The sequence below is a fragment of the Streptomyces sp. NPDC091209 genome (assembly GCF_044757755.1).
In the GTDB taxonomy this organism is placed as follows: Bacteria; Actinomycetota; Actinomycetes; order Streptomycetales; family Streptomycetaceae; genus Streptomyces.
The window spans coordinates 344,673-402,343 of sequence record NZ_JBIVVR010000004.1; the positions used below are offsets into that span (position 1 = coordinate 344,673).

The 57,671-nt window shown below is 71.7% G+C and carries 43 protein-coding genes and 2 pseudogenes (1 of these 45 only partly in view); 20 read left to right on the forward strand and 25 right to left on the reverse strand.

Annotated elements, in window-relative coordinates; all coding sequences use genetic code 11:
• Positions 1-392: 392 nt before the first annotated feature.
• Positions 393-1,118: a GntR family transcriptional regulator gene (locus tag ACIQRL_RS14400; RefSeq protein ID WP_401331747.1), complete on the reverse strand. Its 726-nt coding sequence runs from the start codon at positions 1,116-1,118 to the stop codon at positions 393-395.
• Between the two features lie 567 nt (positions 1,119-1,685).
• Here ACIQRL_RS14400 and ACIQRL_RS14405 point away from each other — a divergent pair.
• Positions 1,686-2,588, forward strand: a complete 903-nt coding sequence (locus tag ACIQRL_RS14405) for a (2Fe-2S)-binding protein (RefSeq protein ID WP_401331363.1) — start codon at positions 1,686-1,688, stop codon at positions 2,586-2,588.
• Positions 2,589-2,900: 312 nt separating this feature from the next.
• Entirely contained in the window at positions 2,901-3,941 is a 1,041-nt protein-coding gene (locus ACIQRL_RS14410; RefSeq protein ID WP_401331365.1) for a DUF2637 domain-containing protein, read from the forward strand.
• Positions 3,942-4,030: 89 nt separating this feature from the next.
• Here the strand turns inward: ACIQRL_RS14410 and ACIQRL_RS14415 are convergent, their stop codons facing one another.
• Positions 4,031-4,483 (reverse strand): ATP-binding protein, encoded by a 453-nt coding sequence (locus ACIQRL_RS14415; RefSeq protein ID WP_401331367.1) that lies wholly within the window; start codon positions 4,481-4,483, stop codon positions 4,031-4,033.
• Between the two features lie 215 nt (positions 4,484-4,698).
• Between ACIQRL_RS14415 and ACIQRL_RS14420 the strand changes: the two genes are divergently transcribed.
• Positions 4,699-7,710 (forward strand): alpha-mannosidase, encoded by a 3,012-nt coding sequence (locus tag ACIQRL_RS14420; protein ID WP_401331369.1) that lies wholly within the window; start codon positions 4,699-4,701, stop codon positions 7,708-7,710.
• A gap of 73 nt (positions 7,711-7,783) precedes the next feature.
• Here the strand turns inward: ACIQRL_RS14420 and ACIQRL_RS14425 are convergent, their stop codons facing one another.
• Positions 7,784-8,278, reverse strand: coding sequence for a hypothetical protein (locus tag ACIQRL_RS14425; protein ID WP_401331371.1), 495 nt, complete (start codon positions 8,276-8,278; stop codon positions 7,784-7,786).
• Between the two features lie 286 nt (positions 8,279-8,564).
• Here ACIQRL_RS14425 and ACIQRL_RS14430 point away from each other — a divergent pair, with 286 nt between their 5' ends.
• A complete protein-coding gene (locus ACIQRL_RS14430; protein ID WP_401331373.1) occupies positions 8,565-10,169 on the forward strand; it encodes a helix-turn-helix domain-containing protein in 1,605 nt (534 codons plus the stop codon).
• A gap of 31 nt (positions 10,170-10,200) precedes the next feature.
• Here the strand turns inward: ACIQRL_RS14430 and ACIQRL_RS14435 are convergent, their stop codons facing one another.
• Both ACIQRL_RS14435 and ACIQRL_RS14440 read right to left on the reverse strand, forming a co-directional pair.
• Entirely contained in the window at positions 10,201-11,943 is a 1,743-nt protein-coding gene (locus ACIQRL_RS14435; protein WP_401331375.1) for a pyruvate dehydrogenase, read from the reverse strand.
• A gap of 100 nt (positions 11,944-12,043) precedes the next feature.
• Positions 12,044-14,137 carry a protein phosphatase 2C domain-containing protein gene (locus ACIQRL_RS14440; RefSeq protein WP_401331377.1) on the reverse strand — a complete coding sequence of 698 codons (2,094 nt, stop codon included), beginning with the start codon at positions 14,135-14,137 and terminating at the stop codon, positions 12,044-12,046.
• 542 nt (positions 14,138-14,679) lie between these two features.
• On the opposite strand from ACIQRL_RS14440, the gene ACIQRL_RS14445 reads away from it, so the two are divergent.
• Both ACIQRL_RS14445 and ACIQRL_RS14450 read left to right on the forward strand, forming a co-directional pair.
• Positions 14,680-15,660, forward strand: a complete 981-nt coding sequence (locus ACIQRL_RS14445) for a helix-turn-helix domain-containing protein (protein WP_401331379.1) — start codon at positions 14,680-14,682, stop codon at positions 15,658-15,660.
• Positions 15,661-15,696: 36 nt separating this feature from the next.
• Positions 15,697-16,179, forward strand: coding sequence for a DUF456 domain-containing protein (locus ACIQRL_RS14450; RefSeq protein WP_401331381.1), 483 nt, complete (start codon positions 15,697-15,699; stop codon positions 16,177-16,179).
• Positions 16,180-16,287: 108 nt separating this feature from the next.
• Here the strand turns inward: ACIQRL_RS14450 and ACIQRL_RS14455 are convergent, their stop codons facing one another.
• A complete protein-coding gene (locus ACIQRL_RS14455; protein WP_401331383.1) occupies positions 16,288-17,568 on the reverse strand; it encodes an SGNH/GDSL hydrolase family protein in 1,281 nt (426 codons plus the stop codon).
• A 252-nt stretch (positions 17,569-17,820) separates the two neighbouring features.
• On the opposite strand from ACIQRL_RS14455, the gene ACIQRL_RS14460 reads away from it, so the two are divergent.
• Positions 17,821-18,189: a PPOX class F420-dependent oxidoreductase gene (locus ACIQRL_RS14460; RefSeq protein ID WP_401331385.1), complete on the forward strand. Its 369-nt coding sequence runs from the start codon at positions 17,821-17,823 to the stop codon at positions 18,187-18,189.
• A 179-nt stretch (positions 18,190-18,368) separates the two neighbouring features.
• Here the strand turns inward: ACIQRL_RS14460 and ACIQRL_RS14465 are convergent, their stop codons facing one another.
• From ACIQRL_RS14465 to ACIQRL_RS14485, 5 genes and pseudogenes are all read right to left on the reverse strand, one after another.
• Positions 18,369-19,838 carry a DNA-3-methyladenine glycosylase 2 family protein gene (locus ACIQRL_RS14465; protein WP_401331387.1) on the reverse strand — a complete coding sequence of 490 codons (1,470 nt, stop codon included), beginning with the start codon at positions 19,836-19,838 and terminating at the stop codon, positions 18,369-18,371.
• Positions 19,839-20,321: 483 nt separating this feature from the next.
• On the reverse strand, positions 20,322-21,437 hold the full coding sequence (gene rsgA, locus ACIQRL_RS14470) for a ribosome small subunit-dependent GTPase A (RefSeq protein ID WP_401331389.1): 1,116 nt from the start codon (positions 21,435-21,437) through the stop codon (positions 20,322-20,324).
• Positions 21,438-21,794: 357 nt separating this feature from the next.
• Positions 21,795-22,613, reverse strand: a pseudogene (locus ACIQRL_RS14475) (hypothetical protein); the annotation flags it as partial.
• Between the two features lie 30 nt (positions 22,614-22,643).
• Complete coding sequence (locus ACIQRL_RS14480; protein WP_401331391.1) at positions 22,644-24,167, reverse strand: cellulose binding domain-containing protein; 1,524 nt, start codon at positions 24,165-24,167, stop codon at positions 22,644-22,646.
• Positions 24,168-24,658: 491 nt separating this feature from the next.
• A complete protein-coding gene (locus ACIQRL_RS14485) occupies positions 24,659-25,570 on the reverse strand; it encodes an SDR family oxidoreductase (protein ID WP_401331393.1) in 912 nt (303 codons plus the stop codon).
• 401 nt (positions 25,571-25,971) lie between these two features.
• On the opposite strand from ACIQRL_RS14485, the gene ACIQRL_RS14490 reads away from it, so the two are divergent.
• Positions 25,972-26,562: a TetR family transcriptional regulator gene (locus tag ACIQRL_RS14490; RefSeq protein WP_401331395.1), complete on the forward strand. Its 591-nt coding sequence runs from the start codon at positions 25,972-25,974 to the stop codon at positions 26,560-26,562.
• Positions 26,563-26,689: 127 nt separating this feature from the next.
• On the opposite strand, the gene ACIQRL_RS14495 is transcribed toward ACIQRL_RS14490, so the two are convergent.
• The gene (locus ACIQRL_RS14495) at positions 26,690-28,012 is read right to left on the reverse strand and encodes a radical SAM protein (RefSeq protein WP_401331397.1); all 1,323 of its coding nucleotides are present in this window, start codon (positions 28,010-28,012) and stop codon (positions 26,690-26,692) included.
• Positions 28,013-28,266: 254 nt separating this feature from the next.
• On the opposite strand from ACIQRL_RS14495, the pseudogene ACIQRL_RS14500 reads away from it, so the two are divergent.
• Both ACIQRL_RS14500 and ACIQRL_RS14505 read left to right on the forward strand, forming a co-directional pair.
• Positions 28,267-28,524, forward strand: a pseudogene (locus ACIQRL_RS14500) (alpha/beta fold hydrolase); the annotation flags it as partial.
• On the forward strand, positions 28,511-29,062 hold the full coding sequence (locus ACIQRL_RS14505) for an alpha/beta fold hydrolase (protein WP_401331748.1): 552 nt from the start codon (positions 28,511-28,513) through the stop codon (positions 29,060-29,062). The pseudogene ACIQRL_RS14500 and the gene ACIQRL_RS14505, both read left to right, overlap by 14 nt.
• Before the next feature lie 735 nt (positions 29,063-29,797).
• Here ACIQRL_RS14505 and ACIQRL_RS14510 read toward each other — a convergent pair.
• A complete protein-coding gene (locus ACIQRL_RS14510; RefSeq protein WP_401331399.1) occupies positions 29,798-30,775 on the reverse strand; it encodes a hydroxyacid dehydrogenase in 978 nt (325 codons plus the stop codon).
• Between the two features lie 230 nt (positions 30,776-31,005).
• Between ACIQRL_RS14510 and ACIQRL_RS14515 the strand changes: the two genes are divergently transcribed.
• The 6 genes from ACIQRL_RS14515 (at position 31,006) to ACIQRL_RS14540 (ending at position 40,026) form a co-directional block, all read left to right on the forward strand.
• Positions 31,006-32,256 (forward strand): FAD-binding protein, encoded by a 1,251-nt coding sequence (locus ACIQRL_RS14515; protein WP_401331401.1) that lies wholly within the window; start codon positions 31,006-31,008, stop codon positions 32,254-32,256.
• A gap of 189 nt (positions 32,257-32,445) precedes the next feature.
• On the forward strand, positions 32,446-33,693 hold the full coding sequence (locus tag ACIQRL_RS14520; protein WP_401331403.1) for an ROK family transcriptional regulator: 1,248 nt from the start codon (positions 32,446-32,448) through the stop codon (positions 33,691-33,693).
• Positions 33,694-33,944: 251 nt separating this feature from the next.
• Positions 33,945-35,207, forward strand: coding sequence for an ABC transporter substrate-binding protein (locus ACIQRL_RS14525; RefSeq protein WP_401331405.1), 1,263 nt, complete (start codon positions 33,945-33,947; stop codon positions 35,205-35,207).
• A gap of 20 nt (positions 35,208-35,227) precedes the next feature.
• Entirely contained in the window at positions 35,228-36,193 is a 966-nt protein-coding gene (locus tag ACIQRL_RS14530) for a carbohydrate ABC transporter permease (RefSeq protein WP_401331407.1), read from the forward strand.
• A gap of 8 nt (positions 36,194-36,201) precedes the next feature.
• Positions 36,202-37,080 (forward strand): carbohydrate ABC transporter permease, encoded by an 879-nt coding sequence (locus tag ACIQRL_RS14535; RefSeq protein ID WP_401331749.1) that lies wholly within the window; start codon positions 36,202-36,204, stop codon positions 37,078-37,080.
• A gap of 12 nt (positions 37,081-37,092) precedes the next feature.
• Entirely contained in the window at positions 37,093-40,026 is a 2,934-nt protein-coding gene (locus ACIQRL_RS14540; protein WP_401331409.1) for a glycoside hydrolase family 2 TIM barrel-domain containing protein, read from the forward strand.
• An 82-nt stretch (positions 40,027-40,108) separates the two neighbouring features.
• Here ACIQRL_RS14540 and ACIQRL_RS14545 read toward each other — a convergent pair whose 3' ends face one another.
• Both ACIQRL_RS14545 and ACIQRL_RS14550 read right to left on the reverse strand, forming a co-directional pair.
• Positions 40,109-40,720: a hypothetical protein gene (locus tag ACIQRL_RS14545; protein WP_401331411.1), complete on the reverse strand. Its 612-nt coding sequence runs from the start codon at positions 40,718-40,720 to the stop codon at positions 40,109-40,111.
• Positions 40,717-42,423 (reverse strand): PHP domain-containing protein, encoded by a 1,707-nt coding sequence (locus tag ACIQRL_RS14550; RefSeq protein WP_401331413.1) that lies wholly within the window; start codon positions 42,421-42,423, stop codon positions 40,717-40,719. Before ACIQRL_RS14550 ends, ACIQRL_RS14545 begins: the two co-directional genes overlap by 4 nt.
• A 247-nt stretch (positions 42,424-42,670) precedes the next feature.
• Between ACIQRL_RS14550 and ACIQRL_RS14555 the strand changes: the two genes are divergently transcribed.
• A complete protein-coding gene (locus ACIQRL_RS14555) occupies positions 42,671-43,255 on the forward strand; it encodes a TetR/AcrR family transcriptional regulator (protein WP_401331415.1) in 585 nt (194 codons plus the stop codon).
• 10 nt (positions 43,256-43,265) lie between these two features.
• Here the strand turns inward: ACIQRL_RS14555 and ACIQRL_RS14560 are convergent, their stop codons facing one another.
• Complete coding sequence (locus ACIQRL_RS14560; RefSeq protein WP_401331417.1) at positions 43,266-43,736, reverse strand: Lrp/AsnC family transcriptional regulator; 471 nt, start codon at positions 43,734-43,736, stop codon at positions 43,266-43,268.
• A gap of 234 nt (positions 43,737-43,970) precedes the next feature.
• Here ACIQRL_RS14560 and ACIQRL_RS14565 point away from each other — a divergent pair, with 234 nt between their 5' ends.
• On the forward strand, positions 43,971-44,279 hold the full coding sequence (locus tag ACIQRL_RS14565; protein WP_401331419.1) for a hypothetical protein: 309 nt from the start codon (positions 43,971-43,973) through the stop codon (positions 44,277-44,279).
• A 9-nt stretch (positions 44,280-44,288) separates the two neighbouring features.
• Here the strand turns inward: ACIQRL_RS14565 and ACIQRL_RS14570 are convergent, their stop codons facing one another.
• The 5 genes from ACIQRL_RS14570 to ACIQRL_RS14590 form a co-directional block, all read right to left on the reverse strand.
• Positions 44,289-45,140 carry an enoyl-CoA hydratase/isomerase family protein gene (locus ACIQRL_RS14570; RefSeq protein ID WP_401331421.1) on the reverse strand — a complete coding sequence of 284 codons (852 nt, stop codon included), beginning with the start codon at positions 45,138-45,140 and terminating at the stop codon, positions 44,289-44,291.
• Positions 45,141-45,240: 100 nt separating this feature from the next.
• A complete protein-coding gene (locus ACIQRL_RS14575) occupies positions 45,241-45,849 on the reverse strand; it encodes a DJ-1/PfpI family protein (RefSeq protein ID WP_401331423.1) in 609 nt (202 codons plus the stop codon).
• A 149-nt stretch (positions 45,850-45,998) separates the two neighbouring features.
• Positions 45,999-46,733 carry a rhomboid family intramembrane serine protease gene (locus ACIQRL_RS14580; RefSeq protein ID WP_401331425.1) on the reverse strand — a complete coding sequence of 245 codons (735 nt, stop codon included), beginning with the start codon at positions 46,731-46,733 and terminating at the stop codon, positions 45,999-46,001.
• Positions 46,734-46,812: 79 nt separating this feature from the next.
• On the reverse strand, positions 46,813-48,594 hold the full coding sequence (locus ACIQRL_RS14585; protein WP_401331427.1) for a DUF2264 domain-containing protein: 1,782 nt from the start codon (positions 48,592-48,594) through the stop codon (positions 46,813-46,815).
• Between the two features lie 135 nt (positions 48,595-48,729).
• On the reverse strand, positions 48,730-49,818 hold the full coding sequence (locus ACIQRL_RS14590; protein ID WP_401331429.1) for a rhamnogalacturonan acetylesterase: 1,089 nt from the start codon (positions 49,816-49,818) through the stop codon (positions 48,730-48,732).
• Between the two features lie 207 nt (positions 49,819-50,025).
• On the opposite strand from ACIQRL_RS14590, the gene ACIQRL_RS14595 reads away from it, so the two are divergent.
• Positions 50,026-51,702, forward strand: coding sequence for a rhamnogalacturonan lyase B N-terminal domain-containing protein (locus ACIQRL_RS14595; protein WP_401331431.1), 1,677 nt, complete (start codon positions 50,026-50,028; stop codon positions 51,700-51,702).
• 24 nt (positions 51,703-51,726) lie between these two features.
• On the opposite strand, the gene ACIQRL_RS14600 is transcribed toward ACIQRL_RS14595, so the two are convergent.
• The 3 genes from ACIQRL_RS14600 to ACIQRL_RS14610 form a co-directional block, all read right to left on the reverse strand.
• Complete coding sequence (locus ACIQRL_RS14600) at positions 51,727-53,136, reverse strand: RICIN domain-containing protein (RefSeq protein WP_401331750.1); 1,410 nt, start codon at positions 53,134-53,136, stop codon at positions 51,727-51,729.
• 360 nt (positions 53,137-53,496) lie between these two features.
• Positions 53,497-54,285, reverse strand: a complete 789-nt coding sequence (locus ACIQRL_RS14605; protein ID WP_401331433.1) for a class I SAM-dependent methyltransferase — start codon at positions 54,283-54,285, stop codon at positions 53,497-53,499.
• 40 nt (positions 54,286-54,325) lie between these two features.
• A complete protein-coding gene (locus tag ACIQRL_RS14610; protein WP_401331435.1) occupies positions 54,326-54,928 on the reverse strand; it encodes a nitroreductase family protein in 603 nt (200 codons plus the stop codon).
• A gap of 219 nt (positions 54,929-55,147) precedes the next feature.
• Between ACIQRL_RS14610 and mmuM the strand changes: the two genes are divergently transcribed.
• Positions 55,148-56,074, forward strand: coding sequence for a homocysteine S-methyltransferase (gene mmuM, locus ACIQRL_RS14615; RefSeq protein ID WP_401331437.1), 927 nt, complete (start codon positions 55,148-55,150; stop codon positions 56,072-56,074).
• Positions 56,075-56,166: 92 nt separating this feature from the next.
• Here the strand turns inward: mmuM and ACIQRL_RS14620 are convergent, their stop codons facing one another.
• Positions 56,167-57,671, reverse strand: the 3' portion of a protein-coding gene (locus tag ACIQRL_RS14620) for a carboxylesterase family protein (RefSeq protein ID WP_401331439.1). 277 nt of this gene lie beyond the right edge of the window; the window shows 1,505 of its 1,782 coding nt (coding positions 278-1,782); its start codon lies off the right edge, out of view; it ends in the stop codon at positions 56,167-56,169.

Here is a 57,671-nt window from a genome sequence, read left to right on the forward strand (position 1 = left end):
CCGGCGCGGATGCGTCGGCTCCCGCCCAACACGAAGGCGTCGGCCCGCCCGGCGTGAAGGCGTCGGCCCGCCCGGCAGATGCGTCGGCCCCACCCGGCACGAAAGCGTCGGCCCGCCCGGCACGAAAGCGTCGGCCCGCCCGGCGCGAAAGCGTCGGCCCCGCCCGGCGCGGATGCGTGGGTCCCGCCCGGCACGAAGGCGTGGGTCCCGCCCGGCACGAAGGCGTCGGCCCGCCCGACAGATGCGTCGGCCCCACCCGGCACGAAAGCGTCGGCCCGCGCCGCGGATGCCTTGGGCCCGCGCGGGCACGGATGGGTGCGGTCGGCGGGCGTGGATGCGTACGGCCGTGCGGCACGACCCCCTGAGGGGGCGGGCGGGACGGGCCGGGCGATTCAGGAGGCGCCGGCGAAGTGCTCCAGCACCAGGGCCTGGACGACCGTCAGATCCTCGGCGATCAACGCCTCCAGCAGCGCGGTGTGTTCGGCCGCGTCGGCGACCAGGTCGGCTCGGCCCCGCGAGACGGGACCGCCGACGAGGGGCCACTGGGCGCGGCGGTGCAGATCGTCGGCGATGCGCACCAACTGCGCGTTGCCCGCGAGGGCGAGGACCGCGCGGTGGAAGGACCGGTCGGACTCCGCGTAGGTCGCGCGGCAGCCCGAGGACGCGGCCCGCACGGTGGCCTCGGCGAGCGGGCGCAGCTCGGCCCAGCGGGCGGCGGGCACGGTGCGGGCGAGCCGGAGCATCACCGGGACCTCGATCAGGCCCCGGATCTCGGCGAGTTCGGCCAGTTCCCGGGTGCCGCGCTCGATGACGCGGAAGCCCCGGTTGGGGACGACCTCGACGGCGCCTTCGAGGGCGAGTTGCTGCATCGCCTCCCGGACGGGCGTCGCGGACACCCCGAAGCGTTCGCCGAGCGCGGGCGCCGAGTACACCTCACCGGGGGCGAGTTCACCCGCGACGAGCGCGGTGCGCAGCGCGTCGAGGATCTGCCCCCGCACGGAGGCACGCTGTACGACGGGCCGTACGGCTTCGGCTCGTACGGCGGGGTACGTGTCGTCGGCGTGTACGGGGCGGACGCTCTCGGGGCGCGCTCCGGGGCGGGTCTCGTCCGCCCGCACGGGGCGGGCGCTCGGCTCACGTACGGCGGGACGGGTTTCATCGGCGCGCGCGGGCCGGGCGCTCTCGGGGCGTGCTCCGGGGCGAGCCTCGTCCTCGTGTACGGGGCGTACGGCGGGGCGGGTGTCGTCCGGACGTACGGCGGGGCGGGTGTCGTCCGGGCGCGGGTGCGGGATCGGTGTCTCGCTGTGGGTGTGCTCACCGCGGGCCGAGGCCGAGGCCACGGCGGGACCGTCGACCGGCCCGGCACCCGGTCCGGCGCCGGGACCCTCGCCCGCGACAGGCGTCGGGGCTTTCCTCGCCCGGCCCACGCCGGCGGGCCCCGGCTGGGGCGGAACCCGGAAGGCGCCGGGGTGGATGTCCGGGTCCCACGACCCGGCGGAGCCGTGCGCGCTGCGCGGACCGGCCTGCTCCACGGGGTCCTCCTCCGGGTCGGTGGTACTCGGGGTCATGGCGTCGGTTGTTACTCGTCCGTCAAGCACGATAGGCGCACATGGCCTCAGTTCAAACACCCTAAGGCGAGATAAGGTAAGGCTTACCTGCTAACGATCGTGAAGCGATGGTTCCGCATGTCCGCTCCCACCCTGTCCGCCGCCTCCGCCACGACCGCGCCCACCGACCCGGCCCACCCCGGCCCGCCGGCCGCCACCGCGTCGCCCGTGGCGGAGGCGTACACGCGACTGGGTGAGGCCTTCCCCGGCCTGCGCGTCACCGAACTGGGAGCGACGGAAGCGGCCCCGCGGGGCACCGGATGGGCCGCCGCGGCCCGGCTCGCGGAGGGCGGGCCCGACCTCGACGCGTTTCTCGCCTGGGACGAGGCCCAGGTGGTCCGGGACCACGGCCGACGCGCACGGCCCGATGTCGTGGCGAGTTTCGGACTGCACCGGTACGCGTGGCCGGCCTGCCTGCTCATCACCGTGCCGTGGTTCCTGCTGCGCCGGGTGCCCCGCCTGCCCGTGGAGAACGTCACATTCCAGCGCGAGCTCGGCCGGATGGCCGTCCGCGTCACCACGTTCGCCTGCCTCCCCGACGACCCGGCCGCCGCCCTGCCGGGCGCGAGGGTCGTACCGGACGAGGAGGCGCTGCGCGCGGAGGTGCGGGCCGCGGCGGCCGAGCACCTGGAGCCGGTCCTCGGCGGATTCGGGCCGCGGACGCGGCGGCGCGGCCGGGCACTGTGGGGCATGGCGACCGACGAGATCGTCGAGGGCCTCTGGTACGTCGCCCACCTGTTCGGCGAGGAGCGGCGCGCGGCGCGCGAGCTGGAACTGCTGCTGCCCGGCTCGACGCGGCCGTACGTCGGTTCGGCGGGCTTCCGTGAACTGACCGGCCCGCGAGGGGAGCCGCTGCCCACGCGCGACCGGGTGAGCTGCTGCCTCTTCTACACACTGCGTCCGGCGGACACCTGCGCCACCTGCCCGCGCACCTGCGACGCGGACCGGATCACCAAGCTGACGGCCGCCGCGGCGAGTTGAGACTCCCGGCGCGAGCACCTGCCCCGATGCGCCCGGCGCCCCTCACCGATCGCGGCCCCCTCGGACCGCTCACAGATCACAGGTGCTTCACAAATTCCTCACTTGTCACGGGAACTCTCCGTGGAACCATCCTTACGGGTAGTCTTATTCGTACTCAACTCCCGTCCCTCGCGCGGCAGTTCGAGCAGAATGTCGCCCTGCGCAGCTCCTTGCACTTCCTTGGCGGCCTCTTGCCCCGAAACCCCCTGAGGGCCGACGTGATTGGGCCACTATGGCGGGCGTTACGCCCTATCCCAATGCAAGGGACCCCAGATGAGACTGACCGACATATCGCTGAACTGGCTGCTTCCAGGCGCCGTTCTGCTCCTGGGCCTGCTGGCGGCGGTGGCGGTGCTCGCGCGCGGCAAGCGGTCCGGGGACAGCACGAGCAGCGACGACTCGTGGGAGCGCACCGAGGAGCGCCGCAGGCGTAAGGAGGCCGTCTACGGCTCGGCGTCCTATGTTCTGCTGTTCTGCTGTGCCGCGGTCGCGGCGGCCCTCTCCTTCCATGGCCTGGTCGGCTTCGGCCAGCAGAACCTGGGCCTCTCGGACGGCTGGGAGTACCTCGTCCCGTTCGGCCTGGACGGCGCGGCGATGTTCTGTTCCGTCCTCGCGGTGCGTGAGGCCAGCCACGGTGACGCGGCGCTCGGCTCCCGCATACTCGTGTGGACCTTCGCCGGTGCCGCGGCCTGGTTCAACTGGGTGCACGCGCCCCGGGGCGTCGCCCACGCCGGTGCTCCGCAGTTCTTCGCGGGCATGTCCCTGTCGGCCGCGGTGCTGTTCGACCGGGCTCTGAAGCAGACCCGTCGTGCCGCGCTGCGCGAGCAGGGTCTGGTGCCGCGGCCGCTGCCGCAGATCCGTATAGTCCGCTGGCTGCGCGCGCCCCGTGAGACGTACAGCGCGTGGTCGCTGATGCTCCTGGAGAACGTCCGCTCCCTGGACGAGGCCGTGGACGAGGTGCGCGAGGACCGGCGCCAGAAGGAGCAGAACCGGCTGCGCCGCCGGAACGAGGAGCGGGTCGAGCGAGCGCACCTCAAGGCGCTCAGCCGTGGTCACCGCGGCTTCGCCGGACGGGGTGGCGCCAGGGAACTGGAGACCGCGACCGTGGAGCGGGCGCCCGCACCGGCCTCCACGGAGCCTGCCATATCCACCGCGGAGCAGCTGCCCGTACGATCGCGGCCCTCCCTCACGCCCGTCCGCAAGAGCACTGAGCCGATCACCGTCGACCTCACCACGGAGGACGAAACGATGGCGCTGCCGAGGCTCGACTCGCTGGAGCGCAAGCTCAAGGATCTTGAACAGCAGTTCGGCTGACGCGCACACGAGCGACCCGGGCGACAGCCCGGACGGCCCGGCCGGAATCTCCGGCCGGGCCCGGACACGACAATGGCGGCGCGGTGTTCCTACACCGTGCCGCCGTTCAGTTCGAACCACACCGCCTTGCCCACTCCGTGGGCCCGCACGCCCCACGCGTCCGCCAGGGACTGCACGAGGACGAGACCTCTGCCGTGCGTACCGTCGTCGGCGTTCGGTACGCACATTCTGGGCCTGCGTGCCACGAAGTCCCGGACCTCCACGCGCAGTCCGCGCGGTCCGATCGTCGCCGTCAGGACGGCGTCGTCGTCGGTGTGGATCAGTGCGTTGGTGACGAGCTCGCTGGTCAAGAGCTCGGCTGTCTCGGACCTTCCCGGTTTCCCCCAGTGCCGTAACAGTTCCCTCAGCGCCTTGCGCGCCTCGGGCACCGCTCGCAGATCCGCCTTGCCCAGCCGGCGCCGGAGCTGCGCGCCGTCCGGTCGGTCGATCGCCCCGTCGGACGCTTCCTCCACTGGATCGGTGGAGTAGGCCCCCCTGGTCATGGGACCACCTCCTGGTGCCTGCCGCTTCATGACCCCCGCCTGCGTGCCGATGTCGGTTCCCCTCTGCTCGAACACGTTCACGGGAATCCATGCCCTGATCGGGAACGTGACACTCATGTCGATCGTCGGCCGGCTGCCGTACGGTCACGGGTGCGCGCCGCCCGCACGGGGAAGTGAAGGTTTCGACAGAGCCGTCCGAGCACCGAGGAGCCGCCGTGCACGACGACCGTTCGCTGGTGGAGGCACGCCTGGAACGCGCGCTGCGGCAGTGCCTGCGCCCCGCGCAGTACGCGGACCGGGCGCCACTCACGCTCTCCGTATGGCATGTGCCGGGCGAGCCGGTGCCTGTCGACCAGGCGCTCCAGGCCTCCTACGAGCCCTTCACGACCGGCACGGTCTGGGGAAAGCCCTGGTCGACGAGTTGGTTCCGTATCGAGGGCCGGGTGCCCGAGGAGTGGGCGGGCCGCCCGGTGGAGGTGGTGATCGACCCGGGGTTCACCGGGGACGGCCCTGGCTTCCAGGCGGAGGGGCTGCTGTACGACGCGGCCGGCGTCCCCCTCAAGGGCATCCACCCGCGCAACCGCCATCTGACGGTCGGGGCACCGGCGACGGGAGGCGAGGGGGTGAGTCTGCTGCTGGAGGCGGCGGCCAACCCCGCCGTCCTGCACGGCTTCGAGCCCACCCGCCTGGGAGACGTACTGACCGCCGGCGATGGGCCGATCTACCGATTCGCGGCTGCCGATCTCGCCGTACTCGACGAGGACGTGTGGCACCTGGTCCTCGATGTCGAGGTCCTCTCGGAGCTGATGTACGAACTGGATCCGCAGCGGCCGCGCCGGCACGAGATCCTGCGCGCCCTGGAGAACATGCTCGACGCCCTCGACCTGCACGACGTCTCCGGCACTGCGGCGGCGGCCCGGTCCGAGCTGACCGAGGCACTGTCACGGCCCGCGTCGGCCAGCGCGCACCGCGTCTCGGCCGCCGGGCACGCGCACATCGACTCGGCGTGGCTGTGGCCGCTGCGCGAGACGGTCCGCAAGGCCTCCCGGACCTTCGCCAACGTCACGGCGCTGGCCCTCGACTACCCCGAGCTGGTCTTCGCCTGCTCGCAGGCCCAGCAGTACGCCTGGGTCAAGGAGCACCAGCCGCACATCTGGGAGCGCATCAAGAAGGCGGTGGAGGAAGGCAATTGGGCTCCGGTGGGTTCGATGTGGGTGGAGTCCGACGCCAACATGCCGGGCGGTGAGGCGCTGGCCCGGCAGATCGTCCACGGCAAGCGGTTCTTCCGGGAGGAACTGGGCGTCGAGACCGAGGAGATCTGGCTGCCGGACTCCTTCGGCTACACGGCCGCCTTCCCGCAACTGGCGAAGCTCGCCGGCGTCCGCTGGTTCCTCACCCAGAAGCTGAGCTGGAACCAGACCAACAAGATGCCGCACCACACCTTCTGGTGGGAGGGCATCGACGGCACCCGGGTCTTCACCCACTTCCCGCCCGTGGACACCTACAACTCCCAGTTCCACGGCCATGAACTGGCCCACGCGGAACGCAACTTCGCGGAGAAGGGCCGGGCCACCCGCTCCCTGGTCCCGTTCGGCTGGGGCGACGGCGGGGGCGGTCCGACCCGCGAAATGCTGGAGAAGGCCCGGCGGTTGCGGTCCCTGGAGGGCTCGCCGCAGGTCAGGATCGAGAAGCCGGAGGCGTTCTTCGCCGCCGCCGAGGAGGAGTACGGTGCCCACGCACCGGTCTGGTCGGGCGAGCTGTACCTGGAGCTGCACCGGGCCACGTACACCACGCAGGCCAAGACCAAACAGGGCAACCGTCGCTCCGAACACGCGCTGCGCGAAGCCGAGTTGTGGTGCACCACCGCCGCCGTGCGCGAGCCGTCGTACGCCTACCCGTACGACGCCCTGGACCGGCTCTGGAAGACGGTGCTGCTGCACCAGTTCCACGACATCCTGCCCGGCTCCTCGATCGCCTGGGTGCACCGGGAGGCACGCGCGACGTACGCGCGGGTGCTCGCGGAACTGGAGGAGATTACCGCGGACGCGGTACGGGCTCTGGGGTCCGGCGCCTCGCCCGGGGTCCTGAACGCCTCGCCGTACGAACGGACCGAAGTGGTCGGGGACGGGCTGGTGACGGTACCCGGGCTGGGCGCCGCCGTACCGGCCGGGCCCGGCCTCACCGTGCGGGCCGAACAGGCCGACGGGACCATCGTGTTGGAGAACGACCGGCTGCGGGTGCGGATCGACGGTGACGGGCTGCTGACCTCCGTACGCGATCTCGCGCACGGCCGCGAGGTGCTGTGCGGTCCCGGCAATCTGCTCCAGCTCCACCCCGACCATCCCAACGCCTGGGACGCGTGGGACATCGACCGGCACTACCGGCGCACCCACACGGACCTGACGGCTGCCGAGTCGGTCGAACTGGTGGAGAGCGGGCCGCTGCGGGCGAGCGTGCGCGTCACCCGGGCCTTCGGCTCCTCCCGGATCACCCAGGAGATCCGGCTGACGGCAGCGAGCCGCCGGCTGGACATCTTGACGGACATCGACTGGCAGGAGTCGGAGAAGGTCCTCAAGGCCGCCTTCCCGCTCGACGTCCAGGCCGAACGGTCCGCCGCCGAGATCCAGTTCGGGCACGTCCACCGGCCCACCCACGCCAACACCGGCTGGGACGCGGCCCGTTTCGAGATCTGCGCGCACCGCTGGCTGCGGGTCGCGGAGGAGTCGTACGGCGTCGCGCTGATCAACGACTCGACGTACGGCCACGATGTGACCCGTACGCCGCATGACGGCGGCCTCGGCACCACCGTACGGCTGACCCTGCTGCGCGCCCCGCACAGCCCGGACCCGGAGACCGATCTCGGCACGCACCGGTTCACGTACGCGCTGCTGCCGGGGGCGGGTGTGGGGGACGCCGTGGCGGAGGGGCTGGCGCTCAATCTGCCGCTGCGGCAGGCCGCGGTGCCGGCGCTCGAACCACTGGTGAGCGTCGACGACCCGGCCGTCACCGTCGAGTCGGTCAAACTCGCTGAGGACCGCGGCGGCGATGTGGTGGTGCGGCTGTACGAGTCCCGGGGCGGGCGGGCCCGGGCGAAGGTGACCGCCGGTTTCCCGGTGTCCCTGGCCGAGGTGACCGACCTGCTGGAACGGCCGCTGCGCGAAGCCCCGCCGGAGATCGAGCTGCGGCCGTTCCAGATCCTCACCCTGCGGCTGCGGCCGGCCCGGTAGGACGACGGGTGAGGGGGCAGGGCCCGCGGCGCGCGCCCTGCCCCCTCATCTCCTGCCCCGGAGGGCGGCCGGGTCAGTTGCCGGCGATGCGGATGATCCTGTGGTTCCGGTCCAGGGAGACGACGAGCCTGGTGGTCTGCCCGCCGCCCCAGGTGAGGGTGACGCCGACCTTCGTGTGGCCGGCGGCGCCGGTGTCCTTGACGGTCCACTTCCCCGGGACGTTCTGGGCGCGCAGGACGCCGTCCGCGTGGTTGCGGTCCTCCCATGTCGCGAGCGTACGGAGGTAGCCGGACTGGACGTAGAACTTGCGGAGTTCGGTGGACAGCTTGCCGCCGTGGTCCGGGTCGCTGTGGGCGTCGATGTAGGCGCCGTAGAAGTCGGCGACGAGGGTCACGTTGTCGGACGCCGTGCCGCTGACCGTCCGCTGCGCTGCTGCCCCCGTGGCCGTGCCTCCCGTGGTCGCCTGTGCCGTGGCGGTGAGCCCGAGCGGGAGGGCCACGGCGGCGACGAGGCCGGCGATCAGCGCGGTGCGGCGGCCGTGCTTGCGGGCGGTCGTGATGCTGTTCATCAGTGTGCTTCCCCGATTTCGGTGAGTGCGGAATGGCGTCGCGCCGTGCGGGTGGCCCCCTGGACCCCCGTGGCGGGGGCGGGCCTCTCGGCCTCCGTGGTGCGAAGACCGCGACCTCGGTGATGCGGAGGCCGCTCCGGCGACACCCAGAGCATCGGCGGCCCCGCGGTCCGGGCACAACGGACGGCGCCCCATCCGCAACGCTGGAACCGTCCCAGGCCTTCTGACCTCTCTTTACTGGGAGTGCCTGGGATGCCGTCCTGGGACGGCGAGGCGGGGAGAACCGGTGTCATCCCAGGACGACGTGGAGGAATTCGCGGCGCTGCTGCGGCGTCTGAAGGCGCGCACGGACCGCAGTTACGCCGCACTCGCGCGTCGGCTGAACATGAACGCCTCGACGCTGCACCGGTACTGCGCGGGGGAGGCGGTGCCGCTCGGCTTCGCACCTGTGGAGCGGTTCGCCGCGTTGTGCGAGGCCGGCCCGGCCGAACGGATCGAGCTGCACCGGAGGTGGATCCTGGCGGTGGCGGCACGACAGCGGTCCCGGACGGCGACGGGTGCCGAGTCCGTGGCGGGAGCCGCCGAAGCCGTGCCGGCGGGCGCGAGCCCCACGACCGACGGAGCGGCCGAACCGGTGACCGTGCCGACCGCCCGCCCCGTCCCGGCACCGGCCGACGGCGCTGGACCGGCACCGGCGGCCGCCCGCGACTCCAACTCCCCCTCCGCATCTGACTCCGGCTCCGGCTCCGGCTCCGGCTCCGCGACGGCTGACGACTCTGTGCCGGAAACGGTCACCGGCTCGGCCTCGGCTACGGCCGCCGGTTCCCGCTCGGCGACGGCCGCGGGCTCCGTCCCGAAACCGGCCGCCGGCTCCGTGCACGCGGCAGTGCCCGCCGCCTCGCCCCGTCCCCGAACGGTCCCGGCGGGGGGCCTCCCCGGCTCGCCCTCCGAGCAGGACGCGCCGTCACGTCCCACACCGCGAAAGCCCTGGTACCGGCGCCGTGTCGCCATCGCCGCTGCTGTCGTTACCGCACTGCTCGCCACCCTGGGCGGCCTGTCCGCCCTGCCGCGCGGGCACTCCTCGGCCACCGCCGACGACCAGGCGTCCGGCACGAACACCGCGAGGGCCGCGGGCGCGCGGAACGACTCCGCGACACCGTCCGCACTCCCCTCCAGCACGCGCGGCCGGCCGTCCGGCACGCCGTCCCCGAAGGCATCCGGCAAACAAGACGCCTCGCCGGGCCCGTCCGCGAGCCCCTCCCCCACGGCCGGCTCCGCCGTCGCCCTCCTCACCTGGACCGCGAACTCCCATCGCTGGGCTACCGGTTGCGAGCACGACTACGTCATCGACAAGGCACCCCAGCAGGTGCCGCCGCCTCCGGCCCCGCAGGACGCCTCCCCTTGGGCGCGGACACAGAACGCGGTCCACGGCGGCCAGACACTCGTGGACATCTCCGTGCAGGGGCGGACGGACGCGGCCGTCGTCCTGGAGGCGCTGCGGGTCCGCGTCGTGGGACGGGACGCCCCGGTGAAGGGCAACGTCTATTCCACGGGCCAGGGCTGCGGCGGCGGCATGGCTCCCCGCTCGTTCATCGTGGATCTGGACAAGGGCCGGCCGATCGCCCGCTCGGTCCCGGGCTCGGAAGGCGCAACGAGCACTCCGGCGATGCGCATGCCCTACCGGGTGTCCGCGACGGATCCCGAGGTGCTGATGGTCGACGCCCGGACCGTCGGCTGCGACTGCCGCTGGTATCTGGAGCTCGAATGGTCCTCTCAGGGCCGCACCGGCACCGAGCGCATCGACGACCACGGCGTCCCGTTCCGCACCAGCGGCACCAAGGGCCTGCCGCACTATTGGTACGCGAGCGGCGGCTGGACTCTCACGGACTGAGCGGGGCCACCGGCGCACGGGGCCGACGCCCTTACGGGCGAGGCACGTTGCGCAGGTTGGAGCGGGCCAGCTGCACCATCCGCCCGACGCCGCCGTCCAGCACGATCTTCGACGCCGAGAGCGCGAAGCCCGTCACCATGTCCGCGCTGATCTTCGGCGGGATGGAGAGCGCGTTCGGGTCGGTGACGATGTCCACGAGGGCCGGGCCCTTGTGGCGGAAGGCGTCCTTGAGGGCTCCGGCCAGCTCCTTGGGCTTCTCCACCCGGACGCCGTACGCCCCGCACGCGCGGGCCACCGCCGCGAAGTCCGGGTTCTTGTTGGTGGTGCCGTACGAGGGCAGCCCGGCGACCAGCATCTCCAACTCGACCATTCCGAGAGCCGAGTTGTTGAAGAGAACGACCTTCACCGGCAGGTCGTACTGCACCAGGGTGAGGAAGTCGCCCATCAGCATGGAGAATCCGCCGTCGCCGGACATCGACACGACCTGCCGCCTGCGGTCGGTGAACTGGGCGCCGATCGCCATCGGCAGCGCGTTCGCCATCGACCCGTGCGAGAACGAACCGATCACGCGGCGGCTGCCGTTGGGTGAGATGTAGCGGGCCGCCCAGACATTGCACATGCCGGTGTCGACCGTGAACACCGCGTCGCCGTCGGCGAGTTCGTCGAGCACGGAGGCGACGTACTCGGGATGGATCGGGACGTGCTTGTCGACCTTGCGCGTGTACGCCTTGACGACACCTTCGAGCGCGTCCGCGTGTTTCTTCAGCATTTTGTCGAGAAAGCGCCTATTGCCCTTCGGCCGCACCCGCGGGATCAGACAGCGCAGCGTCTCCCGCACATCGCCCCACACCGCCAGGTCCAGCTTGGACCGACGCCCCAAGTGCTCCGGCCGCACGTCGACTTGGACGATCAGGACGTCGTCGGGGAGGAAGGCGTTGTACGGGAAGTCGGTGCCCAGCAGAATCAGGAGATCGCACTCGTGGGTCGCCTCGTAGGCCGCGCCATAGCCGAGGAGCCCGCTCATTCCAACATCGAATGGATTGTCGTACTGAATCCATTCCTTGCCGCGCAGCGCGTGCCCGACCGGTGACTTGACCTTCTCGGCGAACTGCATGACCTCGGCGTGCGCGCCCGCCGTGCCGCTCCCGCAGAACAGGGTGACCTTCTCCGCCTCGTCGATCATCTCGACGAGCTTGTCGATCTCGGCGTCGCCGGGCCGGACCGTGGGCCGCGAGGTGACGAGAGCCGTCTCGATCGTCTTGTCCGGAGCGGGCTCGGAAGCGATGTCGCCGGGCAGCGAGACGACGCTGACGCCGGACCGGCCCACGGCGTGCTGGATGGCGGTCTGGAGCAGCCGCGGCATCTGTCGGGGGCTGGAGATGAGCTCGCTGTAATGAGAGCACTCGCGGAAGAGCTGGTCGGGATGGGTCTCCTGGAAATAGCCGAGGCCGATCTCGCCGGAGGGGATCTGCGAGGCGAGGGCCAGCACCGGCGCCATCGAGCGGTGCGCGTCGTACAGGCCGTTGATGAGGTGGAGGTTGCCCGGACCGCAGGAGCCGGCGCAGGCGGCGAGTCTGCCGGTGATCTGGGCCTCGGCGCCCGCGGCGAAGGCGGCGGTCTCCTCGTGGCGGACCTGGATCCAGTCGATGGCCGCGTTGCGCCGGATGGCGTCCACGACCGGGTTGAGGCTGTCGCCCACGACCCCGTACAGCCGCTCGACGCCCGCGCGGACGAGGATGTCGACGAACTGCTCGGCGACGTTCTGCTTGGCCATGCTGCACGCACCTCTTCGTGATCCTCGAAAGCCTCGGGCGGCCCGGGTCCCCTGGTTCCCCGGCCACTCCCTCGGTTCCATGAATTCACACGGCGCCCGGTTACGCCTCCCACACGGCGGCGGCCGTACGGTCGTCGGCGTACCCCTTGACCCGCACCTGGCTGTCCGCGAGGAAGGCCGCGAGGCCGGGCGGCTCCCCCGCCGACCACCGTTCCGTCAGGTACTCGGCCAGTTCGGGCTCACCGCGCAGCGGCTCCGCCAGGCCGCCCGTGCACAGCAGGAGCGTGTCACCCGGGCGGGCGACCGAGGCCCGGAACCGGAAGGGCGCGTGCGCCGGCCGGGGGGCGGGTTCGTACGGGCTCGGGGGCGTCGTGATGCCCAGGTCCATGGTGAGCCGGTCGCCCTCGGGCGTCTCGTGGGGCAGCGATCCGTAGCCGACGACGGCCTCCCCGGTGGTGTCGGCGACCCGCGGTTCGATGTCCTGCCACGCGCCGTCCCGCAGCCGGAACAGGCCGCCCGGGCCGACGCCGAAGAAGACCCGGGTACGGCACTCCGGATCGGCCGGCAGCAGCAGGCAGCGCAGGCCGGCGGTGTACTCCTCGGGTTCGACGCCCTGTTCCGCCGCGCTCGCCCGCAGTCTGCCGAGGCTGCGGTCGGTGAGCCGTTGCAGCCCGGACTTCAGGTCGCCGCGCCGGGCGGCCCTGATGTCGTCGGCCAGCCGCTCGTGGCTGCGTCCGACGGCCTGCCCGATCCACTGGCACGCCTCCGCCGCGGCCCGGTGCGCTCCCGGGGTGGCGCGGGCGCCGGTCGCCATCGCCACCAGCACGAGCGCCTGCTCGCCCGCTCCGAACCGGGCGGTGAGCAGCGCGTCCCGGCGCGGCTCGCCCCGGTACCGCGCGGAGTCGCCGCGCGCGGACACGGCGCGCAGCGTGCTCGTTCCGTACCGCGCGCCGTCCAGCACGGTGTCGGCGACCAGGTCACCGAGTTCGTCCGCGTCGGCGGGCGGCAGCGCGGTCGGTTCGGGATCGTAGGTGGGCGGTCCGGAGCCGACATGGCCGACGGAGGGCGGCTGCGGGACGACGGAGAGGACGGTCTCCCGCGGTTCGCCCGCGGGCATGTCCTCGCGGGCCGACTCGGGCGACGGCGTCCGGAAGCCCCCGGTGGTGCTGGGCAGGGCCGCCACCGGGCGGCCGGAGGACGGCGCGTCCGGGGGGACGGCGGGAGCCGACACGGGTTTCGGCGGGACGTCGGACGGCGCCCTCGACACGGGCACCTGGGCGACGGCAGGCTGCGCGGACGTGTCCCCCCGGGTGTCCCGGGTCGCGTCCGGGCCGGGCTCCTGTGCGGTGAACCCCGGTGGTTTGGGGCCGGGCGGGAAGGACGTGGGGGAGGGCGGTTCCGGGGCGGAGGCCGGGGCGGGGGGCGGGAGCTCCCAGGCCGGGGGTTCCCACGGTGTGGGCTCCCAGGGGGTGGGCTCCCAGGCGGGGGGCTCGTAGGCGGGGGGCTCGTATGCGGGTCCGCCGCGGCCGGGCGGTCCCGTGTCCGCGCCGGGCCCCGCCACCGGGCCCCGCTCCCAGCGGCCGGGCCGGGACACGTTGTCGTCGCTCGCGATCGCATCGGGCCGGGACGACGTCTCGCCGCTCGGGGGCAAACCCGGCCGCGACGGCGTCTCACCGCTCGGGGCCGCACCAGGCCGGGACGCCGGGGCCGGGGGGCCACCGCGCTGCCCCGAGACGGCCGGAGGGTGCCTCGGCGGGGCGGGCGGCTGCTTCCCCGTCCCGGGGGACGAGGACTCCGGCCCCGGCAGGGCGGGGGGCCGCCGCGGGGGCGGTGGACCGTCGAACCCGCGCGCGTCGAACTCGCGTGCGTCGGTCCGGAGGGAATCGCGCCCCGGGGCGGACGCCCCGTCCGTCGCGGACCTCGGATCCGAGGCGGAGCTCGCATCCGTCGCGGACCGCGATTCCGATCCAGGCCGTACGTCCGACGTGCGCCGCGCGTCCGACGTGCGCCGCGCGTCCGGTCCGGATTCCGGACCCGGATCGAGTCCGTCCCCGACCGTCCCCGACGCCGACGCGAACCGGTCGTCGAGGGAATCGGCCACGGCCGCGGGCCCCGTGTCCTCGGTGGAGTCGTCGTACAACTGCCTCCACCAGTCGTCCTCGTGACCGGTGGGCTTCTCCCCCTGCTGGCTCATGCTCCCGATTGTCCACCGAGACAGCCGGTTGAAAACGGGGCATCCGGAAAAACCGGCCAAGGTGCGGACCTTCGAACGGCGCGTCGAGTGAACCGTCGAACAGGAATGCGTACCGATACGTGCGAACACCTGACCGCCGGGCGGTCCCACCCCCCACGGGAGAACCGCCCGGCGGCGCTTGGGCGACCGGGGCCCGACGCACGTCGCGGACAGGCCCGGGTCACTCCGGATGGCCGAATCCCGTTCGGCGCAGACCAGTTCAGGACCGGGTTCAGCACCTGGACCGTTCCTGAGCCCGATCCCGAGTTCGGCCTCGCGCCCGGCCCGGGACCGGTCCGGCGCGCGAGCCGGTACGGCCTCTTTCAGGCGGGTCGATCCCAAGCGGGGCATTACGGACGGTAGTTGGTGCCGCGGTGACGTGAGCTTGTCAGAGGGGCGGGGGGTACGACCATGATGTGCCGGGGCGGGTTTGTGCCGTGGCCGATTTCCGCCACGGCGCCGCCGACCGGCCGGAACGCATCCATTGGGAGGGACATCGCCGCATGCTGGGAGCGATAGGTCTGGACGAGACCCACGAGTCGGCGTACCGCGCGCTGGTGTCCGTGGGCGCCGCCGAGGTGCCCGATCTCGCGCGTCGGCTCACACTCGGCGAGTACGAGACGGAACGCGCGCTGCGCCGGCTGGAACGGCACGGCCTGGCCGCGCAGTCCTCGGCGCGGCCCGGACGCTGGGTCGCCGCGCCGCCGGGCGTCGCGCTCGGCGCGCTGCTCACCCAGCAGCGGCACGAGCTGGAGAAGGCGGAGCTGGCGGCCGCGCTGCTGGCCGAGGAGTACCGGGGCGCGGCCGGCGAACCGGCCGTGCACGACCTGGTCGAGGTGGTGATCGGCGCGGCGGCAGTCTCGCAGCGCTTCCTGCAGCTCCAGCTCGGCGCGACCGACGAGGTGTGCGCGCTGGTCACCGGGACGCCGATGGTGGTCTCCGGCGCGGACAACGACGCCGAGGAGCAGGCCGCGGGCCGGGGTGTCGGCTACCGCGTCGTCGTCGAGCGGGCCGTCCTCGACCAGCCCGGCGGGATCACCGAGCTGTCCGCCGCGCTCGGCCGCGACGAGCAGGTGCGGGTCGTGGACCAGGTACCGACCAAGCTGGTGATCGCCGACCGGGCGCTCGCGATGGTGCCGCTCACCTCGCACACCGCGGAGCCGGCCGCGCTGGTCGTCCACGCGAGCGGACTCCTGGAGCTGCTGTCGGGGCTGTTCCAGTCGGTGTGGCGGGACGCGCTGCCGCTGCGGCTGGGCAGCCGGGGCGTGCTGGAGCAGGAGCCGGACAGCCCGGACGGCACCGACCTGGAGATCCTCTCCCTGCTCCTCGCGGGGCTCACCGACGCGAGCGTCGCCAAACAGCTCGACCTGGGCCTGAGGACCGTACAGCGCCGCGTCAAGCGCCTGATGGAGCTGACGGGGGTCACGACCCGGCTGCAACTGGGCTGGCACGCGTACGAGCGCGGCTGGGTGGCGCGGGACTGACCTGCGGTTTCCCGCCCGCTCGGGCAGGCTGGGCAGATGGGAGTGTGGGAACTCCTGCTGGTCGGCGTGGTGATTCTGCTCGGCCTGGTCGGAGTACTGGTGCCCGGTCTGCCGGGGTCGTGGCTCGTCTGGGCCGCGGTTCTGTGGTGGGCGCTGAGCTACCCGCAGACCCTGTCCTGGGCCGTCCTCGTCGGTGCGACCGCGGTCCTGCTGCTCGCCCAGGCCATCCGCTGGATGCTGCCGCCGCGACGGCTGCGGGAGAGCGGCGCCACCACCCGAATGGCGGTGTACGCAGGTGGCGGCGCGTTCCTCGGCTTCCTCCTGGTGCCGGTGATCGGCGCCGTCCCCGGTTTCATCGGCGGGATCTACCTCGGCGAGCGGCTGCGCCTCGGCGGGCACGGGCCGGCGAAGGCCTCGGTGCGGACCGCGATGCGGGCGGGCGGCTGGAGCGTGCTGACGGAACTCTTCGCCTGCCTGTTGATCATGGGCGCGTGGCTGGGCGCGGTGATCTGGGGCTGAGCCCGCGGCGGGGGGACGCGTGTACGGGGCTCCCCGCGTACGCGGCTCCCCGTGTACGGGCTCCGCGCGCCCGGGAAGCACAGGTCCGCGGCCTCCGCCCGCCCGGGGCTAGCGCGCGGGTGTCTTCGCCACGAGGGACCACAGGTCGATCGTGTCGGCCAGCGCGCGCATGCCGGCGTCGTTGAAGTGCAGGTGGTCGCCGGGGTCGTAGGCGGGGAGGATACGGCTCGGGCGGGCCGGGTCCCGGACGGTGGCGTCGAAGTCCGCGACCGCGTCGAAGATCCGGTGCGTACGGATGGCGGCGTTGACCGCCTGCCGCACCGCTTCCCGGTCCGGGGTGTACGCGGCATGACCGCCGTACGGGGTGATCGTGGCGCCGATGACCCGGATGCCCCGGGCGTGGGCGCGGCGCACGACGAGCCGGTAGGCGTTCTCCAGGGCGAGGGGGTCCCTCTGCTCCGGTGTTCCCTTGATGTCGTTGACGCCTTCCAGCATGATCATCGCGCGGACGCCCGCGCGGGAGAAGACGTCGGCGTCCAGGCGGGTCAGAGCGCTCGGGCCCCGGTCGTCGAGCAGGACACGGTTCCCGGCGATCCCCGCGTTGAGGACGCCGGGCCTGCGGTACGCGGGAAGGACGCGCAGCCGGGCGGCGAGCCGGTCGGGCCAGCGGCGGTTGGCGTCGAACGACGAGCCGGTGCCGTCGGTGATCGAGTCGCCGAGCGCGACCACGCTGCCCGCGACGGACGGGCCGAGCACGTCGACGCCGGTCACGTAGTACCAACTGCCGACGGTGGTGGTGTAGCCGGCGCCGCTCTCCTCGCCGGTCCGATCGCCCCGGGGCGCGATGAAGTTGGACTGCAGCGCGGAGCGGTGGTACGTCGCCGGGCCCGAGTCGGCCGGGGTGTGCACCGAGACGAGGAGGTTGGCGTCGGCGGGGACCGGCAGGGCGACGGGGTCGCTGACCAGGTCCCGGCCTGCGGGGACGGTGACCGATCGGGCACCGTCGAAGGTGACCGCGCGTACGGAGCCCGCGACCGCCCGGGGGCTCCTCGGTTCGCCCGGCCGCTGCAATGCCAGTGTCACGGAACCGAGTTGGAGCGGTCTCGTGCCGAGCCGGTTGGAGAGACGGACGCGAGCGGCCCGGCCGCCGACGCTGGTGTGCACGACATTGCGGATCGAGGCGCCGGGCAGCGCGGGCACGGTCCCGGCGGCCGCGGCCTCCCAGGTGCCCGTCCAGATTCCCGGCCAGGCCCCTGCCCAGTTCTTGGCCGGCTTCGGGGCGCTCCGGCCGAGCACGGACCGCGCTTCGGCGATCCCACTCGGCGGGGTGAGGACCAGGGCGGCCACCAGGGGGAAGAGAAGACGCCGGATCATGATCGCGCGGGGCATGGGCCATCGCTTCCCCGCCCGTACGACCCCGCATCACACCATCACACCATCGGACGCACCCGAACGGGACGGGACGGGACCGGACGCACCCGGACGGGACCGAACGGGGCTTTCGCAGCCCGATCCGATCGAGGCTCCGCACGCGAATCCCACCAAGGTTCCGTAGCCGGGCTCCGTACGAGATCCCCTCCTCCCCTGGTCCTAGGTCCGGAACCCGATGCGCGGTGGTCGGGGGCGTGTTTGGCTGCTGTCATGACCGAATTCAGTGAAGCCGAGCGCGCGTATCTGAGGTCGCAGCGGCTGGGCCGGCTGCCCACCGTCGACCCCCTCGGACAGCCCCAGGCCAACCCCGTCGGCTTCTTCCCGCAGGAGGACGGGACGATCCTGATCGGCGGTTACGCGATGGGCACCACGAAGAAGTGGCGCAACCTTCAGAAGAACCCGAAGGTCGCCCTGGTCGTCGACGACATCGTCAGCCTCAAGCCGTGGAAGGTCCGAGGCGTCGACATCCGCGGAGAGGCGGAACTCCTCACCGGCGCACATGACCTGGGGCCACACTTCAGTGAGGAGTTGATCCGGATCCATCCGAGGCGGATCCACAGTTGGGGCCTCGAAGATTGAACAGCCTTACGAAGTCGGCGAGTTGGCGAGTCGTCGAGTTGGTGAGATACCGGGTCACGCGTCGCCTGGTCGGCGGGTCGCACGTTGCCGGGCGGTGGGTCGGCGATCCGACTCGGTGCGCGCACGGGGCCGTTGAAGGTCGTGCGTGCACCCGCCGCCCGGCTCAAGGCGGCGTCCGGCTACAACTCCCCTGCCACCCTGAGGTGTTGGACGGCGTACGAGCGCCACGGGCGCCAGGTGTCCGGGGCGTTCGCTCCGGGCGGGGACACGTCCGGGTCGCCGAGGGCCCGGGTACGGATGGCGGCGGCGGTTCCCTCGTCGATGCCGGGCAGTGCGAGCAGCGCCGCCCACGCCTCGTCGCGGTCGGCGCCCGGGTCGAGACGCACGGTGCCGTCGGCGAGGGCGGCGGTCAGCGCGCCGAGCGGGCCGCCGGGCTCCGCCTCCGCGAGGACGGCGGCCTCGGGGAAGAGGTGCGTGAGCGTGTCGCACGGGGCGTCCAGCGCCTTCCCGTACCGCTGCACGAGTCGCCCGGCCTCCGCCTCCCCGACCAGCGCGCGCACCGCGAGCTCGTCCGGATCGGCGGCGCCCGGCGACCGCAGGCCCGGCCGCTCCGCGACCAGGGGACCGAGGCGCGCGTCGGCTCCCAGCCGCGCGTCGACGGCGTACGGATCGGCGTCGAGGTCGAACAGCCGCCGCAGCCGCTGTACGGCGGTGGTGAGGTCCCTGAGATCGGTGAGGTGCAGGCGCGCGTCGAGCCAGCCGCCGGGGTGCGCTGCGTCGGTGGGGCCCGGCGTGCCCGCACGGGTGCGGCCCGCCCCGGTGCCCGGACGCTCCTCGACGGCCACGATCCCCGTGCCGTACGGCAGCCGGAGCGTGCGCCGGTACGTACGACGGCCACGGTTGCCGTCGACGGCCTCGATGCCCGGGACGGCCTCGGCGGCCAGCAGGTCGAAGACCGCGGCGGACTGGTAGGGGCCCCTGTAGGCGAGCCTGAGGGGCACACCCGCGGTGGGGGTGGTCGCGCTCCGGGCGGCGGGGCCGGTGCGCGGCGCCGCGGCGCGCAGCTCGCTCGGGGTCGACGCGTAGACCGTGCGGATCGTGTCGTTGAACTGGCGCACGCTGGAGAACCCCGCCGCGAACGCGATCTGTGTGACGGGGAGTTCGGTGGTCTGGAGCAGGATCCGCGCGGTGTGCGCGCGCTGGGCCCTGGCGAGCGCGACCGGACCCGCTCCGACCTCCGCCGTGAGCTGCCGCTGGACCTGGCGGGCGCTGTACCCGAGGCGCGTGGCGAGGCCGCCGACGCCCTCGCGGTCCACCACGCCGTCGCCGATGAGGCGCATGGCCCGGCCGACGACATCGGCCCGTACGTTCCAGGCCGCGGAGCCCGGTACCGCGTCCGGGCGGCATCTGCGGCAGGCCCGGAAGCCCGAGCCCTGCGCGGCGGCGGCCGTCGCGTAGAACCGCACGTTCCGCCGCTTCGGCGTCACCGCGGGGCAGCTCGGCCTGCAGTAGATCCCCGTCGTGCGCACGGCGAAGAAGAACTCCCCGTCGAACCGGGCGTCCCGGCTCCGCACGGCCTCGTACCTGGTGTCCTCGAACCCGGCGTTCTCGTGCCTGGTGTCCTCGTACCTGGTGTCCTCGTCGTTCACCCTTCCAGTGTGGCCCGGCCCCCACGGCGGGGCTGGCGGAAATCGGACACGACATCACGTCGCGGGCGACGGCCCGCGCCTGCGCAACGGCACGCCGTTGCGCAGGCGCAGGACCGAACCCGCCCCCACCCAGCCAGGGGCCGGAGGGGGCCGGACGGGCGGAGAAGCGGCAGGCCAGGGCGCCCCGGGAGTCGTCCGGGGCGGTGCCCGACGGCCCCGACGCCCCGGCCGGTCTCGGCGGTCCCGGACCGCCCAGGCGACCGGGCGGTCCGGGACGTCCGCGGCCGACCGGGACGTCCGCGGCCGACCGGGCGGTCCCGGGGCTCCGGCGGCCCGAGCAGTCCGGGCGACCCCGCGGAACAGGCGGACCGGACAGCCCGGGGCGCCCGGCGAATCAGGCGGCCCGGACAGCCCGGGCGGGCGCAGGGGGCGCGGGGAATCCGCGTCCTGCACCCGTCCCGGCCACCAGCGCCCGGTCCCCGGCTACCAGCGCCCGCGCTTGGCCTCCATGGCGGCGCGGCCCTCCGCCCCCTTGCGCTTCCAGTCCCGGCGGATCTCGGCGCGCACGCGGGCGTCCGTCTTGGCGACGATCCGCTGGTTCTCGCGGAGCAGTTTGCGGTAGCTCTCCAGCCGCCGATCCGGCAGTTCGCCGGAGTCGACGGCCGCGAGCACCGCGCACCCGGGCTCGGCGACATGGGCGCAGTCCTGGAAGCGGCAGTCGGCGGCGAACTCCTCGATCTCGGAGAACACCTGGCCGACCCCGCTCGCGGCGTCCCACAGTCCGACTCCGCGCAGCCCCGGGGTGTCGATGAGGACACCGCCGCCCGGCAGCGCGAGAAGGTTGCGGGTCGTCGTGGTGTGCCGCCCCTTGCCGTCCATGTCACGGGTGGCCCGTACGTCCATGACGTCCTCGCCCAGCAACGCGTTGGCCAGGGTCGACTTGCCCGCGCCGGACTGCCCGAGCAGGACGGCCGTACCACCCGCGAGCACCGCTTCGAGGATGTCGAGCCCCGCCCCCGTCGCGGAGCTGACGGCGAGCACGGGAACGCCGGGCGCGGAGGTCTCCACGTCCTGCACGAGGTGCCCGAGGGTGGCCGCCTCCGCGACCAGGTCGGCCTTGGTGAGGACGACCACGGGCTGGGCGCCGGACTCCCAGGCCAGCGCGAGGAAGCGTTCGACGCGGCCGAGGTCGAGTTCCACGGCGAGCGAGACGGCCACGACGGCGTGGTCGACGTTGGCCGCGAGGATCTGCCCCTCGGACCGCTTGGAGGAGGTGGACCGCACGAAGGCCGTACGGCGCGGCAGATACGCCCGTACGTAGCGCGGGTTGCCGGCCGGTTCGACGGCGACCCAGTCACCGGTGCACACGACCCGCAGCGGGTCGTGCGGTGTCACGAACGCGGTGTCCGCGCGGACGACCCCGTCGGCGGTGGCCACGTCGCACTGGCCGCGGTCGACCCGGATCACCCGTCCGGCGACGAGCCCTTCGGAGTCGTAGGGAGCGAACTCGTCCGCCCAGGCGTCGTCCCAGCCGTAGGGAACGAGCGGGGAGAGACCCAGGGAGGCGGACGGGGTCGGGAAAGCGGAGCTGGAAGTCAAGGGAGACCCTTCACAAGGGCGGCCCCGGCGACGCGCACTGCGGCGCGAAGGAAGAGGAAGGTCAGCCGGCGGCCACGAAGGTGGACTTGATGAACTTCTGGATGTGGGCAGCGCCCATCTCAAAGACAGCCAACGGTCACACCTCCTGGTCCTGCTCAGCCGGGAGCGGGGCCGGCGGGCCACCGCGTGAAGCAACACCCACGATAGGAGCGAACACACGCGGATGCCACCGCTTTTCCGCTTCGGCCCCGCTCACTCGCTCTGGTACTCGGCCCAATGCCTCATCCCGCCCACGATGACGACGCCGAAGTCGCCGGACTCCGATTCGATCAGTGTGCGTACGAGAGATCTCGTTGATCACAGATCGTCGGTGTCATCCGCTGTGTCGAGACTGATCCCCGGATCCTCGGCACCCTCGTCGTCCAGGATCGGCTTGCCCATCGCGTCCGAGATGCTGCGGAGCAGCGCGGCTCTACGGGCGGTGAAGAACTCGTCGAAGTCGTCCGTGCCCATGAGTTCCGGTTCGGCGAGGTGGGAGCGGATGCGTTCGGCGACGCTTTCGTGAGGGGTCTGCGCCGCGTTGACCAGACGGCCCAGGTAGTCGGAGGGGGCCGCCCCTCCGATGATCCGGTTGGTACGGGCGGTCAACGGGGTCTTGTTGATGATCGAGTTGTAGTCGTGGGGGGCGTATCCCGCTTTTTCGCACCACGTCTTGGGGAAGATGTGGTGGATGTCGATGGACTCGTCGAAATAGCCTGTGACCTCGGCCTTCTCCCCGGTTCGCCAGTCCAGGGCCCCCGCCTTGAGCAGGAGAGCGTAAATCCCCTTGTAGGCGGCGCTGTTGCGGGTACGGAGAGTCAGCAGGCGTCCGGGGGCGAACTGCGCGGCAGTGACGGTGCGAGGCTCAGCCGCGTCCTCGCGGATCCAGTCGACGACATCCGGCAAATCCTGGCTGAAGCGAGTTTCCGTCGAGCCGCCGTAGAGCTCCCCGAACACACCGCACCAGTACCATCGGGCGAGCTTGTGCTGGGCCCCGGCGCTCTGCGCGGCATCTCCGGCCAGGGCCAGGATCGCCGCGAGCGGTATCAGTTGTGTCCCGTAGGGCACGAACTTCGTATCGAAGAGAAACTGCTGGTGCAGGAACTTCGCCGCCGCCTTGAACCCGTCAAGCGAGACGCCCACCACAGGATCACCGGGACCGACGGTTCAGTGAGCGGTCGTGCAGCGTCCGCCGTTGACGGTGAAGGCGTTCGGGACCGCGTTTCCGCCGTGCCAGGTGCCGTTGAAGCCGACGGCGAAGGAACCGCCCGCTGCGACCGACTTGTTGTAGTCGGCGGCGGTCGCGGTCACGTGGGAGCCGTTCTGGGCGACCGTGCCGTCCCACATCTGCGTGACCCGCTGGCCGTCGGCGAAGGTCCAGGCGATCTGCCAGGAGTCGAGGGCCACGGCGGACGTGACCGTTACGGTGGCCTGGAAGCCGTCCGTCCACTGGTCGACGATGTGGTACTTGACGTCGCAGGACGCGGGGCTCTTGGTGGAGTCCGAATCCGAAGGATTCGCGGGTTTCGTGGAGTCCTTGGAGCCCGGGGTCCCGCTGGTGGTGCGGGCCGAGGGCGAGGCCGTGCCCTGGGGTTCGGGGTCGTGGTTCGAGCCCGCGTCGGCACTGGCGCGCGCGGGTTCGGGCGAGACGAGCGAGCTCGCGGCGCGGGCGGTCGCCTGCGGGGACGGCACACCCGGGTCGGCCACCGGCTGGCGGTCGGCCGAGTCGCCGCGCGCGGAGGTGCCGCCGTCGTTTCCGGGGCCGAACGGCATCAGGGAGACCGTGAGCGCGAGGCCGGAGACGATGACGGCGGCGACCAGCAGCCCGGTGCGGCCGATCCGGGGCGCGGCCTCCTTGAGCTCGGCGATACCGGTGTCCAAGGCCGCGTTCGTACGCCCGCCCGCCATCCCCGCCTCGGCGGCGCGGCGCCTGCGTTCCAGATACGCGAGGCCGCCCCAGCCGATCACCCCGCCCGCGAGCGCCGCGGGCAGCCCCCCGCCGTGCAGCCGCAGACAGGCGGCGGCCTCCGCGCACTCCACGCAGCGGGAGAGGTGCTGCGAGAGGTCCTCGGGCGTCCCGGCGCCCGGCGAGCGGGTGACCGCGTCGAGAAGCCTGGCGTAGCTGCGGCAGTTCACGTCCATCGGCGTGTCGAGGTGGTTGCGGTGACAGCGGTCCCTGAACAGCGTCCGCACCTGGCCGAGTTCCTCGGCGGCCGCCACCGGGTCGAGACCGAGCCGCCGGGCCACCGCGGGCAGCGGGAGCGCCTCCACCTCGACCAGCCACAGCAGAGCCGCGTCGGGTTCCTGCAGATCCCTCAACCCCCGCAGCGCGATGGGACGGTGCAGCGGAGGCCCGGTGTAGCGGGTGGCCTTCTCGGAGTTGAGCCACAGCCTGAGGTCGGGGTCCAGCCGGTCGCCCTGGCCGTGCGCCTCCCAGGCGGCTGCGGTGGTCCGAACCGAGTTCAGCAGCAAGGGAATCCGGGGCAGCCGGGGGGTTCTACGGCCGGTGTTCTTCGTACGGGCCATGACCGAGCGCGCCTCATGAATGCCATGGGTGAACGCCTCGGTGGCCAACTGTGTGGCCGCGGCGGAGCCGGACGTGCACAGATCGGCGTACGACAGGACCGCGTCCCAGCATTCCGAGAACAGCGCGGCCTCGGCGGCATCCTGGGGGGTCGGCAGGTCTGACATGGGGGGCTCCTGCATCGATTGCTTCCATGCGCAACTTCGCACAACGCCCAACTCGCCCTGATTCGGCATGAGTTGGGGACCGTCTCGACAACGGGCCAGAGCCTTTCACGCGTTCGACACAACTGACAAGCGACGCAGTCACATATCGCGGTCACGCGATCACACGGTGGACCGACCGGTTCCGGTGAACTGCCCTACGTGCGTGGACCGTCCGACTCCGGTCGCCCCGAGTGTCGTACGGAACGCGGGTCGGCGGGGAGCGATTGCTTCAACTTTCACAGAACCCGCCACTCCCCGGGCAGGGCAGCTCCCGATGCGGACACGGTGCGGGCTCAGTGGTCGACTTCGTGCGCCCTTCGGGGGTCGATCAAGCTGCCGGTACGGCGGAGGATTCTTCCTGGTGGCCGGCCCCGGCCAGGGACCGTGGCCTCTGCACGACCCGGACGCCCCCGAGGACACCGACGACGGGAGTTCGGACGGGTGTGAGGGGGTCAGGTGGTCGGCGTGGTCAAGTAGTCGCCGTGCTCCAGGTCATCGAGCAGTGCCGGATGGGTAGGGGACCAGCCGAGCAGCCCTTGTGTGTGAGCGCTGGAGACGGGCGCGTCGAAGCCGTAGACCCTGGCCATGAACGGGCTGACGTAGTGCCGGGCAGCCTGGTCGGGGGTCAGCGAGACCGTCGGCAGGTCCAGGCCCCGGGCGATCGTCTGCGCGATGCTCTTCATGGTGACGCCGCTTTCGGCCGCTCCGTGCAGCACACTGCCCGCAGGAGCCTTCTCCAGTGCCAGGCGGAAGAGGACCGCGGCGTCGAGCCGGTGCACTGCGGGCCACCGGTTGGTGCCGTCGCCGACATAGGCTGAGACGCCGGTCTCTCGTGCGGTGGCGATGAGCATGGGGATGAAGCCGTGGTCTTCGGGGCCATGGACGGTAGGAGCGAGGCGGACCACGTTCGCGCGTACTCCCCGGGCGGCGAAGTCCAGACAGGCCCGCTCGCCCGCGATGCGGAAGGCGGCGATCCCGGCCGTGTCGGGCTCGTCCTTCTCGGTGGTCTCCCGGCCGGCGGGCATGACCAGCGTGCCCGAGGTGATGACGAGCGGCTTGCCCGAGTGCTCCAACGGCCGGCCGAGGGCCTCGATCGCGGTCCGGTCGCGCCTCATCATGTCGTCGAGGTCGGAGAAGTCACCCCCGTAGGCCATGTGCAGGACGCCGTCGGCGGCTTCGGCGCCGCGGCGCAGGCTGTCGTGGTCGTCCAGGGAACCGCGGTGTGGTGTGGCGCCCAGCGACTCCAGCCGGGCGGCGGCGGCATCCGAGCGTGCCAGACCAGTGACGTTGTGGCCGGCCGCGACGAGTTCGGCGACGACAGCGGGGCCGGTCTGGCCGGAACCACCAGTGACAAAGATATGCATGAAACGCCCTCTCTGTGGGTGTGCGCACCGGGGCCGCCGAACGGTCCGGTGTGGGTGAAACAGGAATGAACGGCCTGCCTTCGAGGGGAACGGCGCAGCAACGCGTCGCATGCGCGTCCTGTCAGGGCCTGCGAGGCGGCCGGCGCTCGGACTCCGACGACCGCCGCGCGGCCGCCACCAGGCTGGCGGTTCGGCGAAATTCGGTGAGCGGTGCTCGACGGAGATCTTGATCGCCTCGACGGCGTTCGGGCCGAGAGGTCGGGGCCGCTGCCACCAGCGACGAAACCCTCCCCCCTAGCGACAGTCACTGGCACTAAGTAGCGCCAGTGACTGACCTTACGTAGCGCCAGTCACTGGCGTCAAGAAGTGTCAGTCACCGGCGCATGCGGTATCTTCGAGGGGTGCCACGAAGCGGAGCAGAAGCGCGCCGCCGCCTTCAGCAGGCGGCTCTGGAGCTGTACCGGGACCGCGGGTTCGATCAGACCACCACGGCTGAGATCGCCGCCCGGGCAGGAGTCAACGAGCGCACGTTCTTCCGGCACTTCCCGGACAAACGCGAGGTGCTCTTCGGCGGCGAAGCCGACCTACGCGCCGCGCTGATGCAGGAGGTCGCCGACGCCCCCGATGGCCTGCAGCCACTCGGCATCCTGCTGTGCGCCTTCCGGAAAGCTGGACGAATCCTTGAGGACAACCGCCCGTTCTCCGAGCCACGGCTGGCGGTCATCGCCAAGACCCCAGCCCTCCGGGAACGCGACTTGGCCAAGGGCGCAGCCCTCACCGAAGCCATAGCGGAGGCGCTACGTCAGCGCGATGTCCCCGACCGGCTGGCCGGCCTGGCCGCACAGACCGGCTGGGCCACCTTCCACCACGCCGCCCAAGCCTGGATCGACGACTCCTCACAGAGCTTGGACGCACATCTCCTCCAAGCCTTCGACGATCTGCACGCCCTCTCCGCGACCGCCCCACCGGAGCAGGCGCGGCCTGAAAGCTGATACCGCTCCGGAGCTGACCACTTAAGTACGGGCGCGGTACGGGCGTAGCACGGGCGCAGTACGACGCGTACGGCCCGGACGTACGGATGACGTCCGGGCCGTGCGGGGTGCGCCTCGGGGGCGCGGGTCACACCTGGGAAGCGGGCTCCTGCGCGGGAAGGCTGTCCATGAAGGAGCTGACGGAGAAGACCGCTCGGCCCGGACCGGGCTCTCCGTACCCGGGCGGCGACTTGAGCCCGAAGTCGTCCATCGTGGCGCGGTAGGCCTCCAGCAGACGGATGTGGTACTCCAGCGGCGCACCGTGCGGGTTGGCCTTGCCCAGCGGGGTGGTCGGCTCGGGGCACCAGGTGGTGAAGCGGGGCGTGATGCCGTGCGACATGAAGAAGCGCAGTCCCTCGGTCGTCGACGCGATGGCCTCGTCGACCGTGGTGAAGCCGAACGGCTCGGCCATCTCCACGCCCGCGACGAAGTTGGGGATCACGTTGCGCGCGCCGAAGATCTCGGCGGAGTCGAGGATGCGCTTGTGCCACTCGTCCCTGCCGACGTAACGCTCCTTGCCGGGGCAGTACAGCTCGAACAACCGGCGGTCCCACACCTCGTAGTTGGGGTGGTAGATCTGCACGCCGTAGTCCTTGAACCGCTGCACGTCGTCGCGCGGCAGCGCCTGGGCCACCACCTTGCCGATCCACCGCCCCGGGAACCGCTCCTCGATGGCCTTGGCGTAGTGCCCGTAGAAGTCGGCCTCGTCGCGCCCGGCGACCGTCTTGGTGATCGCGCCACCGGTGAGGGTGTAGGCCGTCGACGCCTTCGCGGTGTCGTAACGGTCGATGATCTCCAGGGCTTCGAGGACCTCCTCGACATCCTTCACACCGGTGTACGGGCGGCCGGCGGCCTTGTGCTGGCGCCAGTTGTGGTTGATGTCGCAGTACTGGCACTCCTCCTTGGCACCGAAGTACTGGCACACGCGGAAGACCGTGAGGTAGATGAGGTAGCCCCACTGGATCGTCGGGGCCACCTCCATCACGGACTTCCCGTTGGAGAGGGTGTGCCGGTAGTACTCGGGCATCGGCGGCACCCCGACGTCGGAGATCCGCTTCCCGTCGAGGTAGAGCCCGAGGACGCCCTCGTCGTCGGCGGCGACGCGGTACGGCGAGGCGGGATTGACGCGCACGGACACGACGGTGCGCCGCAGGTCGTACGGGCCACCCGTGAGGATGATCTCCTCGGGCGGGCGCCGGAGCGCGGCCTCACCGAGCTCGGGCAGGGTGCCGTGGTCGAAGGAGAAGATGAAGTACGACTTCGGCTTGACGTCGCCGCTCTCGTTGTCGCTGAGGGCCGAGGCGTCGAAAGCCACGCCCCCGCGGAGCAGGTCCTCCTTGATGACGGCTTCCCGCGGTACGTGCGGGAACCGCTCCATCAGATCCTCGACCAGCGCGGTGCGGCTGCCCATCCCGATCTCCTCGCTCCCGACCTGCTTCGTCTGCCGTGTTCGACTCCTCACGGTATGCCCCCGCTCGGACATCGGCCGTGCCGGGTCCCCTCGCGCCGCGCGACGCCCACCGCGGGACCGGATCTCGTTTGCTCCGTCCGGGCGCCGCTGCGAGAGTCGTCGCCATGCCTTCCTTCACCGCGTACGACGGGACCGAGCTGACGTTCGACACCTTCGGGGACGGCTCACCGGTGGTGTGTCTGCCCGGCGGACCGATGCAGGACTGCGGGTATCTCGGGGACCTGGGCGGGCTGTCCGCCCACCGGCGGCTGATCATGATGGACCCGCGTGGCACCGGTGGGTCCGCGATCCCGGCGGACCCGGCCTCGTACCGCTGCGACCGGCTCGTCGACGACGTCGAGGCACTGCGCGAACACCTCGGCCTCGACCGGATGGACCTGCTCGCGCATTCCGCCGGGACGAATCTGGCGCTGCTCTACGCGCAGCGCCGTCCGGAACGTGTCGCGCGGCTCGCGCTCATCACGCCGAGCGTCTTCGCCGTCGGGATCGAGATCTCTCCCGAGGTCAGGCGGGCGACGGCACTGCTGCGCCGGGACGAGCCGTGGTTCCCGGAGGCGTTCGCGGCGCTGGAGGCGATCGTCGCCGGAAACGGGGACGCCGACGCGTTCCGGGCCATCACCCCCTTCTGGTACGGCCGTTGGGACGAGGCCGCGCGGGCGCACCGGGACGCGGAGGACGCGCACAAGAACCACGAGGCCGCGGCCCGCTACGCCGTCGGCGCCTTCACCCCGGACGCCACCCGGGCGGCGCTCGCCCGCCTGGCGTCCCCGGGTGCTGGTACTCGCCGGGGAGGTCGACCTGAATTCCCCGCCTCCCGCGATGGCCGGGATCGCCGCACTGTTCCCGCACGCCGAGCTGGTGGTCCAGCCCGGCGCGGGGCACTTCCCGTGGCTCGACGACCCGGAACGGTTCGTGTCCACGACGACGGCATTCCTGGCCCGGCCCGCTCACCGGGGTCTTCCCGCCGACGACACACCACCCACCGGCTGACGCGTACGGGGCCGGGCGCAGCAGGCCGAACCCGACGGGGCGCGCCTGCCGGGGCCCTGCCCGGTCGGACGCGACGGGGCCGCCCGCCGGATCGGGCCTCGCGGCTCGGGCGCGACGGGGCCGCCCGCCGGATCGGCGTCGCGCCCCGCGCGCGACTGCCGGGGCGCGGCTACCGGTGCCTTGCCCGATTGGGCGCGACGGGGCCGCCTGCCTGATCCGGCGTCGCCGCTCGCACGCGACTGCCGGGGCGCGGCTACCGAAGCCCTGCCCGGTCGGGCACGACGGGGCCGCCCCCCTGATCGCGCGTCGCGGCTCGCGCGCGCCTGCCGGAGCCCTGCCCGGTCGGGCACGACGGGGACGCCTGCCGGACCGGCGTCGCCGCTCGCGCGCGACTGCCGGGGCGCGGCTACCGAAGCCCTGCCCGGTCGGGCACGACGGGGCCGCCCGCCTGATCGCGCGTCGCGGCGCGCGCGCCTGCCGGAGCCCTGCCCGGTCGGGCACGACGGGGCCGCCCGCCTGATCGGGCGTCGCGGCGCGCGCGACTGCCGGGTCGCGGCTGCCGGGCCGGGTCCCGCTGAGACAAGTGCGCCTATCGAAGCCGCAGTTCAGGCGCGATGCGAGCCAGGCCGCCGGTCCAGGCATTCGTGAACGCCCGGGTGCCTTCGCCCACAGGCGGCCTGCTCACGCACCCCGGCGGGGGGCCCGGCCCAGGCGTCGGGCCCTCGGGCGCCGGACTCAGGCGGCCCGCTCCAGATCCTCCCGGTCGATCCGGAACTCAAGCCGCCCTCCCGACAGCAGGCGTTCGACCTCCCCCAGCACGGTCAGGCCGAGCCGGGCGACCTCGTTGCCCTGCGAACCGGCCAGGTGGGGGGTGATGAACGCGTTCGGGAGGTCGTGCAGGGGGGAGTCGACGGGGAGCGGCTCGGGGTCCGTGACGTCGAGGATCGCGCTGATCCGCTCGGCGCGCAGCGCGTCGACGAGGGCGGCGTGGTCGACCAGGGAGCCGCGTGCGGTGTTGATCAGGACCGATCCGGCGGGCATCAGCGCGAGTTCGCGGCGGCCGATCAGATGCCGGGTCTCCGGAGTCTCCGGGGCGTGGATCGTCACGATGTCGCTGCCGGCGAGCAGGGCGTCGAGCGGCAGCAGAGGGACACCGAGGGCGGCGGCCCCGGCCGCGTCCACGTAGGGGTCGGCGAGACTCACCGCCAGGTCGAAGGGCCGGAGCAGTTCGATGAGGCGCCTGCCGATGCGGGAGGCGCCGACGATGCCGACGCGGCGGCCGAAGTTGCCGAGGCCGGGGAGGATCTGCCCGTAGGGGAAGGTCCGTTCGGTGCGCAGGCGGTCCCGGTGGGCGAAGACGTCCTTGCCCGCGAGCAGGATCATGGCGAGCGTGTACTCGGCGACGGGCAGCGCGTTCGCGGCGGCGGCCGACGACACGACGATCCCGCGCTCCCACACCGCCGGCGTGGCGAAGCTCTTGACGGAGCCCGCGGCGTGCAGCACGGCCCGCAGCTTCGGGGCCGCGTCGAGCGTGCCGGCGTCGAGGACGGGGCACCCCCAGCCGGTGATCAGGATCTCGGTGTCGGCGAGGCGGGCCCGTACCCGCGGATCGGTGAAGTCGCCAGCCACCGAGGAGAGATCGACGTCCACCAGCTCGCGCAGCCGGGCGAGCACGTCGGGAGGGAAGATCCGCGTCACGTTCTCGGCGGTCATGGCGAACATCGCCACAGGACGCTCGGGCGACATCACCACAGGACGCTCGGGCAAGGAGGTGGCCTTCCGGTTCGGTGACGCCGACGACAGCAAGCGCTCTCCACGGTAGATCGCGCCACGTGAGAGGGTCAACGGGCCGGTGTGCCTGCTCGGCGGACCGGCAGGGTACGTTCCCCGGGTGGTCATCGCACCGGCCACGTACGGCGACTCCACGGGAAGGGACGACAGGGATGACTCGGACCCTGACCAACTGGGCCGGCAACATCACGTACACGGCCGAGGAGCTGCACCGGCCCGCCGCACTCGACGCGCTGCGCGCGCTGGTGGCGGACAGCTCCCGCGTGCGGGTGCTGGGCAGCGGGCACTCGTTCAACGAGATCGCCGAGCCGGGCCCGGACGGCGTCCTGCTGTCGCTGACCGCGCTGCCGCCGGAGGTGGACGTCGACACGACGGCCCGTACGGTACGGGTCTCGGGCGGCGTCCGGTACGCCGAACTCGCCCGCCTGGTGCACGAGCACGGGTTCGCGCTGCACAACATGGCCTCCCTCCCGCACATCTCCGTGGCGGGTTCGGTCGCCACCGGCACCCATGGGTCCGGAGTCACGAACGGGTCGCTCGCCTCCGCCGTGCGCGAGGTCGAACTGATCACTGCGGACGGCTCGGCCCTGACGATCGGCCGGAGCGAGACACGCTTCGACGGCGCCGTGACCTCGCTGGGCGCGCTCGGTGTGGTCACCGCACTCACCCTCGACCTGGAGCCGGACTTCGAGGTGAGCCAGCACGTGTTCACCGAACTCCCCCTGGAGGGACTGGACTTCGAGACGGTCGCCGCGTCGGCGTACAGCGTGAGCCTGTTCACCGACTGGGGGCGTCCCGGCTTCCGGCAGGTGTGGCTCAAGCGGCGCACGGACCAGCCGCTGCCCGACTTCCCCTGGGCGGCGCCCGCGACCGAGGCCCTGCACCCGGTACCGGGCATGCCCGCCCGCAACTGCACCGAGCAACTGGGCGTTCCGGGGCCCTGGCACGAGCGACTCCCGCACTTCCGGGCCGAGTTCACCCCGAGCAGCGGGGCCGAGCTGCAGTCGGAGTATCTGCTGGCGCGTTCGGACGCCCTGGACGCGCTGCACGCCCTGGACGCGATCCGTGCGACGATCGCGCCGCTGCTGCAGATCTGCGAGGTGCGGACCGTGGCGGCCGACGCCCAGTGGCTCAGTCCCTCGTACGGCCGGGACACCGTGGCTCTGCACTTCACCTGGGTCGAGGACACCGAGGCGGTGCTGCCGGTGGTACGACGGGTCGAGCAGGCGCTTGACCCGTTCGAGCCGCGGCCGCACTGGGGCAAGGTGTTCACCGTACCGCCGACGGCGCTGCGCGAGCGGTACCCGCGGCTGGCCGAGTTCAGGACACTGGCCGACGAGCTCGACCCGACGGGCACGTTCACCAACGCCTTCGTGGGGGACTTTCTCCACCCCCTTTCCTAACCCCTTGTCGAAATTCCCCGGCAGGCCATAGCCTTGCGCAGCGCCGGGGCCGACGGGCCTCGTCATGGCGCGGAGGGGACCGACGGAAGCGTCCGGTACCGTGCCGCCCCGGGGCACCCCGGACCCCGGCCCGTAGATCTGGTCGGCCGAAGCGCCCGGTACCCGGTGCGCGGAAGCGAGGGGAGCCTCATGAAGCGCGGTACTTCACGCGACATCCGCACCGCGAACCGATACGAGGTGCTGCGCCAGATCATCGCCGAATCCCCCACCTCGCGACAGGAGTTGGCGGCGGCGACCGGGCTCAGTCTGGCCACGGTGGCCACGCTCGTCGGTGAGCTGCTCGACCTCAGGATGCTGACCGAGGTGGGGTTCGAGGACTCCGCGGGCGGCCGGCCGCGTGGGCTGGTGGCGGTGAACGCGGCGGGGGGCGCCCTCATCGGGGTCGACATCGCGGAGACGTACGTCCGTGTCGAGCTGTTCGACCTGGCCCTGAACGTGCTCGCCCGCGCCGACGAGGACATGCGCCCCGGCGAGAGCCGCCCGGAGCAGGTGGTCGGGCATGTCGCGGCCGCCGTCGGCTCGGTGGTCGCGCAGGCCGGGGTGGAGGGCGCGCGGGTCCTCGGCGTGGGCGTCAGCGTCCCCGGGCAGGTCGACCGGGACACCGGGATCGCGGAGTACGCGCCCAACTGGGACTGGCACGACGTGCCGTTGCTCGATCTGCTCGCGGAGCACATCGCCTACCCCCTGCACCTCGACAACCCGCTGCGCGCCTGCGCCGTCGCCGAGTTGTGGTTCGGCGCGGCCCGTGGACGCGGTGACGCCGTGGTGGTCAATCTGGGCACGGGCGTGGGCGCCGGTCTCGCGCTCGGCGGCGGGCTGCACCGAGGAGTCAGCAACAGCGCCGGCGAGTGGGGCCACACCACGCTCGTGCTGGACGGGCGACTGTGCCACTGCGGCAACCACGGCTGCGTGGAGACGTACGTCGGGGCACCCGGCATCATGCTGAATCTGCGGGAGTTGAGCCCCGGGAGCGCGCTGCTGCACCCGGAGGACCAGACCGCCACCATCGACGCCCTCGCGGCGGGGGTCGCCGCGCAGGACCCGGTGGCCCTCAAGGTCGTACGCGACACCGCCCGTTACCTCGGCGCCGGGATCTCCGACCTGGTCAACCTGCTCAACCCCGAAGTGGTCGTGCTGAGCAGCTGGGTCGCGGCCACGCTCGGGGAACCGTTGCTGCGCGAGGTGCGCGAGGCCGTCGCCCGGCACGCGCTGCGGCGCCCGCTCGCGGCCACCGAGATCGTCCTCTCCCCCATTCCGACCGACCCCGTCTGCCTCGGCGCGGCGACGTTCGCCCTCGAAGGCGCACTCCAGTCGGTGGGCCAGCGGCCGGCCAAGCGGGCCGCTGCCGCGAGGAGCCGTACAGCGCCTCCGGCGTGACGGCGAACGGGATCCGATCCAGCGCGGGCCACTCCAAGTCGGCACGTATCACGACGAGTTGAGCGTAAGCGGTCCGCCGCGGCGGTGGACCGCGACCCCGTCGCGTCCGGTATCCCGAACCCCCGGCAACGCTTCACACCGACTTCGTCCAACCCCTTGCCGAAGCCTTAGCAGAAGGTTAACGTCCCGCACCGCACCGCGAATTCGAGCCGCAGCCGCACTCAGACCGCATCCAAGACAAGGACGTCACCATGTCGGCATTGAGCAGCAACTGGGACCGTCGATCCGTACTGCGGGCCGCCGCCGGCCTCGCAGCCCTCGGGCCGCTGGCCGCGTGCGGCAGCAACAACGGGCGTTCCGGGGGCGGGAGTTCGGGCAAGGGGCTGGTCCAGTACTTCCACGCCTACGGGGAGGCCGGCACCGAGCAGGCCATCAAGAAGTACGCGAAGGCCTACGACAAGGCCCAGGTGAACACGCAGTGGATCACCGGCAGCGACTTCGAGAGCAAACTGTTCGCCTCGCTGCTCACCAAGAGCGCGCCCGATCTCTTCGAGTTCCACCCGCAGATCCAGCTCGTCAAGAGCGGCCAGGTGGCGGACCTGAGCGACATCATCGATCCGGTCAAGGACGACTTCAATCCGGCCGACATCGCCTCGCACACGGTCGACGGGAAGATATACGGCGTCCGGATGATCGACGACCCGCAGTTCTTCTTCTACCGGCCCTCCCTGCTGGAGAAGGCGGGCGTCAAGGTGCCGACGACCCTCGACGAACTCATCGAGGCCGCCGCCAAGTTGACGACCGGAAAGGTCAAGGGCCTGTTCATCGGCAACGACCTGCACGCGGTCATCAACCCGATGATCTGGTCGGCGGGCGCCGACACCCTCGACTCGAACAACAAGATCGCGTACCACACCGAGGGGGTCAAGGAGGGCTTGAAGAAGATGCGGGGGCTCTTCACCAGCGGCCACCTGCTCCTCGACGCCCCGGCCGACTACTGGGACCCGTCGGCGATCAACCAGGGCCTGTGCGCGATCCAGTTCTGCGGGATGTGGGCGATGCCGCAGATGCAGCAGGCGCTCGGCGACGACATCGGGGTCTTCGCCTTCCCGAAGGTCACCGACTCCGGCAAGCCCTCCGTCTACAACGGCGGCTGGTCGATGTTCGTCAATGCCAAGGGCAAGAACGTCGACCTGGCCAAGGAATACGTGAAGTGGCTCTGGATCGACCAGAAGAAGTACCAGGAGGACTGGTCGCTGTCGTACGGCTTCCACATCCCGCCGCGCACCTCGCTCGCCGCGTCCGCCACCAAGCTCAAGTCGGGCCTGCCCGCCGAGGGCGTCAAACTCTTCGGCGAGTACGGGCACTTCGACAACATCGGCTGGACCCAGTCCATGATCACCGCCCTTGAGGACGTCTTCGCCAACTGCGTCCGCAAGAACGGGGATCCGGAGGCGGCACTCGACAAGGCCGACCAGACCGTCAACCGCGAGCTCAAGAAGCTCTTCGGATAGACCGACGGACGGGCTGCGACATGTCGACCACCACCTCACGCGGTGTCTCGCGCCCCGCCCCGGCCGAGGCCACGACGCCCCGGCCGCGGCGGGGACTCCGGGGCGGCGCCACCTTCCACTTCTGGCTCTTCACCGGCCCCTTCCTCATCGGTCTGCTCGTCTTCGTGTACGTGCCGATCGGCTGGAGCCTGTGGCTGAGTTTCTTCGAGGCGCGTTTCACGGTCACCCCGGACAAGTTCGTCGGCTTCGACAACTACCGGCAGATGCTGGAGAACAGCGACTTCACCGGGTCGCTGCTGACGTTCACCGTCTTCGCCGCGTTCATCGTGCCGCTGACCTGGGCGCTCTCCCTCGGCCTCGCGCTGCTGGTGAACCGCCTGCGGTTCATGCGGGCGTTCTTCCGGTCGGTGTTCTTCCTGCCGACCGCGTGCAGCTATGTCGCCGCCTCGCTGATCTGGAAGATGTCCATCTTCAGCGGGGTCCGCTTCGGGCTGATGAACACCGTCCTCGGCTGGTTCGGGGTCGAGAACATCGCCTGGCTGGCCGACCCCGATCCGCCCTGGTACTGGCTGGTCATCGTGAGCGCCCGGCTCTGGCTCCAGGCCGGCTTCTACATGATCCTCTTCCTGGCCGCCCTGCAGAACATCCCGCCGGAGCTGTACGAGGCCGCCGCGATCGACGGCGCCAGGCCCGGCTGGCAGACCTTCCGCCACATCACCCTGCCGCAGCTGCGGGCCACCTCGACGGCCGTGATCCTGCTGCTCCTCGTGGCCGCCTACCAGGCCTTCGACGAGTTCTACAACCTGCTCTCGAAGACCACTTGGGGCCGCCCGCCGCTCGTCGAGCTGTACTACACGGCGCTGGGCCAGGCGCAGGACTACGGCGCGGGCAGCGCGGGGGCGGTCATCCTCACCCTGCTGATCTGCGTGGTGACCCTGCTCCAGGGCACGTTCATGGGATTCGGACGCGGGGAGGAAGCCGAGTGACCGCCGTCATGCCGGGCCGCAAGGCCCACGCCGCCGGGCCGCAGAAGCGCCGGCGGGACCGGGGCGGAGTCCTCGGCAGCACCGGTCTGTACGTCGCCACCGGTGTCGCCGGTCTGCTGTTCCTCGTCCCCTTCTATCTGCTCGTGCGCAACTCCCTGTCGACCGACGCCCAGATCACCGGCGAGAACTGGCAGTTCTTCCCCACCGACCTCAAGTGGGGCAACATCCGGGAGCTGTTCGACGACCCCACCGTCCCTTTCGCCCGCTCCCTGTGGAACTCCGCCGTCGTCGGGGTCCTGCACACCCTCGGCACCCTGCTGGTCTGCTCGCTCGCCGGCTACGGCCTCGCGCGGATCCCGTACAGGCACGCCGACAAGGTCTTCTACGGGGTGCTGGTCACGCTGATGGTCCCCTCCGCCGTCACCTTCGTGCCGAGCTTCGTGCTCGTGTCGTCGCTCGGCTGGGTGGACAGTCTTCGTGGTCTCATCATTCCGGGGCTTTTCAGCGGTTTCACGTGCTTCCTCTTCCGGCAGTACTTCTTGGGGTTCCCGAGGGAGCTGGAGGAGGCGGCGCGCATGGACGGGCTCGGCTACTGGGGCGCGTACTGGCGCATCGTCGTGCCGAACTCCCTGAACTTCTTCGCCGCGATCGCGACCATCACGTTCATCAGCGGCTGGAACGCCTTCCTGTGGCCGCTGGTCATCGGCCAGGACCCCGACGCCTGGACGGTCCAGGTCGCCCTGTCCTCGTACATGACGAACCAGACCGTCAACTTCCATCTGATCTTCATGGCCACGGCCATTTCCATCCTGCCCCTGGTGTTCGTGTTCCTGTTCCTCCAGCGCTGGCTGGTCCAGGGAATCGCGCAGACCGGCATCAAGGGCTGAACTAGGAGACGCATGTCTTTCCGCACCTCTCCCGGACTACCGGCCTCTCCCCCGTCCGCCACCGACTACGTCGAGGACGTCTCCCCCGGCAGCGGCGCTCTCCCGCCGCGCGCCTGGTACGCGGCCTCGGACGCCAGGTCCCTTTCCCTGAACGGCAGTTGGAACTTCCGGCTGTCGCCGACCGCCGACGCCGAGGACGACTCCTTCGCGGCCGAGGGGTACGAGCCCGGGGGCTGGGCCGAGGTCCGGGTCCCCGGCCACTGGGTGCTGCAGGGTCACGGCGCGCCGATCTACACGAACCACCTCTACCCGTTCCCGGTCGACCCGCCGCGCGTACCGACCGAGAACCCGACCTGTGACCACCTGCGCCACTTCGGCCTGCCGCCGGACTGGCCGGCGGACGGCGGTTCGGTCCTGCGCTTCGACGGGGTCGAGTCCTGTGCCCGGGTCTGGCTGAACGGCACGGACCTCGGCGAGTTCAAGGGCTCGCGGCTTCCGCACGAGTTCGCCGTGGGCCATCTGCTGAAGCCGGGCACCAACGTGCTCGCGGTCCGGGTGCACCAGTGGTCGGCGGGCTCCTACCTGGAGGACCAGGACCAGTGGTGGCTGCCGGGCATCTTCCGTGACGTCACCCTGCTGCACCGCCCGGCGGGCTGCGCGCTCGACTTCTTCGTGCACGCCTCCTACGACCATCACCAGGGTCTGGGGACCCTGCGCATCGACTCCGACGTCGACGGGCGGGTCCTCGTGCCCGCGCTGGACATCGATGTCGAGACGGGCGCGGCGGTCACCGTGCCGGTGCTGCCGTGGACGGCCGAGACACCCCGGCTGTACGACGGCGAACTGGTCACCGAGGGCGAGCGCGTCCCGCTGCGCGTCGGCTTCCGTACCGTCGCCCTTGAGGACGGCCTGATCAAGGTCAACGGCACGGCGATCCTGTTCAAGGGCGTCAACCGGCACGAATGGCATCCGGAGAACGGCCGCGCCCTCGATCCGGAGACCATGCTCGCGGACGTGCTGCTGATGAAGCGGCACAACATCAACGCCGTGCGCACCTCGCACTACCCGCCGCACCCCGCCTTCCTCGACCTGTGCGACGCCTACGGTCTGTGGGTCATCGACGAGTGCGACCTGGAGACCCACGGTTTCACCGAACAGGCCTGGCGGGACAACCCCGTCGACGACCTCCGCTGGACACCCGCGCTGCTCGACCGGGCCGCGCGCATGGTCGAGCGCGACAAGAACCATCCGTCCGTCGTCCTCTGGTCCCTCGGCAACGAGGCCGGCACCGGGCGCGGACTCACCGCCATGGCCGAGTGGATCCGGGAGCGCGACAGCTCCCGGCTCATCCACTACGAGGGCGACCTCGACTGCCGTGACGCGGACGTCTATTCACGCATGTACGCCGACCACGCCGAGGTCGAGCGGATCGGCCGGCACCTGGACGGCGGAGGTCTGAGGCGACGTCAACTCCCCTTCATTCTCTGCGAATACGGGCACGCCATGGGCAACGGCCCCGGCGGACTCGCGGACTACCAACGCCTCTTCACCGCGTACGACCGCGTCCAGGGCGGCTTCATCTGGGAGTGGATCGACCACGGCGTCAAGGACGAGCGGTACGGGTTCGCGTACGGCGGGGACTTCGGCGAGGAACTGCACGACGGGAACTTCGTCTGCGACGGACTCCTCTTCCCGGACCGGACGCCGTCCCCCGGGCTCGTCGAGTACAAGAAGGTGATCGAGCCCGTCCGCATCGACGGCGGGGGCGCCGGCGCCCCGTCCGAACCGGGCCGGGAACCCGTCACGGGCTCGGACGGCACCGTACGCGTCACCAACGGGTACGACTTCGCGGACCTTTCCGCCCTCGCCTTCGAGTGGTCCTACCAAGTGGACGGCGAGACCGTCGAGTCGGGCCCGCTCCCGGTGCCCGCGCTGGCGCCGGGCGAGTCGGCCGACGTCAAACTGCCGGCGCCGCCCGCCGACCCGAGGGGCGCCGAGACACGGTGGACGGTCCGGGCGGTGCTGGCCGAGGAGACGGCGTGGGGGCCGCGCGGCCATGTCGTCGCCTGGACCCAACTACCGTTGACCGAGGCTGCCTTGCCGCCTTTCACGCCGTCCGCGGTTCCGGTGCGCGACGAGCGGGTGATCACCCTCGGACCCGGCACCTTCGACGCCCGCACCGGTGCGCTGCTGGCCGTCGGCGGGGTCGAGGTCACCGGTCCGCGCCTCGACGTGTGGCGCGCCCCGACCGACAACGACAACGGCGCGCGCTGGCAGCCGGACGCCCGCTACGGCCCGCTCTGGCGCACCCTGGGGCTGCACCGGATGCGGCACCGCCTGGACGGGGTGGAGTCGGGCGACGACGCCCTGACCGTACGGACCCGGGTGGCGCCGGCGGCCCGGGAGGTGGGCCTGCGCACGGTGTACCGGTGGACCTCCGACGGCACCCGGCTGCGTCTGACCGTGTCCGTGGCGCCCGAGGGCCACTGGAAGCTGCCGTTGCCGCGGCTCGGCGTCCGGCTCGGGCTCGCGGGCTCCGCGGACCGGGTGACCTGGTTCGGCGGCGGACCGGGCGAGGGATACCCCGACACCAAATCGGCTTGCATGACGGGTCGTTGGGAGTCCACGGTCGACGCGCTGCAGACTCCGTACGTGCGCCCGCAGGAGAACGGCGCCCGGCCCGACGTCCGCTGGGCCGAGATCGGCGGTCTGCGGATCGAGGGCGACCCGGCCTTCTGGTTCACCGCGCGCCGCTGGACGACCGAGCAGCTGGACGCCGCGGACCATCTGGCGGACCTGCGCCCGGGTGACACGGTCTGGGTCAACCTCGACCACGGACAGCAGGGCATCGGTTCCCAGTCCTGCGGTCCCGGCGTGCTCCCCCGGTATCAACTGCGGGCCGCATCAGCGGAGTTCTCGTTCGTCTTCTCGGAGATCCGGGACTGAGGCCCGGGTACCGAACGCGGCCGGACGGCTCTTCAGCCGTCCGGCCGCGCGGTCGCACCCGCCCTCTCGGCGCCCGTCGGGCTCAGTGGTCGGCGCAGCAGGGCGTCGGGTCCGGCACCTCGAAGGGGACCAGGGTGCCGCCCGCGGCGGGCATCGCCGCGAGGACCAGACGACCGTCGCGCCACTCCGGCCTGACGTGCTCACGGGTGACCAACTTCGCCTCCGGGTCCGGACCTTCGGGCGAGCCGAGCACGGTGACCTGGTCAACCGCCGACACTTCCAGCAGCCGCGCGACGGTCATGACGCCGGTGACGGCGTCGGCCCCCGGGTACAGGACGGCACGGCCGCCCGTGCGCGCCGTGTGCTCCGCGGCGGCATGGGCGGCTCCGGCCGCGAGCTCGTCGGGCCCGTGCGGCTCACCGCCGAAGGCGACGCCCAGGAGGACACCGGGGCCGGCGTCGGGACCGGACCCCTTCTCGGTGAGCCGCTGCCGGATCGCGCGGGCCGCACGCTCCGACGGCACGGCGAAGGACAGCGCCGTGTGCGGCCGCCGCCCGTCCCGTACGTGATGCGTGCAGCCCAGCACGTGGTCCTTCAGGCCGAGTTCGGCGGCGAGCGCCAGCAGCAGGTGGTCGGCCTCCCGCAGGGCTCCCGTGTGACCGGTGTCGACTCCGACGACGTACCACTCGCTCACGACGGGAGGACCCACACCGGGTTGGAGTAGAACCACAGGTCCTTCCACGGGTCGGCGTCGCCGAGGACGTCCACGGCCGGACCCACCGGGTCGACCGCCGCGCCCCTCAGGCCGACGGCGGAACGGTTGCCGTCGGTGCCGCGCAGACGGACGTACACCGGGTGGTCGACGGCGCCGAGGTCGTAGGTGAGGCGGACCGTGCCGGCCGACTTGTTCACCTCGTAGGACTTGGTGACCCGCGCGGTGGGGGCGGTGATCGTGTCCCGGTCCGCGGCCGCGCCCGTCACATCGCCCTGGATGACGTCGACTCGCGCCAGCTTCGGCACGAAGCCGGCCCAGTTGGGGCCGCCGGCCAGTCCCACGTCGACGGTGAGGGTGACCCGGGTGCCCTTGCGCACGTGCAGGGCGCCGCCGAGGGTGGCCCAGCGTCCGCCACCCGAGACCCGGGCGTCCAGACCGCTGAGGAGCTGCCCGTGGTCGACCCACACCCGCCCGGCGCGGATGCCGTCCATCACGGCGGAGTACGAGAACCCGTCGGAACCGACGTGCGTACGGCTGTACTGGCCGGGCCAGTAGTCGCCCTGGGTGAGGTCGATCTTGCCGCCGTAGACCGGGTCGGTGTGCCGGCCGTTGGCGTCGAAGTCGCTGTCCGGTCCGCCGCGTACGGCGGTGTCCGTGTAGACCTGGTGGGAGTCGGAGTTGGCGGTGATCCACCAGGGCTTGCCCTCGGCGAGGAGGCTGTCCCACAGGCCGCCGACGGTGGCGGTCATCCAGTCGAAGCCGCCCCAGGTGCGGTAGCTCTCCAGCGGGTACCCGGCGAAGGAGTTGGCGCTCGGGCTGTTGTCGTACAGACCGCGCGCGACACCCATGCCGTACGTCTTCTCGATACCGCCGCCCTGGTGGCCGGGCGCGCCCTCGAAGCCGACGGCGATCTGGTGGGACGCGGGGGTCGCGTCACGCCAGGCGCGGATCTCGTGCGGGGAGTCGAGGCCCTTGCGGGCGGGGTGGTTGGCCAGCATCAGGATGTCCTTGACGCGGCGCCGCTGGACCTGATCGGCAAGGAAGTTGAGGCCCGCGATGGCGAGCGCCTCGTTGGCGGGCGTCGAGTCGGAGGCGTTCTTGACGCTGCCGTCGTAGTCGGTCTCGAACTGCTTGAGAACCGCGACCTCGTTGCGGCCCGGGTGGACGAAGACGGTGCCGTGCTCGGCGGCCGGGATGTTCCACTCCAGGCCCTGGAAGACGAGCGTGTCCTCGTAGGCGTCCCGGGCCTCCCGGATGTCCGGGTTGACCTTGTCCACGCCGATCTTGGCGTGCGTCACGCTGCCGTGGTCGGTGATGACCATCCAGTCCAGGCCGTGCGCGGCACCCTGGCGGACCTGGTCGCGGACGCGGTACTTGCCGTCGCTGCTGTACTGGGTGTGGATGTGGTGGTCACCGGCCAGCCACAGGAAGCCGTCTCTGCGCCGGCCGCCCGGGGAGGCGTAGGCGGGGGTGGCGGCCCCCGCGAGGACGCTGCCGGCGGCGAGGCCGGCACCGAGCAGTCCCGCGCGGCGCAGCAGTGAGCGGCGCGACTGCTGCTCGGGGGTGAGGGCCTCGTCGGGCACGGAGGTGTCGAAGGCGGCGGGGAGCGCGGCGCCCGTCTCCTCGTGGTCGTGATGGTGGTGATGGTGATGCCCGTGCTCGTGTCCGTGCGTGTGCCCCATGACCGCCTCCTGAATTCCGCCCCGCCCCTGCGGGCGCGTCATGAGGAGATTCGGCGCGGAGCATGAACGGCGGGCGGCGCCCTCGTGTTCGCGGGGCGACCTGGGTCGGTCAACTGCCCTTACCTAAAGGCCTGTTGACATTCCGGATGTCCGTTGCGTCAGGACTTCCGCGGAGTTGACGGTCCGCCGGGACTAGGGTTCTGCCTGGGTTCCCTAGGAAATGGTCTGTGGCGAAAAGGTGGTGCTCATGGCTCGTGCCGGGCTCACGACCGAGCGGGTCGTGCTGGCCGCGGCCGATCTCGCGGACGAGATCGGCTTCGAGAACGTCACCGTGGCGGCGCTGGCCCGGCAGTTCGGGGTCAAGGACGCGAGCATGTACGCGCATGTGAGGAATCTGCGGGAGCTGCGCGAGCGCATCGCGCTGCTCGCGTCGGGAGAGATGATCGACCGGATCGCCACCGCCGTGGCCGGACGGGCCGGCAAGGACGCGCTCGTCGCCTTCGCCGACGCCTATCGGTCGTACGCGCTGGAGCGGCCCGGCCGCTACCGGGCCACCCACACACAGCTCGACCCGGCCCTCGTCGCCGGGACGACGGCCTACCGCCGCACAGCCGAGGTCACGTACGGCATGCTGCGCGCGTACAGGCTGTCCGAGCCCGATCTGACCGACGCGGTACGCCTGTTGCGCAGCACCTTCCACGGTTACTGCAACCTGGAGGCGATCGGTGGATTCGGCGCCCCGCGCTCCGTGGAGGCGTCGTGGCGGCACGCGCTGGACGCGCTGCACGTGGCCCTGGAGCACTGGCCCCGCGCGGAGGAGGACCGGCACTGACCCGCGCCCATCACCCGGTGCCGGTGGGTCCGAGCGGGCTCGTCACCGGGTTGTTCAGATACTGATGGATCACCGAGCTGCGGTAGTCGACGATCTCGGGTCTCTCGCTGAGGCGGTCCAGCAGGAAGGAGTGCAACCGGTCGACGTCCGGGACGGCTACATGGACGAGGAAGTCCTCGCCGCCCGCGACGACGAAGACGGACAGCACCTCGGGGAGACCGGCCGCGTACTCCTTGAAGCCCTCGACCACCTCGCGGCTCTGCGGCCGCACCCGCACGGACAGCAGCGCCTGGACGGGGCGGTCGAGGGCGCGCAGGTCGACGGCCGCGTGGTATCCGGTGATCACACCGCGCTTGCGCAACGCCCGTACCCGCTCCAGGCAGGTCGACGGAGCGATACCGAGCTGACGGGCCAGATCCCGGTTGGTCTGCCGGGCGTCGCGCTGAAGGTGCTCCACGATCGCCGCATCAAGTTCATCCATGACCGCCACCCTTCCCAATCTGCCGAATTGAATTCGGCAGACGGTCCGACGATCACACCTTCCGCCCGCCGCCGAGGTCATCGTCCGAACCAGTCGCCCGGGCTCGGCCTCGTTGTCAGTCCTCGCCTGTACGGTCCCGCCATGACTGAGAGACCGACTGCGAACTGGCGTCACGGCATAGCCGAAGAGGCGGAAGAGCTTGCCGACGGCACTTTGGATCCCGAGTGTGCCTGCATGGCTGAGCTCTTCCCCGATGAACTGCTCACGGCCACCGATGCGGTCCTCGACACCTTCGAAGGCGAGATTCCCCGACTCGGCGAGGCCGCCGACGACCAGGTCCTCGCCGTGGTGGAACGCGTCGTCCTGGCCCTCAACGCCGTGAACGACGCGCACGACAGAAGGGCCTACGAGACCGGCGAACGAGAGCAACTGTGCGACTACATCGACCAGTCGCTCACCGAGCACGGCGTCGACATCGCGGCACTGACCGCCCGCCACGGGCTGGGCCGGTACGAGCTCACGGACGAGTGGCGGACATGGTAGGACCACTCGTCAGTCGGCGGCCTTCAAGTGGCCCAGCGCGTCTCCGAGGTCGCGTTCGATGGCGCCACGGGTCTGGAAGCCCTGCTCGAACAGCTCAGCCGTTCGCCGCTGAGTCTCCTCACCTCGGACGAGTTGCTGGAACAGGGCCGCGTCTGCCCGTACTTCGGCAGGACTCGGCAGGCTGACGGCGTTGACAGCCGACTTGGCCGCGACCAGCGCATCGCGGGGGAAGCCGCTCACGCGCGCCGCGACACCTGCCACGAACTCGTCCAGTTCGGCGTCGGGGACCGCGCGATTGACCCATCCATAGCGTTCGGCGAGGTCCGCGTCGAAGTCCGACGACGTCAGCAGGACTTCCAGCGCACGGCCCCGGCCCATCAGCCGGGTCAGGTGCTGGATCGCGCCCGCGCCGGGGGGTGCCCCGATTCCCACTTCGGGCTGGCCCAGGACGGCGTTCTCCCGCGAGGCGAAACGCATGTCGCAGGCGAGCAGGAACTCACTTCCCGCTCCCCGGGCACGGCCGCGCAGCTTGGCGATGGTGACAGCCGGGAGCAGGCTCAGCTTGCGGAACAGCATTCCCAGGGAGGCGTCACCGGGGCCTCCGGCCTTCGCGGCCTCTGCGGTGTACTCGGGGACCTTCGTCATGTCGACGTGCGGGAAGAAGAAGTCGGCGTCCGCACTGTCGAAGATCACTACGCGGGGGGCGGTCGGGTGCGACAGCTCCTCCAGCAGGGCGACGAGGTCCCGCACGACCTCGGGACCGATGAGATTCATCGGCGGCGCGTCGAAGGTGGCGGACAGGACGGTGCCGTCCAGCCTGGTCCTGATGGTTTCGTACGAGGCGGTCATCTCGGTCTTCATGCTATGCCGCGCCGCACCAGTTCTCCTGATGGCCGTGACCTTGCCATGGGTTCAGCCCTGGACGGCTGAGCGGCAGCCCTGAGGACTGCGGCGCGCGCCGTCAGTGCCGTACGGCCTGGCCCGCGTGGACGGCGCGCAGGGCGCGCTCAGCGGTCTCCTGGTTCTCACCGACCGGGGCCACGTAGTCGATGACGTCGCGCGCGGCGTCCTCCCCGAGCATTCTGGTGATCACCCAGGTGGCGAGATACTGCGAGGCCAGGCAGCCGCCCGCCGTGGCGATGTTCCCCTCGGCGTGGAACGGCGCGTCCAGCACGGTGACGTTGCGGGCTTCCACAAAAGGCCGGCTCTTCATGTCCGTACAGGCGGGCATGCCCTCCAGCAACCCGAGCCGGGCGAGCACCAGCGCGCCGGAGCACTGCGCACCGATCAGCTGGCGCGAGGGGTCGAGCGGCAGCCTTGCGATCAGCCGGTCGTCGGCGACCACCTCTCGCGCCTTCACCCCGCTCCCGATCAGCACGACATCGGCCTCGGTCACGAACTCCATCGGGCGCTGACCGGTCACCTCGACACCGTTCATGGACGTGACCATCGGCGTGGGTGTCGTGATGAACGCCTCCAAGCCGTCCTTTCGGCACCGGTTGATCAGCGCGGAGGCGATGAAGCTGTCGAGTTCGTTGAATCCGTCAAAGGTGACCACGGCTACCTGCATGGCATCTCCTCGAAGCACGGCACGGGAGTGCAGTCTCCCAGGACGCCGCGCCCAGGTCACAGGCCAATCGGCGATCGGTGGCTGCGCCGGCTCCGCGTCGACCGGCCGGTCTGCCGCACCGGAGCGGGGTCCGGACGGTGACCTCTCTGTCAGAGGAGCCCCAGATCGCCCAGTTCCTTGTGCAGGTCCGCGCGCGGGTTGTCGGTGTCCGCCCGCGGGGTGCGGCGGGCGGGAGCCCGTCCGGCGTCGTCGGACCGCGTGGGCGGGAGGGAGCGTGGGTCGCGGTCCCGGAAGAGCCAGGCTCCGGCCAGACCGCCGATCAGACCGCCGAGGTGTCCGAGCCAGCTCACCCCCGGCGTCCCGGGTACGGCGACGGTGAGCAGGTAGGCGAAGGACGCCGCCATGACGACGCCGATCAGGGTGTCGATCAGGTGACGGTCGAAGATCCCGCGGACCACGACGTAGCCGAAGTACCCGAAGATCAGGCCGCTGGCGCCCACCGTGTCCACGCCGCCTCGCTCGAAGAACCACACCACGAGCCCGCTGGTCATCGCCACGAGCAGGCTCAGACCGAGGAAGCGGGCCACGCCCCGGTAGGCGGCCAGGAATCCGAAGACGAACAGCGGCCCGGAGTTGCTCTCGATGTGCGCCCAGCTCCAGTGCAGGAAGGGCGCGCTGAGGATGCCGGGCAAGGTGCCGAAGTCGCCGGGAACGACCCCGTAGTCCCGCGAGAGGGCGTAGTGATCGGCGTAGTTGGCCAGTTGCACCAGCCAGACGATCACGAGGAACCCGAACATCACGAAGAAGGCCTTCCGGGCCTCCGCGATCATCTGTTCCGCGTCCACCGGGCCTCTGCCGCCCCGTTCCTGGCCGAACCCACCCATGACTCGCTCCCCCTCCCCCGGCGGATCCGTTGTCCGCCTCACCCCGAACTCTAGGGAATCCCGGCGGAACCGCTTCCGCTCAGGCCCCGTCTCCGGGGCGTCCCTGTCGCACCACCACGGTCGGCCCCGGGGACGTGGCCTCCCCACCCGCGGACGCGGCAGAACCACCGGGACCGTCGAACCGGAAGCTCACCGTTTCTCCCGGGATCCAGGTCACCGTCACGTCGTACGCTCCCGGCCTCCCGTCCTCGGGCGCCGTCACCCGTACGGACACCAGGTCCGTGAGCGGGCGGGGGTCCGGCTCGGCGGTCAGGCGGACGAGGGCCACGAAGAGGGCGGCGGCGTCCCCGGTGACACCCTCCCCCGTCGCCGACAGGCCGTGCACGGGCAGGAGTTCGGAGCGCGCGCCGTCGCGCGCGGCCCAGCCCGTGACCCGTACGGGCGTCCCGGGGGCCGCGCCCGACACCAGATGGGCCCGCACCTCCACGGCGCCCCGCGCGACCACGAGGCAGGCGACCCGGACGCCCTCCGAGACGGTGTGCCGGGACGCGGCCCAGCCCTCCCCGACACCCAGGGGCTCGATCCCCGTACGGCTCGCGTCGGCACCGACGATGACGCTGTTGTCGTACGACAGCGAGGGCTCCGTCACCGTCGAGTAGGCGAGCCGCGTGTAGAAGGGGTCGTACCGGACGTCCTCGCTGCCGTGGTTGTGGAGGCGGACCAAGCCGTCCGAACGCGTCGCCTGCAGAAGCCAGTTGGGCGGTCCGATCGGTGTGACGGCGTCGGCGCGCTCCGTGGGACCCGGCTCCTCCTGGGCCGTCCAGACCTCGTGCTCCGGGGGCAGCAGCAGACCGACGAAGGCCTTGCTCGCCCAGTACGGCGAGGCGGGGCCGGAATAGTGCTGCAGGAACGCCTCGTCGGGGCCGCGCCAGCCCAGCGTGAGCAGGCCGTTGTCGTCCACCGCGCCCCGGTCGAGGAAGTAGCGCAGGGCGCCCGAGGCGAGACGGCGGGTCTCCCCCGGGGACAGGGGCGTACGGCCGGTGAGCGCGCCCAGCCACAGGGGGGCGGTGGTCGCGAAGCGGTAAGTGAGGGAGCGCCCTTGGAGCATCGGCGCGCCGTCGCCGCCGAACAGGCGGGCGTAGTCGGCGAGATGGGCCTCCAGGCGGTCGGCGTACAGGTCGAGCAGCCGGGTGTCGTCCGCCAGCCAGGCGTGCAGCACCGGGTAGAGGTGCATCGCCCAGCCGTTGTAGTAGTCGAACTTGCGCCCGTGGCCGTCCGTGTACCAGCCGTCACCGAGGTACCACTGCTCGATGCGCTCCAGGCCGCGGTCGATCGCGGCGCGTGACACCTCGGGCTCGTAGCCGACCTCCTGGAGGAAGCCGCCGACCGTGACCGGGAACAACTCCCAGTTGCAGGGCCACGGTTCGGCCGTCAGGGCGTCGCCGAGCCACTCCGCGGCCCGCTGCCGTACGCCGTCGTCCAGGCGGTCCCACAGCAGGGGCCGGGTCAACCGCAGCGCGAGCGCGATCGACGCGGCCTCGACGAGCGGCTGGCCGCGGTCCTCGACCCGGGGCCAGATGCCGGCCGTTCCCGCGGCCAGCCCCTCCGCGTACCGCTCCAGGACCTTCTCGTCGCGGCGGAAGCCGGCCAGCAGCAGCGTCCGGGCGTAGCCCTCCAGGCCGTCGGAGAGCCTGCCGGACGTGCTCGTGTGCCGTCCGGGGAAGTGGTAGAGGGCTCCGTCGTCGGTGGCGTACGGCGCGACCGCGGCGAGCAGGGAATCGGCGACCGCCTCCCAATGGGCGCGCGTACAGCCGGTGTACGGGCTCAGGGAGCGGTCCTCGGAAGGTTCGGCGGGCGTCACACGGGCCTCCTGTCTGGGCTGCGCCGGGCGTCTCGGCACGCCGGCGCCTCGTCACGCCAGGTGCCTGGGCGTCCGGGGCGTGGCCGAGGGTCGATACCTGGGGCGCCCCGGTTCCGGTCGGGACGCCCCAGGGACTCATCCCACCCTCACCAGGGCCCTCGGCACCAGATGCAGGGCGAGGAGTTCGTCGCGGACCAGGGCCGCGTACACCGTGGCGCCGTGCACCGAGGTGTGGGTGTTGTCCCGCTTCTCGTTGTAGAGGTAGATCGCCTTCGATCCCTCGACGCCGAGTGATTCGACAAGGGCCTTGGTCTTGGCCGTGAGGTCGATGAGGGGCACGTTCTCGGCGGCGGCGACCGAGCGGATGACCGCGGGATGGTCCACGCCCAGGCCGTTCACCAGCAGCGCGGTGCCGTTGTTCAGGGTGCCGTCCGCGTTGAACCAGCGGCGGACGATCGGCGTGACGAGCACGGGTTCGCCGCCCCGCGCGCGGACGCCCGCGACCAGCGTCTCGAGGTTCGTACGGTACGTCGCCTCGTCGGTCGTCTTGTCGTTGTGGGCCAGCTGGATGAGCACCAGGTCGTGCGCGCGGATGAGCGGCCGGACGGTCGGGAAGAGCGCCGGGTCGGCGAGGTAGGTGACCGTGCTCTCCCCTGAATCCGCGTAGTTGGCGACGGAGAGCCCCTTCCTGAAGTACTGCGGCAGTTGCTGACCCCAGCCGGAGTACGGGTCGCCCGGCTGATCGCAGACCGTCGAGTCGCCGACCAGGAAGATCTGTCGCGTGCGCGTGCGGCCGTCCTCGCGGTGGGCCGGGCCGGGTCCTCGGAGGGCGGCCGGAGTCACCCGGATGTCGGCCAGCGCGGGCGCCGACCCGCCGATCACGAGGTCCAGGCCCGGGGTGCCCTCGGGGCCGGTCGGTTCACCCTCGGGGGTCCGGACGTTCACGGTGAACCCGCGCGCCACGGGCCGGCCGGCCTCGGTGACGGTCTCGGGGAGCAGGGAGCGGCGGGTCTCGCCGCTGATCGACGTACTGGCCGCGGTGCCGCCGCCGAGAAGCACCCTGACGTCGTAGGTGCCCGGCGGGACGTCGAAGTGGCAGGCGGTCGCCGTGCAGTTCTCGCTCCCCAGGACGGGGCGCGCCGTACGGGCCTGGGCCGGGGCGGTCGACAGCGCACCGGCGGCGACCACCGCGAGCAGCGGGACGGCGAGGGTGAGACGTCTCATGTGCGGCTCCTCACGACGGGGCGACAGGACGACGTGACCTGGTGGCAGGACGGTACCGCTCCCGGACAAGCGCTTACTAGATGGCAGCCTAATCTCATACAACAGCCAACTTCCACCGTGCGAAAGCCCTTTCGCGATGACGGTTCGACTGTCACTCTGCGAAACATCCGCCCCCCACCTCCCCACCCCCGAAGGAGGCACCCCCCCATGCCCGGATCCCTGAACCGACCGGTCCGACGCCGCGCCTTCGTGCTAGGCGGCGCCGCCGTCGCCGGCACCGCCGCCCTCGCCGGGCCGCTCGCGACGACCGCGTCGGCAGCGGCCTTCGGCTGGAGCGACGACGGTTCGAACTACGTCGTCGACACCGGCGCGAGCCTCGTCTTCAAGGTGAGCAAGACCAACGGCGACCTGACCTCACTGGCCTACAAGGGCACCGAGTACCAGGGCTACGGCGGCAAGAACTCGCACGTCGAGTCCGGCCTCGGCACCTCCACCGTGACGATCACGCAGTCCGGCACGACGATCCTGATCTCCGTCGCGTACGGCACGCTCAAGCACTACTACGCGGCCCGCAGCGGCGAGAACAACGTCTACCTGTGGACCAACAAGGCCGACACCTCGGTCAGCGCCACCCGCTACATCGTGCGCGTCAAGGCGGGCCTGTTCCTCAACGACGAACCGGATTCCTACACTTACGCGCCCACCGTCATCGAGTCCGCGGACGTGTTCGCGAAGTCGGACGGCCAGACCCGCTCGAAGCACTACGCGAAGCGCCGCGTCATCGACTACTCCGCGATCGGCTGGACCACCGGAAGCGTCGGTCTGTACATCGTCCGCTCGAACCACGAGAAGGCGTCCGGCGGCCCGTTCTACCGCTCCCTGCTGCGCCACCAGAGCACGGACGGCGGCGGTCTGTACGAGATCCTGTACTACGGCGAGAACCAGACCGAGGCCGAACGCTTCGGCCTCCAGGGCCCGTACGTCATCGCCTTCACGGACGGCGGCACGCCCTCCTCCTCGCTCTATCCGGGCACCCTGACCACCGCGTGGGCGGATTCGCTCGGCATCTCCGGGTACGTCGCGGCGAGCGGCCGGGGCAAGGTCGCGGGCGTCGGCATCTCGGGACGCGACACCGCGTACGCGTACACCGTCGGGCTCGCCAACTCGGCTGCCCAGTACTGGGGTTCGGCGCGTTCATCGGACGGCTACTTCTCGATCGGCGGCGTCCTGCCGGGGACGTACACCCTCACGGTGTTCAAAGGCGAACTCGCCGTCCACACCACCTCGGTGACGGTCACGGCCGGTACCACGACCACCCTGAACACCCTCGCCATCGCGTCCTCGAACGACCCGGCCAACGCGAGCGCGATCTGGCGGATCGGCGGCTGGGACGGCACGCCCTCCGGGTTCAAGAACGCGGACCTGATGACGTACGCCCATCCGTCCGACGTCCGGGCGGCCGCGTGGACCGGGAACGTGGTCATCGGCAGTGGCAGTGAGGCCGCGTCCTTCCCGGCGTACATCTGGAAGGACGTCAACAGCGGTCTGCTCGTCTACTTCAAGTTGACGGCCGCGCAGGCGGCCGCCGCGCACACCCTGCGGATCGGGGTGACCACCGCCTACGCGAACGGCCGGCCGCAGGTCACGGTCAACAGCTGGGTGTCGTCGATCCCTTCGCCGCCCACCCAGCCGAGCACCCGTTCCCTGACGGTCGGTTCGTACCGCGGCAACAACTACACGTTCACCTACAGCGTGCCGGCCGGCGCCTGGCTCACCGACACCAGCCAGTACAACGTGCTGAGGATCGACGTGGTGAGCGGTTCGGGGACGACGTCGTATCTCAGCGCCGGCACGTCGATCGACGCGCTGGATCTGCTGGCCTGAAGCCGGTGTCGGTGATTCCGGCGCTCAAGTGCCGCGCGTCCACTGCTGGTTGGTGCCTCCGTTGCAGGTGTAGGTGATGAGCGCGGCGGAGTTGGCGGTGGACGCGCCGGACACGTCCAGGCACTCGCCGGACGCCCTGGCCTTGAGGAGCGCATAGCTGCCGGAGGCCGTCACGGACCACTGCTGGGCAGTGGCGCCGGCGCAGTTCTCCTGGGTGACCCCGGTGGCGTTCTCGGTCAGGCACAGGGAACTGCCCCGGCCCATCAGCTCGTAGTAACCGCTGCCGAGCGACTTGAACCAGAACCTCTGGTTCGCCCCGCCGTTGCAGGTGTACTGGGCGAGCGCGATCCCCTGCCACAGCGACTGGTTGGGCACGTCCGCGCACTTGGCGGAGTGACGGGCCGTCAGGGTCTCGTAGGTGGCGTTCGTTCCGCCCGCGGTCCCGGCGGCCGTGTCGACGGTGATCTCCGGGGACCAGGACAGCGACATCGTGGTCGTCGTCGGGAAGGCGAGCGGCAGCCAGAGGTAACGGGAGTCGTCGACCGTGCCGCCGAAGGAGTCGCCCCAGCGGTCGCCCATGTAGAGATACGAGGTGCCCGAAGTCCCCTGCACGGGAAGGACGTACGCGGTCTGCGAGCCGTACGCCGTGGAGTCGCCGACGTTCGCCATCGCGGTCCAGGGGCCGGCGAGCGAGGTGGCGGTGGCGTACTGCTGCTGGTTGGGGCTCCAGCCCGTGGCGGCTGAGGTCAGCATGAAGTAGACGCCGCCCCGCTTGAAGAGCGCGGGTGCCTCGCGGTGTCCGCCGTGCCAGGGGTCGGCGACGAGGGCCGCGATGCCGGTGTAGTCGGCGGTGAGCCGGTAGATCTGGAGGTCGTAGTTCTCGCGGGCGGCGGAGACCATGTAGCCGGTGCCGTCGGTGTCCACGAACGTCGTGATGTCACGGGACATGTACTGGCCGAGCGGCTGGAAGCTGCCCTGGTAGGTGTAGGCGCCGTCCACCGTGTCCGACACGGCGACGGCGGCGCGCGCCTCGCTGTAGTCGACGCCGTTCTCCTTGTGCATCCACATGACGAACTTGCCGGTGGACGCGTTGTACATGACCTTGGGCCGCTCGATGTAGGCCGTGCCCAGTTCGGCGGCGCTCGACTGGGTCAGGACATGGTTGCGGAACTCCCAGTTCTTCAGGTCGGTGGAGCGGTAGGCGTCGACATACCTGAAGGTGTTGTCGGCGTTGCGGTTCTCACCGAACCAGTAGTAGTAGCTGCCCACTTTGACGACCCCGCCGCCGTGCGCGTGCACCGCGGCGCCCGAAGTGTCGGTGAACTGGGTGCCGTTGGTGATGGTCTGGGCCGCCGCCCGGGCCGGCCCGGCGGCGAGGAGTCCCCCGGCGACCGCCAGACAGAGGGCGACGAGGAGGGCGTACACGCGTCTCACCTTGCTCGCGCCGCTCACGCGGCTCGTAGAACTCGTACAGCTCGTGGAACTCTCGCGGATCGTATGGCTCATGCGGTGACCGTCCGTCCGGTATGCCGAACATTATCTGCGATTACGAACGCTGCCGCCGAAAAAGTAAGCGCGTACTACGACGAGGTCAACGGGGCGGACGGGACTGGTCCTTCGGGGTGGGGCTCGTGGGGCGGACGGGATGGTCAAGGGTCCGCTGCTGGTGCTGGTGCCGTGTTGCCGGACCCGCCAGGAAGCTACCGGGTAGGGGCCCGCGAGGAAGCGCTCTTACCGGCCAGGGGCCCAGCGAGTCCGTGGGGCGGGTGGGGCCGCCCTGCCCGCCCCGCGGAGTCACTGGTGCGGAGGAACCCGGCGGGCCGTGATCAGCTCGTGCAGGTAGCGCTTGGTGACGCTGCCTCCGTGCCGCTTCTCGATCAGCTCGGCGATGCAGTCGAGGAGGCCGCCGAGCGCGGGCGCCAGCAGTGCCCGGTGGTTGGAGTAGGTACGCAGGACGTCGAGATAGGCCGCGGTCGTATAGGTGATCTCCTGGGGGAAGCACCGGATCCCGACCGGACCGAGCCGGTCGGAGGCATCGAGCTCGGTGACGTCCGAGACCACCGTGGTCTCGTCGGACAGGCGCAGCTCGGGCGGTGTGTCGGGGTCCCAGCGTTCGTAGCAGCGCTGGGCACGCTCGAAGAACTCCGCCGAACCGCCCGCCACATGGTGGGTGGTGACCAGGGCGAGGGTGCCGCCCGGGGCGAGGGCGGCGGTCAGCCTGGGCACGCGTACAGCGGGGTCGATCCAGTGGAAGGCGGTGGCGCTGACGGCCAGCTCGAAGCGGCGGCCGGACGGGGGGTTCCACTCCTCGAAGGCGGCCACCTCGACGCTCGCGTCCGGGAACGGCCGCAGGTTCCGCCGGGCCACCGCCGCCAGCGAAGGACCCAGCTCGACCGCGGTGATCCGCAGTCCCGCGCGGGCCAGGGGCACGGTCAGTTGTCCCGTTCCCGGGCCCACCTCCAGGACGTGCCCGCCCGGGGACACTCCCGCCCCGGTGATCAGGGCCTCGACCAGAGCGGGCGGGTAGCCGGGGCGGGCACTGTCGTAGAGCTCGGCGACGTCGTCGAACCTGTCACGCAGCATGCGTCCAGACTAGGGACCGGCCCGGTGCCGCGTCGGCGGTTCAGCCGTGCAGGCCCCAGTGCCCCCGGTGGACGACCTCGGCCACTCCGCGCCTGCGTTCCGCGACACGGGCGCCCTGACCGGGAACATCGTCCGCCCGGTAGCCGACCGTGATGCCGCCGATCGGCGCGTACTCCTCGGGGACCCCGAACTCGGCACGGAAGGGTTCCAGATGCTCGGGCATGATCCCGAAGAAGCAGGCGCCGAGTCCTTCGTCCACCGCGCTGAGCAGCATCATGAGGGCGGCCATCCCCGTGTCGATGTACCAGTACGGGGCCGGCCAGCGGGCCTCGGCGCGTTCCTCCCAACCCTTGTCCGGCTCGGCGTAGCGCTCCAGGTAGGCCGTCTTGTGGGCGAGCGGCACGACGACCAGCGGAGCGTCCAGCATGGTCGGCGTCTGCTCGGCGCGGGTGGGGACGAACGGCCAGAACCGGGCGCGGTCGGCGGGGTCGGTGAGCGCCAGGAACGCCCAGCCCTGGGAGAAACCGGCCGACGGGGCCCGCAGTGCGGAGGCGAGGATTCTCTCCACCGCCTCGGGGTTCAGCGCTTTGTCGGAGTAGTGCCGGATCATGCGGCGGCGACGGACCACTTCGGAGAATTCCATGTCACCCGATCCTGCCAGGGGTCGGCCCGGAGGCGGCAGGGAGCCGTCGGGATCAAGCCTCGCGGAGCGACGGACGGCCGGTCGTTTCGGCCCGGCCACCACCGGCGACACCGGACGGTCGGGCAGGCGGACAGGCCCCCCGTGTCTCATGCGGCAGGACGGCCGTTCAGCAGGTGGACGCGGGCGGGCGCGTCGCCCCTGATCGGTTAGCGTCGTGGCATGGCCAGCGACAACGCCCCCACCTTCACCGCCGCGCTGTCCTCCGGAACGGTCGTACTCGACGGAGGCATGTCCAACCAGCTCGAAGCGGCCGGACACGACCTGAGCGACGAGTTGTGGTCCGCGCGACTGCTCGCGGACCTCCCCGAGGCGATCGTCGACGCGCATCTCGCCTACTACGAGGCGGGCGCGGACGTCGCGATCACCTCCAGCTACCAGGCGACGTTCGACGGATTCGCCCGCCGCGGCATCCCGCACGAGCGGGTGGCCGAACTGCTCGGCCTGAGCGTCGAGTCGGCGCGCGAGGCCGCCCGGCGCGCACACGCGAAGGGCGTCACGCGGCCGTTGTGGGTCGCCGCGTCGGTGGGCCCGTACGGGGCGATGCTGGCGGACGGTTCGGAGTACCGGGGGCGGTACGGGCTGAGCGTCGCGGAACTGGAGCGGTTCCACCGGCCGCGCCTGGAGGTGCTGGCCGCCGCCGCGCCCGACGTGCTGGCCCTGGAGACGGTCCCGGACACGGACGAGGCCCGGGCGTTGCTACGGGGGGTGCGCGGACTCGGCGTACCGGCGTGGCTGTCGTACAGCGTGGCCGGTGACCGTACGCGGGCCGGACAGCCGCTGGAGGAGGCCTTCGGCCTGGCCGCCGAGGCGGACGAGGTCATCGCGGTCGGGGTCAACTGCTGCGTCCCCGAGGATGTCGACGCGGCGGTCGCCACGGCCGCGCGCGTGACCGGAAAGCCGGTCGTGGTCTATCCGAACAGCGGCGAGGCGTGGGACTCCCGGGCCCGCGCCTGGACCGGCCGTTCCACGTTCACGTCCGCGCAGGTCGGCGGGTGGGAGCGGGCCGGGGCGCGGCTGATCGGCGGATGCTGCCGGGTGGGCCCGGAGGCGATCACGGGGATCACGACGACACTGCGGAGCGCGTAGACCCGCGCTTCACCCCGGAGCACCCCGGCTGACGGCTGACGGCTGACGGCTGACGGCTGACGGTCCGGAGCCGCCCCGCGTCCACGCCGGGCTCACGTCCGCCCCGCGCCGCCGCCCGAGCGGCGGAAACGGCGGACGGCCGACAGCGGCGTCGCGATGCGCGCGGAGGCGTCGCCGACGGGAGAGTCCGACGCGGGCGGCCCCTCCACCGGGCCGGCCGGACTGCCCGCGGACTTGCCCGCGGGCTTGGCGGGTCTCCTGACGGGCTTGTCCGTGGGCTTGGCCGCGGGGCCGCCGGTCGACCTGGCCGTGGGGCCGGTCACGGGTCGGGCTGCGGCTCTGGCCGATTCGGCATCCCACAGGGCGAGTTCACGGTCGCGCGGACCGTGCACGGTGTGCGGGTCGCCGGCGCCGAAGATCCGGACCGGATGCGAGGCGTCCCAGGCGGCCCACCCCGGGTCGCCGTCGACCGCGAACCGCACCCACGCCCCGTGCATGGCGTCCGCCAGTTCCTGCGGAGCGCCCTCGCCCGCGAGCTTCGCCGAATCCGGGGTGCCGGCGGTGTCGAAGACGAAGCCCAGCTCCAGGGCATGACAGGCACCGAGGTCGGGCACGTTGGACGGCCAGGCGAACTCGTAGACATGCGCCGAGGCCCGGTCCCCGCCGGGGACGTCCGCGTCGAGGGACGCGGTGGGCCGGCCGCTGCGCGCGTCGGCGAGACGGTGCAGCGGGACCCGCAGCAGATGATCGGTGATCATCTGCCCGACGAGATCGGCCGCGCCGCCCTCCGGGTGGATGGCGCGGTAGCCGCGAGGCACCTCGTGGCCGCAGTGGCAGCGGGCCATCGCACCGGCCAGGGCGACCGGGCCGAGCCGGTCGACACGTTCGAGGAGACCGCCCGGTACGAGCCACAGCCGGTACTCGTCACGGGTCCAGCCGAGCAGCAGGCCGATATCCGGCGCGGCGCCCTCGACGAGGGCCTCCAGCGGGTCGCGCGGCACGAGGTCACCGTCGACGACGATGCCGAAGGCGGGGCCACCGAGCACCGGACTGCTGAGTCTGCCCACATCGGCCTGAGTGCGCAGGAGCAGGTCGCGGTCGACGGCGGCGAACGCCTCGGCCGTGGCGGGAATCTTCAGCCGGGTGGCCATCCTGCGCACCATCCGGCGCACCTTGTCGCGGTCGCTCGCCTCGGGCGGCCCGCTCTGCAGGACAGCCCGGTGGAACAGGCCCTGGGCGCGCGGGCTCGCGAGCAGCGCGCCGATGCTGATGGCTCCGGCGGACTCGCCGAAGACGGTCACCCGGTCGGGGTCGCCTCCGAAGCGGGCCACGGACTCCCGCACCCACTCCAGCGCGGCGAGTTGGTCGCGCAGCCCCGGGTTGGCGGGCGCGTCCGGGAAGAGGCCGTAACCCTCCACGCCCAGACGGTAGTTGACGGACACGAAGACCACGCCGTCACGCGCGAAGGCCCGCCCGTCGTACACGGGCACGGCCGAGGAGCCGCGGGTCAGGGCTCCGCCGTGGATCCACACCATGACGGGGAGCCGGGCGCCCGGGTCCGGGGCCGGGGTCCACACGTTCAGGTTGAGGCAGTCGT

Excerpts from the sequence above, each read along its gene's own strand:
- ACIQRL_RS14405 (WP_401331363.1), top strand. The coding sequence starts at position 1,686 with ATGTCCGCTCCCACCCTGTCCGCCGCCTCCGCCACGACCGCGCCCACC.
- ACIQRL_RS14410 (WP_401331365.1), top strand. The coding sequence starts at position 2,901 with ATGAGACTGACCGACATATCGCTGAACTGGCTGCTTCCAGGCGCCGTT.
- ACIQRL_RS14415 (WP_401331367.1), bottom strand. The coding sequence starts at position 4,483 with ATGACCAGGGGGGCCTACTCCACCGATCCAGTGGAGGAAGCGTCCGAC.
- ACIQRL_RS14425 (WP_401331371.1), bottom strand. The coding sequence starts at position 8,278 with ATGAACAGCATCACGACCGCCCGCAAGCACGGCCGCCGCACCGCGCTG.
- ACIQRL_RS14435 (WP_401331375.1), bottom strand. The coding sequence starts at position 11,943 with ATGGCCAAGCAGAACGTCGCCGAGCAGTTCGTCGACATCCTCGTCCGC.
- ACIQRL_RS14440 (WP_401331377.1), bottom strand. The coding sequence starts at position 14,137 with ATGAGCCAGCAGGGGGAGAAGCCCACCGGTCACGAGGACGACTGGTGG.
- ACIQRL_RS14445 (WP_401331379.1), top strand. The coding sequence starts at position 14,680 with ATGCTGGGAGCGATAGGTCTGGACGAGACCCACGAGTCGGCGTACCGC.
- ACIQRL_RS14450 (WP_401331381.1), top strand. The coding sequence starts at position 15,697 with ATGGGAGTGTGGGAACTCCTGCTGGTCGGCGTGGTGATTCTGCTCGGC.
- ACIQRL_RS14455 (WP_401331383.1), bottom strand. The coding sequence starts at position 17,568 with ATGCCCCGCGCGATCATGATCCGGCGTCTTCTCTTCCCCCTGGTGGCC.
- ACIQRL_RS14460 (WP_401331385.1), top strand. The coding sequence starts at position 17,821 with ATGACCGAATTCAGTGAAGCCGAGCGCGCGTATCTGAGGTCGCAGCGG.
- ACIQRL_RS14480 (WP_401331391.1), bottom strand. The coding sequence starts at position 24,167 with ATGTCAGACCTGCCGACCCCCCAGGATGCCGCCGAGGCCGCGCTGTTC.
- ACIQRL_RS14485 (WP_401331393.1), bottom strand. The coding sequence starts at position 25,570 with ATGCATATCTTTGTCACTGGTGGTTCCGGCCAGACCGGCCCCGCTGTC.
- ACIQRL_RS14495 (WP_401331397.1), bottom strand. The coding sequence starts at position 28,012 with ATGGGCAGCCGCACCGCGCTGGTCGAGGATCTGATGGAGCGGTTCCCG.
- ACIQRL_RS14510 (WP_401331399.1), bottom strand. The coding sequence starts at position 30,775 with ATGACCGCCGAGAACGTGACGCGGATCTTCCCTCCCGACGTGCTCGCC.
- ACIQRL_RS14515 (WP_401331401.1), top strand. The coding sequence starts at position 31,006 with ATGACTCGGACCCTGACCAACTGGGCCGGCAACATCACGTACACGGCC.
- ACIQRL_RS14520 (WP_401331403.1), top strand. The coding sequence starts at position 32,446 with ATGAAGCGCGGTACTTCACGCGACATCCGCACCGCGAACCGATACGAG.
- ACIQRL_RS14525 (WP_401331405.1), top strand. The coding sequence starts at position 33,945 with ATGTCGGCATTGAGCAGCAACTGGGACCGTCGATCCGTACTGCGGGCC.
- ACIQRL_RS14530 (WP_401331407.1), top strand. The coding sequence starts at position 35,228 with ATGTCGACCACCACCTCACGCGGTGTCTCGCGCCCCGCCCCGGCCGAG.
- ACIQRL_RS14535 (WP_401331749.1), top strand. The coding sequence starts at position 36,202 with ATGCCGGGCCGCAAGGCCCACGCCGCCGGGCCGCAGAAGCGCCGGCGG.
- ACIQRL_RS14540 (WP_401331409.1), top strand. The coding sequence starts at position 37,093 with ATGTCTTTCCGCACCTCTCCCGGACTACCGGCCTCTCCCCCGTCCGCC.
- ACIQRL_RS14550 (WP_401331413.1), bottom strand. The coding sequence starts at position 42,423 with ATGGGGCACACGCACGGACACGAGCACGGGCATCACCATCACCACCAT.
- ACIQRL_RS14555 (WP_401331415.1), top strand. The coding sequence starts at position 42,671 with ATGGCTCGTGCCGGGCTCACGACCGAGCGGGTCGTGCTGGCCGCGGCC.
- ACIQRL_RS14560 (WP_401331417.1), bottom strand. The coding sequence starts at position 43,736 with ATGGATGAACTTGATGCGGCGATCGTGGAGCACCTTCAGCGCGACGCC.
- ACIQRL_RS14565 (WP_401331419.1), top strand. The coding sequence starts at position 43,971 with ATGGCTGAGCTCTTCCCCGATGAACTGCTCACGGCCACCGATGCGGTC.
- ACIQRL_RS14570 (WP_401331421.1), bottom strand. The coding sequence starts at position 45,140 with ATGAAGACCGAGATGACCGCCTCGTACGAAACCATCAGGACCAGGCTG.
- ACIQRL_RS14575 (WP_401331423.1), bottom strand. The coding sequence starts at position 45,849 with ATGCAGGTAGCCGTGGTCACCTTTGACGGATTCAACGAACTCGACAGC.
- ACIQRL_RS14580 (WP_401331425.1), bottom strand. The coding sequence starts at position 46,733 with ATGGGTGGGTTCGGCCAGGAACGGGGCGGCAGAGGCCCGGTGGACGCG.
- ACIQRL_RS14590 (WP_401331429.1), bottom strand. The coding sequence starts at position 49,818 with ATGAGACGTCTCACCCTCGCCGTCCCGCTGCTCGCGGTGGTCGCCGCC.
- ACIQRL_RS14595 (WP_401331431.1), top strand. The coding sequence starts at position 50,026 with ATGCCCGGATCCCTGAACCGACCGGTCCGACGCCGCGCCTTCGTGCTA.
- ACIQRL_RS14605 (WP_401331433.1), bottom strand. The coding sequence starts at position 54,285 with ATGCTGCGTGACAGGTTCGACGACGTCGCCGAGCTCTACGACAGTGCC.
- ACIQRL_RS14610 (WP_401331435.1), bottom strand. The coding sequence starts at position 54,928 with ATGGAATTCTCCGAAGTGGTCCGTCGCCGCCGCATGATCCGGCACTAC.
- mmuM (WP_401331437.1), top strand. The coding sequence starts at position 55,148 with ATGGCCAGCGACAACGCCCCCACCTTCACCGCCGCGCTGTCCTCCGGA.